At 71.1% G+C, this 57185-nt stretch carries 46 protein-coding genes, 5 pseudogenes and 1 riboswitch (1 of these 52 cut by a window edge); of the genes and pseudogenes, 16 read left to right on the top strand and 35 right to left on the bottom strand.

Translation table 11 applies throughout. From position 1 onward, the window contains the following. Positions 1-1135, top strand: partial view of an amidase gene (locus ACIQHQ_RS24280; protein ID WP_402615339.1) — the 3' portion only. Its footprint begins 5 nt before the window's first position; the window shows 1135 of its 1140 coding nt (coding positions 6-1140); its start codon lies beyond the left edge, outside the window; it ends in the stop codon at positions 1133-1135. A gap of 109 nt (positions 1136-1244) precedes the next feature. Further along, entirely contained in the window at positions 1245-1826 is a 582-nt protein-coding gene (locus ACIQHQ_RS24275) for a flavodoxin family protein (protein ID WP_402614941.1), read from the top strand. 12 nt (positions 1827-1838) lie between these two features. Here ACIQHQ_RS24275 and ACIQHQ_RS24270 read toward each other — a convergent pair whose 3' ends face one another. The 4 genes and pseudogenes from ACIQHQ_RS24270 to ACIQHQ_RS24255 form a co-directional block, all read right to left on the bottom strand. Further along, a complete protein-coding gene (locus tag ACIQHQ_RS24270; protein WP_402615336.1) occupies positions 1839-2648 on the bottom strand; it encodes an ABC transporter permease in 810 nt (269 codons plus the stop codon). A 3-nt stretch (positions 2649-2651) separates the two neighbouring features. Next, positions 2652-3521, bottom strand: a pseudogene (locus tag ACIQHQ_RS24265) (ABC transporter ATP-binding protein); the annotation flags it as partial. A 40-nt stretch (positions 3522-3561) separates the two neighbouring features. Continuing rightward, the gene (locus tag ACIQHQ_RS24260) at positions 3562-4812 is read right to left on the bottom strand and encodes an outer membrane lipoprotein carrier protein LolA (protein ID WP_402614938.1); all 1251 of its coding nucleotides are present in this window, start codon (positions 4810-4812) and stop codon (positions 3562-3564) included. A gap of 232 nt (positions 4813-5044) precedes the next feature. After that, positions 5045-6055, bottom strand: coding sequence for a polyprenyl synthetase family protein (locus ACIQHQ_RS24255; protein WP_402614935.1), 1011 nt, complete (start codon positions 6053-6055; stop codon positions 5045-5047). A 502-nt stretch (positions 6056-6557) separates the two neighbouring features. Continuing rightward, positions 6558-6733: riboswitch (cyclic di-AMP (ydaO/yuaA leader) on the top strand. A gap of 5 nt (positions 6734-6738) precedes the next feature. Between ACIQHQ_RS24255 and ACIQHQ_RS24250 the strand changes: the two genes are divergently transcribed. Continuing rightward, a complete protein-coding gene (locus ACIQHQ_RS24250) occupies positions 6739-7518 on the top strand; it encodes a transglycosylase SLT domain-containing protein (protein WP_402614933.1) in 780 nt (259 codons plus the stop codon). Here ACIQHQ_RS24250 and ACIQHQ_RS24245 read toward each other — a convergent pair. After that, positions 7482-8330 (bottom strand): HAD family hydrolase, encoded by an 849-nt coding sequence (locus ACIQHQ_RS24245; RefSeq protein WP_402614930.1) that lies wholly within the window; start codon positions 8328-8330, stop codon positions 7482-7484. The two genes, ACIQHQ_RS24250 and ACIQHQ_RS24245, sit on opposite strands and share 37 nt — an antisense overlap. Before the next feature lie 186 nt (positions 8331-8516). On the opposite strand from ACIQHQ_RS24245, the gene ACIQHQ_RS24240 reads away from it, so the two are divergent. The 4 genes from ACIQHQ_RS24240 to ACIQHQ_RS24225 all read left to right on the top strand — a co-directional run bounded on the left by ACIQHQ_RS24240 (position 8517) and on the right by ACIQHQ_RS24225 (position 12256). Further along, positions 8517-9587, top strand: coding sequence for a GNAT family N-acetyltransferase (locus tag ACIQHQ_RS24240; RefSeq protein ID WP_402615333.1), 1071 nt, complete (start codon positions 8517-8519; stop codon positions 9585-9587). Positions 9588-9623: 36 nt separating this feature from the next. Beyond that, complete coding sequence (locus tag ACIQHQ_RS24235; protein ID WP_402614927.1) at positions 9624-10925, top strand: glycosyltransferase; 1302 nt, start codon at positions 9624-9626, stop codon at positions 10923-10925. Between the two features lie 129 nt (positions 10926-11054). Continuing rightward, a complete protein-coding gene (locus tag ACIQHQ_RS24230) occupies positions 11055-11444 on the top strand; it encodes a hypothetical protein (protein WP_402614924.1) in 390 nt (129 codons plus the stop codon). Between the two features lie 56 nt (positions 11445-11500). Then, positions 11501-12256 carry a polysaccharide deacetylase family protein gene (locus tag ACIQHQ_RS24225; protein ID WP_402614921.1) on the top strand — a complete coding sequence of 252 codons (756 nt, stop codon included), beginning with the start codon at positions 11501-11503 and terminating at the stop codon, positions 12254-12256. Between the two features lie 7 nt (positions 12257-12263). Here the strand turns inward: ACIQHQ_RS24225 and ACIQHQ_RS24220 are convergent, their stop codons facing one another. The 5 genes from ACIQHQ_RS24220 to ACIQHQ_RS24200 all read right to left on the bottom strand — a co-directional run bounded on the left by ACIQHQ_RS24220 (position 12264) and on the right by ACIQHQ_RS24200 (position 19415). Next, complete coding sequence (locus ACIQHQ_RS24220) at positions 12264-13442, bottom strand: glycoside hydrolase family 26 protein (RefSeq protein ID WP_402614918.1); 1179 nt, start codon at positions 13440-13442, stop codon at positions 12264-12266. Further along, on the bottom strand, positions 13439-13879 hold the full coding sequence (locus ACIQHQ_RS24215; RefSeq protein WP_402614916.1) for a hypothetical protein: 441 nt from the start codon (positions 13877-13879) through the stop codon (positions 13439-13441). Before ACIQHQ_RS24215 ends, ACIQHQ_RS24220 begins: the two co-directional genes overlap by 4 nt. Continuing rightward, positions 13876-15837 carry a glycosyltransferase gene (locus ACIQHQ_RS24210; protein WP_402614914.1) on the bottom strand — a complete coding sequence of 654 codons (1962 nt, stop codon included), beginning with the start codon at positions 15835-15837 and terminating at the stop codon, positions 13876-13878. The genes ACIQHQ_RS24215 and ACIQHQ_RS24210 overlap by 4 nt, the downstream gene beginning before the upstream one ends. Before the next feature lie 64 nt (positions 15838-15901). Beyond that, on the bottom strand, positions 15902-18163 hold the full coding sequence (locus tag ACIQHQ_RS24205) for a lipopolysaccharide biosynthesis protein (protein ID WP_402614911.1): 2262 nt from the start codon (positions 18161-18163) through the stop codon (positions 15902-15904). Further along, entirely contained in the window at positions 18156-19415 is a 1260-nt protein-coding gene (locus tag ACIQHQ_RS24200; RefSeq protein ID WP_402614908.1) for a DegT/DnrJ/EryC1/StrS family aminotransferase, read from the bottom strand. The genes ACIQHQ_RS24205 and ACIQHQ_RS24200 overlap by 8 nt, the downstream gene beginning before the upstream one ends. 295 nt (positions 19416-19710) lie before the next feature. On the opposite strand from ACIQHQ_RS24200, the gene fahA reads away from it, so the two are divergent. The 3 genes and pseudogenes from fahA to ACIQHQ_RS24185 all read left to right on the top strand — a co-directional run. Continuing rightward, positions 19711-20922 (top strand): fumarylacetoacetase, encoded by a 1212-nt coding sequence (fahA, locus tag ACIQHQ_RS24195; protein ID WP_402614905.1) that lies wholly within the window; start codon positions 19711-19713, stop codon positions 20920-20922. A gap of 212 nt (positions 20923-21134) precedes the next feature. Next, positions 21135-22073, top strand: coding sequence for a M56 family metallopeptidase (locus ACIQHQ_RS24190; RefSeq protein ID WP_402615330.1), 939 nt, complete (start codon positions 21135-21137; stop codon positions 22071-22073). A 187-nt stretch (positions 22074-22260) separates the two neighbouring features. Next, positions 22261-22662: pseudogene (locus ACIQHQ_RS24185) on the top strand (GntR family transcriptional regulator); the annotation flags it as partial. 102 nt (positions 22663-22764) lie between these two features. On the opposite strand, the gene recQ reads toward ACIQHQ_RS24185, so the two are convergent. The 15 genes from recQ to ACIQHQ_RS24110 form a co-directional block, all read right to left on the bottom strand. Then, entirely contained in the window at positions 22765-24801 is a 2037-nt protein-coding gene (gene recQ / locus ACIQHQ_RS24180; protein ID WP_402614902.1) for a DNA helicase RecQ, read from the bottom strand. 232 nt (positions 24802-25033) lie between these two features. Then, complete coding sequence (gene nuoN / locus ACIQHQ_RS24175; protein ID WP_402614900.1) at positions 25034-26683, bottom strand: NADH-quinone oxidoreductase subunit NuoN; 1650 nt, start codon at positions 26681-26683, stop codon at positions 25034-25036. Then, positions 26680-28251 (bottom strand): NADH-quinone oxidoreductase subunit M, encoded by a 1572-nt coding sequence (locus tag ACIQHQ_RS24170; RefSeq protein ID WP_402614897.1) that lies wholly within the window; start codon positions 28249-28251, stop codon positions 26680-26682. Before ACIQHQ_RS24170 ends, nuoN begins: the two co-directional genes overlap by 4 nt. A gap of 5 nt (positions 28252-28256) precedes the next feature. Next, a complete protein-coding gene (gene nuoL / locus ACIQHQ_RS24165; RefSeq protein ID WP_402614894.1) occupies positions 28257-30221 on the bottom strand; it encodes an NADH-quinone oxidoreductase subunit L in 1965 nt (654 codons plus the stop codon). Positions 30222-30236: 15 nt separating this feature from the next. Then, positions 30237-30536 carry an NADH-quinone oxidoreductase subunit NuoK gene (gene nuoK, locus ACIQHQ_RS24160; protein ID WP_003992252.1) on the bottom strand — a complete coding sequence of 100 codons (300 nt, stop codon included), beginning with the start codon at positions 30534-30536 and terminating at the stop codon, positions 30237-30239. Then, entirely contained in the window at positions 30533-31375 is an 843-nt protein-coding gene (locus ACIQHQ_RS24155; RefSeq protein WP_402614890.1) for an NADH-quinone oxidoreductase subunit J, read from the bottom strand. Before ACIQHQ_RS24155 ends, nuoK begins: the two co-directional genes overlap by 4 nt. Beyond that, positions 31372-32013 (bottom strand): NADH-quinone oxidoreductase subunit NuoI, encoded by a 642-nt coding sequence (gene nuoI, locus ACIQHQ_RS24150; protein ID WP_402614887.1) that lies wholly within the window; start codon positions 32011-32013, stop codon positions 31372-31374. Before nuoI ends, ACIQHQ_RS24155 begins: the two co-directional genes overlap by 4 nt. Beyond that, the gene (nuoH, locus tag ACIQHQ_RS24145; protein WP_402614884.1) at positions 32006-33382 is read right to left on the bottom strand and encodes an NADH-quinone oxidoreductase subunit NuoH; all 1377 of its coding nucleotides are present in this window, start codon (positions 33380-33382) and stop codon (positions 32006-32008) included. The genes nuoI and nuoH overlap by 8 nt, the downstream gene beginning before the upstream one ends. Continuing rightward, positions 33379-35883, bottom strand: coding sequence for an NADH-quinone oxidoreductase subunit G (locus tag ACIQHQ_RS24140; protein WP_402614881.1), 2505 nt, complete (start codon positions 35881-35883; stop codon positions 33379-33381). Before ACIQHQ_RS24140 ends, nuoH begins: the two co-directional genes overlap by 4 nt. Then, positions 35880-37226 (bottom strand): NADH-quinone oxidoreductase subunit NuoF, encoded by a 1347-nt coding sequence (nuoF, locus tag ACIQHQ_RS24135; protein WP_402614878.1) that lies wholly within the window; start codon positions 37224-37226, stop codon positions 35880-35882. The genes ACIQHQ_RS24140 and nuoF overlap by 4 nt, the downstream gene beginning before the upstream one ends. Beyond that, positions 37226-38086: an NADH-quinone oxidoreductase subunit NuoE gene (gene nuoE / locus ACIQHQ_RS24130; protein WP_402614875.1), complete on the bottom strand. Its 861-nt coding sequence runs from the start codon at positions 38084-38086 to the stop codon at positions 37226-37228. Before nuoE ends, nuoF begins: the two co-directional genes overlap by 1 nt. Next, positions 38083-39405: an NADH-quinone oxidoreductase subunit D gene (locus ACIQHQ_RS24125; protein ID WP_402614872.1), complete on the bottom strand. Its 1323-nt coding sequence runs from the start codon at positions 39403-39405 to the stop codon at positions 38083-38085. The genes nuoE and ACIQHQ_RS24125 overlap by 4 nt, the downstream gene beginning before the upstream one ends. Beyond that, positions 39402-40142, bottom strand: a complete 741-nt coding sequence (locus tag ACIQHQ_RS24120; protein ID WP_402614869.1) for an NADH-quinone oxidoreductase subunit C — start codon at positions 40140-40142, stop codon at positions 39402-39404. Before ACIQHQ_RS24120 ends, ACIQHQ_RS24125 begins: the two co-directional genes overlap by 4 nt. Then, positions 40139-40693 (bottom strand): NADH-quinone oxidoreductase subunit B family protein, encoded by a 555-nt coding sequence (locus ACIQHQ_RS24115; RefSeq protein WP_007383964.1) that lies wholly within the window; start codon positions 40691-40693, stop codon positions 40139-40141. Before ACIQHQ_RS24115 ends, ACIQHQ_RS24120 begins: the two co-directional genes overlap by 4 nt. A 13-nt stretch (positions 40694-40706) precedes the next feature. Further along, complete coding sequence (locus tag ACIQHQ_RS24110) at positions 40707-41066, bottom strand: NADH-quinone oxidoreductase subunit A (RefSeq protein WP_003974383.1); 360 nt, start codon at positions 41064-41066, stop codon at positions 40707-40709. 724 nt (positions 41067-41790) lie between these two features. On the opposite strand from ACIQHQ_RS24110, the gene ACIQHQ_RS24105 reads away from it, so the two are divergent. Beyond that, entirely contained in the window at positions 41791-42630 is an 840-nt protein-coding gene (locus ACIQHQ_RS24105) for a C40 family peptidase (protein WP_402614866.1), read from the top strand. Between the two features lie 762 nt (positions 42631-43392). Here the strand turns inward: ACIQHQ_RS24105 and ACIQHQ_RS24100 are convergent. Further along, the gene (locus ACIQHQ_RS24100) at positions 43393-44685 is read right to left on the bottom strand and encodes a geranylgeranyl reductase family protein (RefSeq protein WP_402614863.1); all 1293 of its coding nucleotides are present in this window, start codon (positions 44683-44685) and stop codon (positions 43393-43395) included. 100 nt (positions 44686-44785) lie between these two features. Here ACIQHQ_RS24100 and ACIQHQ_RS24095 point away from each other — a divergent pair, with 100 nt between their 5' ends. Next, complete coding sequence (locus ACIQHQ_RS24095) at positions 44786-45310, top strand: GNAT family N-acetyltransferase (protein ID WP_402614860.1); 525 nt, start codon at positions 44786-44788, stop codon at positions 45308-45310. Between the two features lie 88 nt (positions 45311-45398). After that, complete coding sequence (locus tag ACIQHQ_RS24090; RefSeq protein ID WP_402614857.1) at positions 45399-45734, top strand: PASTA domain-containing protein; 336 nt, start codon at positions 45399-45401, stop codon at positions 45732-45734. Positions 45735-45739: 5 nt separating this feature from the next. Here ACIQHQ_RS24090 and ACIQHQ_RS24085 read toward each other — a convergent pair whose 3' ends face one another. The 5 genes and pseudogenes from ACIQHQ_RS24085 to ACIQHQ_RS24065 all read right to left on the bottom strand — a co-directional run bounded on the left by ACIQHQ_RS24085 (position 45740) and on the right by ACIQHQ_RS24065 (position 50126). Further along, positions 45740-46435: a demethylmenaquinone methyltransferase gene (locus tag ACIQHQ_RS24085; protein ID WP_402614854.1), complete on the bottom strand. Its 696-nt coding sequence runs from the start codon at positions 46433-46435 to the stop codon at positions 45740-45742. Beyond that, positions 46432-47017 (bottom strand): annotated as a pseudogene (locus ACIQHQ_RS24080) (acyltransferase); the annotation flags it as partial. The pseudogene ACIQHQ_RS24080 and the gene ACIQHQ_RS24085, both read right to left, overlap by 4 nt. 140 nt (positions 47018-47157) lie before the next feature. After that, positions 47158-47835, bottom strand: a complete 678-nt coding sequence (locus tag ACIQHQ_RS24075) for a hypothetical protein (protein WP_402614851.1) — start codon at positions 47833-47835, stop codon at positions 47158-47160. A gap of 7 nt (positions 47836-47842) precedes the next feature. Beyond that, a complete protein-coding gene (mqnC, locus tag ACIQHQ_RS24070) occupies positions 47843-49042 on the bottom strand; it encodes a cyclic dehypoxanthinyl futalosine synthase (RefSeq protein WP_402614849.1) in 1200 nt (399 codons plus the stop codon). 70 nt (positions 49043-49112) lie between these two features. After that, entirely contained in the window at positions 49113-50126 is a 1014-nt protein-coding gene (locus tag ACIQHQ_RS24065) for a lysostaphin resistance A-like protein (RefSeq protein ID WP_402614846.1), read from the bottom strand. On the opposite strand from ACIQHQ_RS24065, the gene ACIQHQ_RS24060 reads away from it, so the two are divergent. Continuing rightward, positions 50125-50334, top strand: a complete 210-nt coding sequence (locus ACIQHQ_RS24060) for a hypothetical protein (RefSeq protein WP_402614843.1) — start codon at positions 50125-50127, stop codon at positions 50332-50334. The two genes, ACIQHQ_RS24065 and ACIQHQ_RS24060, sit on opposite strands and share 2 nt — an antisense overlap. Positions 50335-50415: 81 nt before the next feature. On the opposite strand, the gene ACIQHQ_RS24055 is transcribed toward ACIQHQ_RS24060, so the two are convergent. Both ACIQHQ_RS24055 and ACIQHQ_RS24050 read right to left on the bottom strand, forming a co-directional pair. Beyond that, positions 50416-51144, bottom strand: coding sequence for a prepilin peptidase (locus tag ACIQHQ_RS24055; RefSeq protein ID WP_402614840.1), 729 nt, complete (start codon positions 51142-51144; stop codon positions 50416-50418). Continuing rightward, on the bottom strand, positions 51141-54116 hold the full coding sequence (locus tag ACIQHQ_RS24050; protein WP_402614837.1) for a BTAD domain-containing putative transcriptional regulator: 2976 nt from the start codon (positions 54114-54116) through the stop codon (positions 51141-51143). The genes ACIQHQ_RS24055 and ACIQHQ_RS24050 overlap by 4 nt, the downstream gene beginning before the upstream one ends. 240 nt (positions 54117-54356) lie before the next feature. Between ACIQHQ_RS24050 and ACIQHQ_RS24045 the strand changes: the two are divergent. Next, positions 54357-54731, top strand: a pseudogene (locus ACIQHQ_RS24045) (hypothetical protein); the annotation flags it as partial. Positions 54732-54751: 20 nt separating this feature from the next. Here ACIQHQ_RS24045 and ACIQHQ_RS24040 read toward each other — a convergent pair. Together ACIQHQ_RS24040 and ACIQHQ_RS24035 are read right to left on the bottom strand one after the other, a co-directional pair. After that, a pseudogene (locus tag ACIQHQ_RS24040) lies at positions 54752-55523 on the bottom strand (integrase core domain-containing protein); the annotation flags it as partial. 183 nt (positions 55524-55706) lie between these two features. Next, positions 55707-56072 (bottom strand): VOC family protein, encoded by a 366-nt coding sequence (locus ACIQHQ_RS24035; RefSeq protein ID WP_402614834.1) that lies wholly within the window; start codon positions 56070-56072, stop codon positions 55707-55709. Between the two features lie 92 nt (positions 56073-56164). Between ACIQHQ_RS24035 and ACIQHQ_RS24030 the strand changes: the two genes are divergently transcribed. After that, entirely contained in the window at positions 56165-57130 is a 966-nt protein-coding gene (locus ACIQHQ_RS24030; RefSeq protein WP_402614832.1) for a helix-turn-helix transcriptional regulator, read from the top strand. The last annotated feature ends 55 nt before the right edge of the window (positions 57131-57185 follow it).

Genomic DNA, 57185 nt, shown 5'->3' with positions numbered 1-57185 from the left:
CCTGTCGGCCGGGGAGATCGCGGCGGGCGTACGCGCCCGGGCGCTGCGTGCGACGGACGTCGTCGCGGCGGCGCTGGAGCGGGTCGAGCGGGCCGATCCCGACCTGTGCGCGTTCGTCGAGGTGTGGGGCGAGGAGGCGTTGCGGCGGGCGGGTGAGGTGGACACCCGACTCGACCGGCGGGGTGCTCACCCGTTGCTGCCGCTCGCCGGTGTACCGATCGCCGTCAAGGGGCGGCACGGGCTGCGCGCGGCGGACGCGCTGCTCGCCGCCGGGTGTGTGGCGGTGGGGGCGACGTCCGTGCCCGGGCCGGGCACGCCCTGGCAGACCTGGGGGCTCGGAGCCGGGGGCCGGACCCTCAACCCGTGGCGGGCCGACCGTACACCGGGCGGTTCGTCGGCCGGGGCCGCGGCGGCCGTGGCGGCCGGGCTGGTGCCGTTGGCGACGGGCGGCGACGGGGCCGGGTCGGTGCGCATCCCGGCGGCATGGTGCGGGGTCGTCGGGCTGAAGACGACGCGGGGACGGCTGCCGTCGGGCGATCGTACGGGGCTCAGGGTGCGCGGGGTGCTCGCCCGCTCGGCACGGGACGCGGAGCTGTGGTGGCGCGTTGAGGCCCAGGAGCCGGCGCCGGCCCCGGCGGCTCTTCCCGTCACCGCCGTCTGGTCCCCGGACCTCGGTTTCGCCGGGCCCGACCCGGAGCCCGTCACGCTCGCCCGGGCTGCGGTGGAACGGCTCGTGGCGGCAGGGGTGCTACGGCTGGTCCGGCCGCGCACGCCGGTGCGGCTCGCGGACCCCGGGCCGGCCTGGCTCGCCCTGCGCACACCCGGTGCCGACCCGGCCCGGGCCCACCGTGTCCGGGCGGCGAACGACCGGCGGCTCGCGGAATTGTTCGCCGGTGCCGATCTGCTGCTGACCCCGACGGCACCCACCGCCCCGCACGGCCACGAGGGCCCCGGGGACCGCTACTCAACTGCTTTGACCTGGGCGTTCAATCTCAGTGGGCACCCGGCGCTGAGCCTGCCCGCGGGGATCGGTGACGACGGCTGCCCGGCCGGGCTTCAGCTGGTGGCACCGCACGGGCGGGAGGCGCTTCTGCTGGCGGTGGCGCGGGAGGCGGAGACGCGGGAGGCGGGCTGACCAGGCCCCGGCGGGCGCCCGCAGCGGGCACCCCTGGCGCATTTACTTGCGTACGCATATGATGCACACGCGTGTAGTTGACGTACGCCGAATTTCCAGAGGGGGACCCATGACCCGCCGTTTCCTTTTCGTCCTGGGCAGCGCTCGCGCCGAGGGCAACTCCGAGCTGCTGGCACGCCGGGCCGCCGAGCAACTGCCCCCGGACGTCGAGCAGGAGTGGATCGACCTCACCGAATTCCCCCTGCCGGACTTCGAGGACCTGCGCCACGACAGCGACCACGTCCGGCCGACCGAGGGCAACGTGGCCCGGCTGCTCGACGCCACGCTCGCGGCGACGGACATCGTGATCGTCTCGCCGCTGTACTGGTACTCGGTCTCCGCGCAGACCAAGCGCTACCTGGACCACTGGTCGGGCTGGCTGCGCACGCCGGGCCTCGACTTCAAGGCGACCCTGGCCGGGCGCACCCTGTGGGGCGTCACCGCCCTCGCGCACACGCAGGAGGTGGTCGCCGACCCGCTCGTCGGGACGCTCCACAACTCGGCCGCGTACATGGGGATGCGCTTCGGCGGGGTGCTGCTCGGCAACGGCAGCAAGCCCGGTGACGTGCTGACCGACACCGCGGCGCTGACCCGGGCGAAGACCTTCTTCGCGCAGGAGGCACCGCTCGCCCGGTTCCTGTACGAGCGGTGACTCCGGGCGGCCCTACGCCGTGATGTCCTTCGCCGTGAAGCGTGCCCACGCCGCCGACCCGAACACCGCCGCGTACAGGGCCTGGAGGCCGAGGTTCTTCGCCAGGTCGTCCCAGTAGACCGGCTCGCGCATGAGGTCGGCGAAGGAGAGCCAGTAGTGGGAGAAGAAGTACGGCTGAAGGGCGTGCAGTTGGGGGATCTGGTCGAGGATCTGGACCGTGATCAGCAGGCCGACCGTCGTCGCCATCGCCGCGATGCCGCTGTCCGTCAGGGTCGACACGAAGAGGCCGAGCGCGGCGACGCCGATCAGTGACGCGGCGACGGCCAGGGAGATCAGCAGCGCTCTGCCCAGGCCTTCGGCGAAGCCGATGCGCGTACCGGAGATGGTCGTCAGGTCCCCGAGCGGGAAGAGCAACGCGCCGACCGTCAGGGCCGATACGACGACCACCAGCGTGGCGGCCAGGCAGAAGAGGACGACCGTCGCGTACTTGGTGAGCAGCAGACGGCTGCGGCCGGCCGGGGCGACCAGCAGATAGCGGAGCGTGCCGGAGTTGGCCTCGCCGGCGATCGCGTCGCCCGCCACCACCCCGACCGCCATGGGCAGGAAGAACGGGAGCGTGGCGGCCAAGGCGGTGAAGACCAGGAACAGGCCGTTGTTGGTGATCTGCGCGATGAAGGCCGGACCTCCGCCGCCGGGCGACGAACCGTCCCCTGTCTCGATCTTGACGGCGATGCCGACGAGGATCGGCACACCCGCCAGCACGGTCAGCAGCGCGAGCGTACGCCAGCGCCGGAAGGTGGTGACGAGCTCGTTGCGCAGCAGCCCGACCTCGGCGAGATCGCGCTCCGGTGGTTCGCCGGTCACCCTCTCGCCGGTGACGACGATGTCTCCGACGCCCTGTTCCTTCAGCACCCGGGCCGCCTCCGCCGGGTCCGGCGTGGTCACCACCAGCCGGCCGCGCGCCCCGGCGGACAGCTCGGCGACCGGTCCCTGTGTGATCAGCCGGCCCTGCGCCATCACGGCCGCGTGCGTGCAGACCTGCTCGATCTCGTCGAGGAGGTGGGAGGAGAGGAAGACGGTCGTGCCGTCCGAGGCCAGCTCCCGGATCAGGGTGCGTATCTCCCGCATGCCCTGCGGATCCAGGCCGTTGGTCGGCTCGTCGAGGACGAGCAGCCGGCGCGGCCGGAGCAGCGCGGCGGCAAGGCCCAGGCGCTGTTTCATGCCCAGGGAGTACGCCTTGGCCTTCTTGGACCCGGCGGCCGTCAAACCCACCCGGTCCAGGGCCGAGGCGACCCGGGCCGAGCGGGTGCGTGGGCTGGCGGCCGGGTCGGCGCTGTCGTAGCGGATCAGGTTGTCGCGGCCGGAGAGGAAGCCGTAGAGGGCCGGTCCCTCGATGAGGGCGCCGACGTGCGGCAGCACGGCGCGGGTGGCCCGGGGCATGGGCTGCCCCAGGACCCGGGCCGTGCCGGAGGTGGGCTCGACGAGGCCCATCAGCATGCGGATGGTGGTGGTCTTGCCGGAGCCGTTGGGGCCGAGGAAGCCGAAGACGCTGCCCGCCGGGACGGTCAGGTCGAGACCGTCGACGGCGAGCTGTCCGCCGCGGTAGCGCTTGGTGAGCGCGTGGGTGGCGATGACCGGTTCGCCGGTCTCGGCCCGCGCCTCTTCCTCCGGTTCCGTGGCGGACGGTTCGCCCATCGGCTTCCTCGTTCTCTCGACGTCCCGTACGCCTACGGGCCTACTTCCCGGCGTCGGCCGCCTTCACGAGCGCGTCCTTGGTGACCAGGCCCGCGTAGACCTTGCCGTCGTCGGTGATGAGGGCGTTGACCAGGCGGGTCGAGAAGACCGTGCCCGAGCCGAACTTCCCGTGGACCTTGTCGCCGAGCGAGTCCATGAAGCCGCCGAGGTCGCCGCCGGCCTTGCCCGAGGGCACGCCCTCGCCGCCGGTGTCGAAGGTGGCTATGGCGGTCCAGCCCTCGCCGATGGTCTTCATGCCGTCGTGGCCGCCGAGGACCTTGCCGGCCCCGGGGGCGTGCCCCGGTGCCTCACCCAGGTCGAAGGGCTTGCCCGGCGCCTCGCGCGGCGTCCGACCCGAGGCCTTGCCGGAGTCCTTCTCCTCGGTGACCTTCGCGCCCTTGGGAGGGGTGAAGTCGAAGGTCGAGGCGGCCGGCTTGGCGAAGCTGACCTTCGTGAAACCCGCGTCGACGACGGCGGCGCCGCCGCTCGCCGGGGTGAGCGTGAACTTCAGCGGCATGCCGGTCCGCGCGTCCACCGCCACGGTGATCGCGCCGACCGTCGAGCCGGACTGCTTCGGCTCGACGACCAGCTTGTAAGCGTCGCGGCCGGCGACCTGGGCGGTGCCGTCCACGGTGACGGACGTCGTGTCGTCGACCGCCTTCAGGGCCTCCTCGGCGAAGTCCTTCGGCAGGGCCGGCGGCCGCTGGTCCTTCCCGCGCTCCGGGCTCTCGGAGGCGGTGCCGTGGTAGACCTCGTTGGACTTGCTGTCGTAGCCCCAGACGTCCTTGCCGTTGTGGATGACGCTGTACTCGGCGGCGTTCTCCAGCAGCGACAGCTTCTGCCGGTCCGGGCCGTCGGCCGCCACGCGCAGGGTGTGCGTGCCGGAGGCCAGTTCGGTGAGCTTGGCGGTCGGGTCGGCGGAGGAGCCGCCCTCGCCCTGGCCCGCGGCACCGGACAGCAGGCCGGACTCCAGGCCGCCGAGGTTCGGCAGGCCGAGGTCGGTGCTGATCTTCACCGTGCCGGACAGCTGCTCGACGTCGGACTTGGCGATTTTCTCGATGAGTTGCCGAGCGGTGATCTTCGGGAGGTCGGGGTCGCCGGAGTCGGCGAGTGCGGGGACCAGGCCGATCGTCGCGGCCGCCACCCCGATCACCGTGACCGGGACGATGTACCGCGCGGCTGTGCGCCGCCCGGAGCGCTGCTCGTCGGCCTGCCCGGCGGTCGTGCTGTCGTCGGATGCGTACGGTGCCATGTGTGCCCTACCTCCGTGATCGGCGGCGGCTGTCCGTGTCGTGCACGCACTCGTCCCTGAGCCGCCATTCTCACCCGAACAGGTGAGGAGTGGTGTTTTCCGTGGTGTCCATCTGACCAAATCGGCCAGGGAGATACGTCAGACCCCGGACTCAACTCCGTGTACTGCTCGGGTATGACACGGGCGGGTGTCTTCTCCCCCGACCCGTAGGGGTCGGGGAGAAGAGGAGGCCCTAGCCGGCCCGGTGCACCACCGCGTCGCACAGCTCCAGGAGCGCCGTCTTCGCTGCGCACTCCTTCAGGGGCGCCAGCGCCGAACGGGCGTCCTGGGCGTAGCGCACGGTGTCCCGCCGGGCCTGCTCCAGCGCCGGGTGGGCCCGCAGCAGGCGCAGGGCCTCGGCGTGCCGTTCGTCGTCGGTGAGGTCGGAGTCCAGCAGCTCACACAGGGCGATGTCCTCGGCGAGTCCGAGGCGGGCCGCCCGCTCGCGCAGCCGCAGCACCGGCAGGGTGGGGATGCCCTCGCGCAGGTCGGTGCCGGGGGTCTTGCCGGACTCGTGGGAGTCGGAGGCGATGTCCAGGACGTCGTCCGCGAGCTGGAAGGCGACGCCGAGCCGCTCGCCGTACTGGGTCAGCACGTGCACGACCGTCTCGTCGGCGCCGGACATCATCGCGCCGAAGCGGCACGAGACGGCGACCAGCGAGCCGGTCTTGCCGCCCAGGACGTCCAGGTAGTGCTCGATGGGGTCGCGGCCGTCCTGCGGTCCGGCCGTCTCCAGGATCTGGCCGGTCACCAGGCGCTCGAACGCCTCGGCCTGCACCCGCACGGCCTCCGGGCCGAGGTCGGCCAGGATGTGCGAGGCGCGGGCGAAGAGGAAGTCGCCGGTGAGGACCGCGACGGAGTTGCCCCAGCGGGTGTTGGCGCTCGCGACGCCCCGGCGCACGGCGGCCTCGTCCATGACGTCGTCGTGGTACAGCGTGGCCAGGTGGGTCAGCTCCACGACGACGGCCGACGGCACGATCCCGGGTGCGTGCCGGTCACCGAACTGGGCGGAGAGCATCACGAGCAGCGGACGGAACCGCTTGCCGCCGGCCCGCACCAGGTGCTGGGCGGCCTCCGTGATGAAGGGCACCTCACTCTTGGTGGCCTCGAGCAAGCCTTCCTCGACAGCCGTCAGTCCGGCCTGGACATCGGCTTCCAGAGCCTGGTCCCGCACGCTCAGCCCGAACGGCCCGACGTCGGTCACGAGGGGTCTCCTGTCTGCTGTGTCTGCCGGTGATTACGCGGTTTGTCGATAGGTCGCTGTCCTCACTCGAGTCAGCGTATCCGGTCACGTTTCGATCACCGCCAGCGCCCATGGTTACAGGCCGGGTGGTATCCGATCACGCCCGCTATGTTTTCGATCAACCCATAAGAACAGATATTTATCGACTTACCCAGGGGTACCGAAGTATGCACGATTTGCCGCTTTAGGTAAGTGAATTCCCCTTGGTGGAAATCGCCCCGCCGACTTGTGATCAGTGAGTTGAATCACTTCTTCCGCTTTTCTCTCCCGCCCTCGCACCGACCCGTACCCCCTTCCCCCGAAAGCCAGTTGACCCTTGGCTCCCGCAAAGGATCAAGCGGCCCAAACACCCCCGACCAAGGTCATCCGCGTGATATGTGACCAAGGCGCTTGTTCCCGACATGTGCTCTCGCATACGTTCCCGGCCTGTCCGGCGGACGCCTAATCCTGCCGCCGCCCGGACTCCCCACAGGAACCGACTCACTCACGCAGGGCAGGAGCGGGGGACCCAGGTAAGTCGCCGGTCCGCACAGCGGCACGGCTCGGGGTGAAGCCGCGCACGGCACACAGCGCCGTACGCGGCCGGGCACCTCCCGGCCCGAACCCGACAGCTCACCTCGCAGGCGCCGGAGAGGAATATCGCCATGCCCGGACGAGGCAAGCACCGTCGCCCCAGAATCAACCCGCTGACCCGAGGCTTCATCGCCGCCGGCACCGGCGGAGCCGCACTCACCCTCCCGCTCCTCGGCGCCACACACGCGAGCGCCGCCGAGCCCCAGAGCACACCCGCCGCCGTACAGTCCGTGCCGCGGGCGGTCCAGCCCGCCAAGTCCCTCACGTACACCGTGACCAAGGGCGACTCGCTCGCCCGCATCGCGGACACGTACGACGTCTCGGGCGGCTGGAAACAGCTCTACAAGGACAACCGCGCCGCCGTCGGCGACAACCCGAAGCTGATCCACCCGGGTCTGAAGCTGAAGGTGAAGACCACCAAGGCGCACGCCGCGAAGAAGACCGCGACCCCGTCGTCCGCCCCGGCCAAGCCGGCCGCGAAGCCCGCCACGGGCGTCGCCCAGGCCACCCAGGCGTCCGCGAAGACCTACGCGAACAACCTCGACGGCTGGATCCGCGAAGCGCTGGACATCATGGCGCAGAAGGGGATCCCCGGGTCCTACGACGGCATCCACCGCAACATCATGCGCGAGTCGTCGGGCAACCCGCTGGCGATCAACAACTGGGACTCGAACGCCGCCGCGGGCACCCCGTCCAAGGGTCTGCTCCAGGTCATCGACCCGACCTTCGCCGCGTACCACGTCCCCGGCACCCCCTTCGACCCGTTCGACCCGGTCGCCAACATCACCGCGGCCTGCAACTACGCGGCCGACCGCTACGGCTCGATCGACAACGTCAACGGCCCGTACTGAGCGGTCCCGCCCAGCAGTCGCTCGAGGACGACGGCGACGCCGTCGTCCTCGTTCGACAGGGTGACCTCGTCGGCCACGGCCTTGAGTTCGGGATGGGCGTTGGCCATCGCGACACCGTGGCCGGCCCAGTCGAACATCGGGATGTCGTTGGGCATGTCGCCGAAGGCGATGGTGTCCGCCGGCCGCAGCCCCAGATGCTCGGCGGCCAGCGCCAGGCCCGTCGCCTTGGTGATCCCGCACGGCTGGAGTTCCACCGTGCCGGGCCCCGACATCGTCACCGTCGCCAGTGAGCCGATCACCGAGCGGGCCGTCGCCGCCAGTTCGTCGTCCGACAGGTGCGGATGGCGCAGCAACACCTTGCTGATGGGCTCACCCCACAGGTCGTCGCGCCGGTCGACCCGTACCGCGGGCAGGGTCGGGTGCGGCATGAGATAACCCGGCTCGATCAGCGTGAGCCCGTCGACCCCGTCCTGGTCGACCGCCGCGTACACCTGCCCCACCTCCGCCTCGATCTTGCCGAGGGCGGTCTCGGCCAGTTCCCGGTCCAGGGTGATGGACCACAGCAGCCGGTCCGCGCCGGCGTCGTACACCTGCGCGCCCTGCCCGCACACCGCGAGTCCCCTGCATCCGAGGTCGTCCAGGAGCGGCCGCACTCTCGGCGCCGGCCGGCCCGTCACCACGAGGTGCTGGGCACCGGCGTCCGCCACCCGCGCGAGCACGGCGAGGGACCGGTCGGAGAGGGTGTCGTCGCCGCGCAGCAGCGTCCCGTCCAGATCGGTGGCGATGAGTGAATGTGCGAGGGGTGCGGCCATGATCAGAGAATACGGACAACGCGCCCCCTCGTTTCATCGCCCGACGGACGCCGATTGCCCGGTTGAAGGCCTCTGCACCGGTTGGCAACAACATGCTCCGCTACCTACCGGAGAGGCCGCATCGAGCGGTACCTTCCATGTGTCCAGGGGGGACTTGATCGGGGGGTCAGGTTGAGCAGTGGGCGCATTCGCGTGGCTGGGCCCGGGGAGCTCGATGAAGGGGAGAGGGAGCGCTGGCGTGCGCTGCGCGCGGTCTCCGAGGCACCGCGCAACCCCTTCATGGAACCGGAGTTCACCGAAGCCGTCGGCCGGGTCAGGCCGCGGGCCCGGGTCGCCGTGGTGTACGAGGGGCCGGAGCCGGCCGGCTTCCTGCCCTATGAGCGGGGCCCGTTGGGGCAGGGCCGGGCGATCGGTCTCGGCGTCTCGGACGCGCAGGGCGCGATTCTGCGGCCGGGGCTGAACCTGGAGACGGGCGAACTGCTGAGGGCCTGTTCGGTGTCGAGCTTCGCCTTCGACAATCTGGAGGCCGAACAGCGGCTGTTCGTCCGGTACGCGGCCGCGGAGCACGCCACCTACGTCATCGACGTGGAGAAGGGCTACGAGACGTACGAGTCGGTGCTGCGCGCGCAGTCGCCGAAGTTCCTGAAGACCACGCTGGCCAAGGAGCGCAAGCTGGGCCGACAGGCCGGTGAGCTGCGGTTCGTGTTCGACGAACGCGACCCTGCCGCGCTGCGCACCCTCATGGGGTGGAAGTCGGCGCAGTACCGCAGGACCGGGCGCCGGGACCGGTTCGCCCAGGAGTGGATCATCCGGCTCGTCGGGCAGCTGGCCCGGACCCGGGCGCCGGAGTGCAGCGGCACCCTGTCCGTGCTGTACGCCGGTGAGCGGCCCGTCGCCGCGCACTTCGGGCTGCGCTCGGCCTCGGTACTGGCCTGCTGGTTCCCGGCCTACGACCCGGAGTTCGCGAAGTTCTCACCGGGTCTGGTGCTGCACCTGCGCATGGCGGAGGCGGCGGCCGCCGGTGGCGTCGGCATGCTCGACCTGGGCCGGGGCGCTGCCGAGTACAAGGACGCGCTGAAGACGGGCGAACTGCCCGTGTACGAGGGGGCGGTGACGCGGCCGGGGGCCGGCGCGGCACTGCACTGGCTGAGCCGCGAGCCGGCGCGCCGCGCGCACAGCTTCGTCCGCAGCCGGCCGCGGCTTGCCTCGTTGGCGGCGCGGACGCTGAAGGGCGCGGCCCGGCTGCGCCACACCTGAACGCAAGGCGTACCTGACACAAGGGGGGTGGGGCGCATGGCCCGTTCGGCGCGTGCGCAGGAGGAGATACGGCGGTTCCTGGACATCGGGGCGGTGCAGGTCGCCGAGCTGGACCTCGACGGGGACGAGGCGGTGCTCAGACCGGGCCCAGGGAGTCCGCCGGTGACGCACGGAGAGGTGTTCGTGCTGGTCAGAAGGAGCGGCCGACCCGTGGGCACGCTGCTCGGGCGGGTGCCGGAGGGGGCGGATCCGAAGGCCGTGCTGGCGGGGCGGGCACGGGCGGAGTGCGGGCCGGCCGTCTTCGGCGAGCCCGCGGAGCCCCCGTACACGAGTGTCGTCGTCGCGACGCGGGAGCGTGCCGGGCAGCTGGCGCGGGCGCTGGACTCGCTGCTGGCGCAGGACCATCCGCGGTTCGAGATCGTCGTCGTCGACAACGCGCCCGTCACGAACGAGACGCGGGAGCTGATCGAGCGGAAGTACGCCGAGCGCGTGCGGTACGTCCGTGAGCCTGTTCCGGGGCTCGCGGGCGCGCACAACACGGGGCTGGACGCCGTGCGCGGCGAGGTGGTCGCCTTCACCGACGACGACGTGGTCGCCGACCCGCGCTGGCTGACCGAACTGACCGCGCCCTTCGCCGCCGACGCCCGGCTCGGGTGCAGCACCGGGCTGATCCTGCCCGCGCGGCTCACCACCCCGGCCCAGGTACTGCTGGAGAGCCATGGCGGCTTCGCGAAAGGCTTCACTCCAAGGACGTACGACCCGGCGAGCCCGCCGGGCGACGAGCCGCTGTTCCCGTTCACGGCGGGGCGGTTCGGATCGGGCGCGAACATGGCGTTCCGCACGGCGGTACTGCGTTCCGTCGGCGGTTTCGATCCGGCCACCGGCGCCGGGACGGCCGCCCGGGGCGGAGACGACCTCTACGGTTTCGTGCGCGTCCTGGCCGAGGGCCACCGGCTGCGCTACACGCCGTACGCCCTGGTGTGGCACCACCACCGGGAGACCTGGCGGGACCTGGAGACGCAGGCGTACGGCTACGGCGCCGGGCTCACGGCGTATCTCACCGCGGTGCTCGTGAACCGGCCCGCGCTGCTGCCGGCGTTCCTCGCGCGGCTGCCCCGCGGCCTCGCCCACGCCCGCGCGCTGACGGCCGTGCGGGAGACGGAGGCAGCGCACGGCGCGGGGATGCCGGGCGATCACGACGGGCGGACCCATCCCTGGCCGCGGCGGCTGTCGCGGTTGCAGCGCCGCGGGATGGTGTACGGGCCGGTCGGCTATCTGAAGGCGCGGCGGGCACTGCGCTCGTCCGCTCGGGAGAAGACAGCTCGGGGGGCAGAATGAAGACGGACGGCAGAAGCCGGGCGGAGCGGGGTGCGCAGGACAGCAGAAGCCGGGCGGAGCGGGGTGCGCAGGACAGCAGAAGCCGGGCGGAGCGGGGTGCGCAGGACAGCAGAAGCCGGCCCGAGCGGCGTGCGCAAGACGGCAAAAGCCAGCCCGAGCGGCGTGCGCAAGACGGCAAAAGCCAGCCCGAGCGGCGTGCCCAGGACGGCAAAAGCCAGCCCGAGCGGCGTGCGCAAGACGGCAAAAGCCAGCGCGAGCGGCGTGCCCAGGACGGCAAAAGCCAGCCCGAGCGGCGTGCGCAAGACGGCAGTAGCCAGCCCGAGCGGCGTGCGCAAGACGGGAGAAGCCAGCCCGAGCGGCGTGCGCAAGACGGCAGAAACCGGGCCGAGCGGGGTGCCCAGGACGGCAAAAGCCAACCCGAGCGGCGTGCGCAAGACGGCAAAAGCCAACCCGAGCGGCGTGCCCAGGACGGCAAAAGCCAACCCGAGCGGCGTGCCCAGGACGGTGAGGGGCCGATAGCCTCGGCGGGCGGCGTCGGCACCCCCGCGATCCCCGTCTTCCTGTACCACTCCGTGATGGACGATCCGCCGGACTGGATAGCGGAGTTCACGGTCACGCCGAAGCAGTTCGCCGCGCACCTCGACGCCGTGGTCCGCAGCGGCCGTACGCCCGTCACGATCAGCACGATCGCCGATCATCTGGCCGGGCGGGCGCCGCTGCCGCCCCGGCCCGTGCTGCTCACCTTCGACGACGGGTTCGCCGATCTGCCCGGCGCCACCGCCGAGGCCCTGGCCGAACGCGCGCTGCCGGCCACCGCCTACCTCACCACCGGCGCCATCGCCCCGGGCGGCCGCAGCCTGCTGCCGCCCGCCCCGATGATGACCCTGTCCCGGGCGGTGGAGCTGGAACGTTCCGGCATGGAGATCGGCAGCCACACCGTCACACACGCGCAGCTCGACACCCTGTCCGCCAAGGCCCTGGCGTACGAACTGCGCACCTCCAAGGCCGTGTTGGAGGACGTCCTCGGGCACGAGATACGGCACCTCGCCTACCCGCACGGCTACAACAGCCCGCGCGTACGGGCCATGTCGGCCCGGACCGGCTACGAGACGGCGACCGCCGTACGGCATGCGCTCAGCTCCGACCGCGACGAGCGGTACCGCATCGCCCGGCTCATCGTCCGGCGCACCCACACCCTCGCCGACGTCGAGAGCTGGCTGGCGGGGGCGGGCGCTCGGGTGGCGCCGTACCGCGACGGGCCGAAGACGATCGCCTGGCGCTGGTACCGGCGGGCCCGTGCGGTGCTGCACGGGCCCGAGTTCGCCGGCTGATCCCGGCTCACTTCAGCGGCTGGTTGAGGTACGGGTCGGAGACCGCCTCGCGCAGACTGTCCCAGGCCGCGTCGTTCGCCAGCGCCAGGTTGCAGTGCGGTCCCGGGTCGCGGTAGTTCCACTGGAGGGCCGCCTTGACGCCGTCCAGATCCTTCAGCACCCCGGGCACCTGCGCGTACCACTCGGCCTGCCGCTGCGGGCGGGCCGTGTCCTCGGCGGTACCGAACTCGGAGAGCATCAACGGCTTGTCGTCGGAGATGTGGGTGCGGATCCAGTCGTGCGTGGCGTTCTGGGTCTGCGCGAAGGTCAGCCAGCCGGCGTCGTGACACCGGAAGTAGTTGTACTGGTTGTAGCCGATCCAGTCGACGTAGTCGTCGCCCGGGTACATCTTCTCGATCTCGTCGGCGTGGTCGAGGTATCCGGTGGTGATCCACGTCCACACCACGTTGTCGACGCCCAGGTCGCGGAACCGGTCGTGGATGTGCCGGTACGCCTTCACAAAGTCGGCGGGCGTGCCGCTGGCCGGGATGCGGGTGTCCATCTCCAGGTCGAAGGAGAGGAACACCTTCTTGCCGTAGTCCTTGACGCGCCGGGCCTGGACGTCGATGACCTCGTCGTCCAGCTCGCCGGCCGCGATCTGCTTCCAGGTGGGCTGCTGCCGCTTCGTGCCGCCCCACCACTTGCTCTCCCAGGACAGGAGCAGCAGATGGTCCTCGCCGACGCGCCGCTCCTCCGGGGTGAGCAACTGGCCCTCGCGCCGGGTGCCCGAGGCCAGGGACATGTCGTGGTACGTGTACACGATGTCGAGTGCGCGGCCCACCCGCTTCTCGTAGGCGCGCACCTTCTCGGGCAGGTCGGCGCGCTCGTGCGGCACGAACGCGCCGAACCAGGCGCCGCAGGGCGGTTCCAGGAGTTCCGTGGGACGGCAGTCCGCCCCGGAACCGGCCGCTCCCCGCTCCTGCGGTCCGGAGGCGTCCCGCAGGGCGAGTACGGCGACCAGGACCGCGCTGACGACCGTGGCGGACGTGATCAGCAGGCGGCGCCGGCTGGACGCCAAGGGGCCGGCGGCCCGCTCCTCATGCGGTGTCCGCGTGGGCTGTTGCTCCGGGTGCGGCGTCCTGCGGTGCTGTCCTGCGGCCGTGCTCGGCTCGCGGCGAAAGGGACGGTGGGGGCGGTTGAACCTCACGGAGCGGAACCCTTCGGTGTCCTCGGCGTCGTGCTCGGCGGCGGGGAGGCGCGCAGCGGCGGACAGAACGCGGCGAATGTGGTCAGCAGCGCCAGCGTCAGCAGCACTCGCTGCGCGCTGAAGGTGTGGGTGGCGATCAGCACGGTCGCGACGAGCATCACGGCGCCGATGCTCAGGAACAGCACCAGCATCAGCCGCTCCAGCAGGTCGGAGTGGCGGGCGAAGTCCGCGTCCCGGCGCTCCACGGGCCCTTCGGCGGGCCGGTCCCCGAGGGCGGGCGCGCAGACCCTGACCGCGGCGGCGCCCGGACCGGCCGCCAGGAAGAGCACGACCGCGGCGCCCCGCAGCGGCGAGCCGCCGGGCAGGGCGAGCGCGGCCAGCGCCAGCCAGCCGCCGAACGGGGGCAGCATCCGGACCACGAGATCCTGCGGTGTCATCGCTCCGCTCCCCCTGACTGCCTCAGCACGTAGAGCCATCCGGCGCTGTTCTCCGCCACCAGCCGGAACCGCGGCGAGGCGGCGACGGACTTCTGGATGCGGTTCAACTGCGCCTCGTCGAGCTGCCCGTTCATCTCGGAGTTGGCCATCTGGCCCTGTGTGAGCAGGAAGTAGGCCCGGGCGGGCTGCTCCACTCCGGCCATGTCACGCGCGAGCGTGGCGGCGGGGCTCCTGACGATCTCGTCGACGTGACTGCGGCCGTCGTCGAGGAACCAGTAGTGGTCGACGCTCCAGTAGGAGGCGTACGCGTCCGGGTAGTTGCGGTTGGCGGCCACGACCAGCGAGCCGCCGGGCGCCTGGTCGAAGAGCTGCCGGACGAGGGCCACTTCCTGAGGCGGGAAGTAGTTGATCCGGTCCTTGCCGGAATATGCCGGGACGAACGCCAGCGTGCCGCCGAGCAGCGCGACCGGCGGCACCCAGACGCCGAGACCCCAACGGCCTCCGGCAGAGGTGGTCCGCCGGCCGCCGGCCTCTGGCGCGGCGGCCTCTGCGGCCAGTGTGCGGACCGTGGGCAGCAACGCGGCTGCCGCGAAGAAGGCGGCGCCGGGCAGCATGAACAGCAGCACCCGGAAGATCATCTCACTGCCGTAACTGCTCGCCGCGAACATCGGCAACGGGGCCGCCGCGACCAGCAGCAGGGGCCGGGCGCGGTGGCGCAGCACCCGCTGGCGCAGCACGCCGACGGCCGCGAGCAGCAGGACGGAGCCGGACAGCAGCCGGGCCGCCCAGGAGGTGGCGATCGCTCCGGTGCCGGTCGGCGTGGCGCCGTAGCCCGTCTCGACGTTGGCGCCGACGTCGCCGATGGAGCGGATCATGTCCGGCATCGCCGCGGACAGGAAGGGCAGCGCGGCCGTGAGACACCAGGCCAGGAAGATCATCACGGTCGTGACGACCGGGATCCGGTCGCGGTGACGGCGGCTCAGGCACAGGCCGAGCAGGCAGACGACCAGCATGCCCGGGGTGAGCTGGTGGGAGATGACGATCGCCACGATCATGACGGTGATCACCACCGTCCACACGGCCTGCCGCGGCCGGCCCCCGCGCACCGCGGACCGGCCGAAGCGGCGCAGGACGACGGCGAGGACACCCACGTGCAGCGCGTACGCCACGGACTGGGGGGAGAAGTAGTCCTGCCCGACCCAGTTGGCGACGTAGAAGAGCCAGACCGCGGTCCAGATCAGCCGCCGGTCCTCGGTGAAGGTGCGGTAGATCAGCAGCAGCGGGAGCAGCAGCATCAGGCTGGAGGCCAGGGGCCACCAGGCCATGAACATCACCGCCGAGTCCACGCCCAGCAGCCGCTGCAAGGCGGCCTGGGCGGCGAAGAAGCCCGGCCACTGGTCGTACACCGCCATGTCACCGACCTGATCGGCCGTCTGCAGACCGCCGGCCGTCAGCAGATGGTCGATGACCGCCTCGTGCTTCCACGCCCAGGCGTACAGCGGGGTCGGATAGAGCACGGCCTGCGTGGCCCGCTCCATCACCAGCAGACCGAGCACGTACGCCGCCGACCAGGCGCCCGGCCGGCGCGCGTCGCGGACCGTGAACCAGAAGCCGGTGGTGAGCACCGCGAGCCCGGCCCAGAAGGCCGGGTGCAGCGCGCTGACCAGCCCGTAGTCGTCGAGGCGCGAGACGTCGGTGTGCCGCACGGCGTACGCCCAGAGTGCGAGCGCGACGGACAGCGGGACGGCGGGCCAGGCGAGTGCGCGGCGTCCGGACCAGGCGGGGGGGAGGTCGGACAGGTCCGTCACCGGCGCGGGGGCGGGGCTCGACGACTCCGAGGAGGAGGGGCTGGAGGACTGGCTTGCCGTCTCCGGGACGCTGCCGGGGGCGTTCGCGCCGCCCCGCGCGGGTGTGGGCTCCGGCGTGGATCTCTCCCTCGGTGTGACTGGCGGACGCACGGTGGTTCCCCCCTGGCGGTTCGGCTCTCTCGGCTCTGTTCGGTCTGTTCGGCTCTGTGCATGATCAGTGGTGGGACCCGCCGCTCGGTGGTCCTTCGGCCGTTCGGTCGGCTGTGGAGGCAGTGGTGCGGGAACGTGACCGGGTCGAGACGGCGCGCTGGAGCAGCAGGAGCAGCACGAGGACGGCGAGCAGGGGCGGCGCGAGGGGTGCGAGCGCCTCACGCCACACCCAGCCGCCGACCGCGACGAGATACAGGACCCCCCAGCGCCCCGGCCACGGCAGCCGGCCGCCCGCGCTCGCCAGCAGCAGCCCCAGCGGCAGGAGACACATCACCTGGCAGGCCGGCGGCGCCCAGCGCAGCAGCGGCTCGGGCCCGTCGAGCCCCACCGCCTGTGCCAGGAAGCCGGCCGTCTTCTCGTACAACGCCCCGTCCACCGGCCGCGGTTCCCGTCCGAGGGCGGCCGGTGCGGCGTGGAGGGCGAGCAGGGCGGCGCCCAGCGCCGTGCCCGGCAGCCACGGATCGTGCCGGGTGCTCAACGTGACGGCGGCGACGAACACCACGAGCAGCAGGCCGCCCGCGGTGAGCGACGGCAGGGGCATGCCCTCCAGCAACTGATGTCCGGTCAGAGCCGCTTCGGAGGCGCCGTCCAGCCACGGCAGGTCCCGCAGCGGTGCCCAGAAGAACACGGTGGCGACGGCGAGCAGGCTCCACAGAGCGCCTCTCAGCCGCCGCTCCCGCGGCTCCTCGTCCGTGAACGGCTCTCCGGACGGGGCCGGTGGTTCCCGGGTCGGTCCCTCCGGCCGCACGATCAGCGCCAGTGTGTCCGCCTGCAGCGCCTCCCGCTCGTATCCGGGACGCCCTATGAACAGCGTGACCGTGTCCTGGTCGCCGTCCCTGGGCTGGTAGGCGGCCCTGCGGGCCCAGGTGGTGCCGTACCCGGCGGTGGCGTTGAGTTTCGCCCAGTGGGTGCCGTAGGAAGGGTCGGCGGGCGGGCGGACGGCGGGTGCGCTGTCGTGGGGGCGCAGGGCCCTGCGCAGCCCGGCCGTGGCGACGACCGCGATCAGTGTCATGCTCAGCAGCACCGCCCACCCGGCGCCGGCGATCCCCGACGGGGTGAACAGCACGGCCGCGCTGCCCAGCACCAGGACGCACATGGCCCCTTGGAGCGCGGCCAGCACTCCTGTGCGCCCCTGGACGCGCAGTACGCCGATGTACAGCTCCACCACGACCCGGGGCAGTGCGCCGAGGGCCAGCAGCCGCAGCACGGTCGAGCCGTGCTCGGCGTAGTACGGGCTGAAGGGGGTGAGGATCTGCGGGGCGAAGACGACGAGCACCAGCACCACCGGGACGAGCAGCAGCGTCATGCGCCGCAGAGCACCCCGCACACCGTCGGCGAGCTGACGCGGGTCGTGCGAGGCGTGCGCGGTGAGGGACGAGGCCATGTTGATGGCCATGAACTCCATCGTGCCGCCGACGGTGTAGGCCACGTAGAAGTAGCCGTTCTCGGCGGCGCTGAAGCGGACCGCGACCATCACCGGCAGCAGGTTGATCATCGCCAGGCTGAACAGCGCGCCCAGCGAGTCCCCGGCCAGGAACCGGCCCATGTCCTTGATTCTCGGGGGCTCTTTGTCCCGGTCGGCCTCCGCCTGGCGCGGGATGAGCCGACGGAAGATCAGCCAGCCCAGCGGCAGGGTGGAGAAGGCGATCGCGACCGCCCAGGAGACGAAGATCCCGAGGACGGGCAGCATGCCGGCGAACACGCCCAGGAGGGCGAGCTTCCCGACCGAGAACACCGCGTTCCCGGCGGGCACCCACTCCGCCTTGCGCAACCCGGTGAGCACCCCGTCCTGGAGGGTGAGCAGCGCCCAGGCCACGCATGCCGCGACGAACACCGCCCCGGCCATGGGTGTGCCCAAAGGCGCGTAGGACGCCCCCCACGCGTCGAGCGTGAGCAGGAAGACGGCGGCCGCCAGCGCCACGATCAGCGAACTGGCCACGTACGTGCCCCACACCAGACGCCCGGTCTCCCGGCCCGCGCGCGGGACGAAGCGGACGACGGCGCCGATCATCGTCGTGGCGGTGATGCTGGCGAGCAGTCGCATCGCGGCGATCGCGGCCGAGCCCTGGCCGACGGCCTCCTCCGAGTAGTAGCGGGCGGCCACCAGCCAGAATCCCAGGCCCAGTACGGCGGAGACGCCGGTGCTGAGCATGAGGAAGTAGGCGTTCTTGAACAGCGAGTCGTGGGTGTGGTCGGTGCCGGCAGGCTGCGGTCCGCCGCCGTCGGTGCGCGCGGCGGCGGGCTCGTGCACCTGGATCTCAGCCACGGGACTGTCCCAGCCCTCCCGGTGTCGGCTCGTTCCCCGGCAGCTCTCCCGGCGCCCGGACGGGTCGCGCACCGGACCGCTCCAGCACCTCGAGGACCGTCCGCGCCCGCAGCGGGTCCACGGGCAGCGCGTGCCGCGCGAACCAGCGGGCCGCCTCGGGCACCGGTGAGGGGTCGGTGAACTCCGCACCGGCGTAGTCGTCCAGAGGCGGGTCGTAGAGGTAACCGACGACGATGCCCTGCCGCGCCAGCGCCGCGATCGCCGCGTCCCGGTCCGCCACGAACAGCGGGACGCGGAACAACGGCTGGGTCGCCGAGCCGTCACGCGGCTTGGCCCAGGGCGTGGACAGCAGCAGTTCGGTGCCCGCCCGGCAGGCGTCCAGCACGTCGTCCAGCCGGTCGAGCCCTCGCCCGATGCGCCGCAGCCTCAGCCGGCCGGATGCCAGGCGGTAGTCGTGCATGTCGACCCGCACCCACGGGTGGTGGGCGTCGAGCCCCGGCGCCTCACGGACGGCGAGGGCGAGTTCGTCCGGACGCAACGGCATCCGGATCTCCTCACGGTCGGCCAGCCCCAGCAGCCGCATCGCGGCCCAGGCGGCGCGCCGCAGCCGCAGCCCGCGCACCGCCGCCTCCGCGTACGGCCGGAGCAGGTAGGCGAGTTCGGCGCTCGCCCGGCGCGGCGCGAGCAGTCCGGCGCAGGTCTTCTCCAACGCCTCCCGCGACCCCGGATCGGCGAGCGAGAGCACGCCTCCGGCCTTGGCACCGACATGCTTGGACAGGCTGAACACGGAGGCCTCGCCCCACGCCCCGACCGGCCGGTCCCCCACCCGGCTGCCGATCGCGTGGGCCACGTCCTCGAACAGCGGGATTCCCAGCGCGTCGCACTTCTGTCTGAGGCGCGGCGCCGGGTCCGGGTTGCCGTACAGGTTCGTCGTGAGCACGGCCGACACCGAGCCCCACACCCCGTCCGGCACGGCATCGATGTCGATGGACGCGTCGAGCGGGTTCAACGGCGCCTGCACCGGGCGCAGTCCGGCCGCGAGCACGACGAAGAAGATCACGTCGTCGTTGACCGGCGACATCAGCACCCGCCCGCCGGGCGGGCACCAGTGGCGCAGCGCCACGTACAGCCCGAAACGGCACGACGGTACGTACACACATTCCCGGCCGAGCCGGACGCGCATGGTCTCTTCCAGCCGCTTCGGCTGTGCACCATGCCGCACCGAACCCGGACCGGCCTCCCCTATGGCCATCCGCCCCCCAGATGTGCCGTGGGAAAGCCCCCTCCCCGAGGCCTTCCGGCACCTGCCCAGAGTCGCCCCGTTCGCACCGCTCCGTCAAGATTGCGTCGCGTCCTGTGGATAACTTCCGGCTCGTACGAATGTGCCGTCCCGCCCGCCCGTCCGGTCCCACCCGGGTCCACCTGCCCCGTTCGCCTCTTCGCGCCTCCTCGGCCTCTGCCCAGGACCGGCATGTCACCCGTAACGTGTGGCACGACCACGAACACGTGGCGACGACATGGCACACCCGAAAGCGAGGCAGCACCCGATGCCCCCCTTCGATGTCCCCGAGGGCGACCCCTTCGGCCCGCACAACCTGCCGTACGGCGTGTTCTCCCTCCCCGGCTCGTCCCACCGGACGGTGGGCGTCCGGCTGGGCGACCATGTGCTGGACGCGGGCGCGGCGGCCCACACGCTCGGCTCGCCGTACGCCTCCCTGCTCGCGCAGCCGACCCTGAATCCGCTGCTGGCCGCGGGGCGCACGGCCTGGTCCGACGTGCGCCGGGCACTGACCGCCTGGGTGACCGTGCCGTCCCACCGCGAGACCCTCGCACCCCTGTTCCACCCCCTGTCGTCGGTGACCCTGCACCTGCCCTTCGAAGTGGCGGACTACGTCGACTTCTACGCCTCCGAGAACCACGCCCGGAACGTCGGGCAGATCTTCCGCCCCGACGCCGAGGACTCCCTCACCCCCAACTGGAAGCACCTTCCGATCGGATATCACGGCCGCTCCGGCACGGTCGTCGTCTCCGGCACGGAGGTCGTACGCCCCTCCGGCCAGCGCAAGACACCCACGGGCGCCACTCCCGTCTTCGGCCCGTCCGTCCGCCTGGACATCGAGGCCGAGGTCGGTTTCGTCGTCGGCGTGCCCTCCCGGATGGGCGCGCCGGTGGCCCTCGGGGACTTCCGCGAGCACGTGTTCGGGCTGTGTCTCCTCAACGACTGGTCGGCCCGCGACATCCAGGCCTGGGAGTACGTGCCCCTCGGCCCATTCCTCGGCAAGTCCTTCGCCACCTCGGTGTCGGCGTGGATCACCCCGCTGGACGCCCTGGAGGAGGCGCTCGTGGCGCCTCCCGCCCGGACGCACGAGCTGCTGCCCTACCTGGACGACCGCGACGAGGAACCCGGCGGCTACGACCTGCGGATCAGCGTCGCGGTCAACGGCCACGTCGTCTCCGAGCCGCCCTTCTCCACCATGTACTGGACGGCCGCCCAGCAACTGGCCCACATGACCGTCAACGGCGCCTCCCTGCGCACCGGCGACCTGTACGGCTCCGGCACGGTCAGCGGCCCCACGGAACGGGAGCGCGGCTCCCTGCTGGAGCTGACCTGGAACGGCCGCGAGCCGCTCGAACTCCCCGACGGCAAGCGGACGTTCCTGGAGGACGGCGACGAGGTGACCCTCTCGGCCTGGGCGCCCGGGCCGAACGGTGTGCGGGTGGGGCTGGGCGAGGTGACGGGGCGGGTGGTCCAGGGCTGACGCCCTGCGGCCGACAACTGCCGCTGCGGTCACTGCCGTTGCCGCTCGGCCCCTGACGCACACCGCCCGGCCCGTCATACTGGGCACAGGGCGGTGTGCCCGGCCTGCACTGGGCGCCACGCTCGTCGTGGTCACCGGCGCGCCCGGGGACCGCCCTGCTCCGCACGACCCGTAGCCGCCCCTCTTCCGACGAGGAACCGGAGCCCGTGGCCATGACCGTCTGCCTGCTCCTGCTGGGCGTCGTCGCAGTGACGGCCGCCGTCCCCGTCCCCCGTGCGCTGACCCGGGCCGCGTGGCCCGAACGGGAACCGGTGGTGGCGCTGTGGGTGTGGCAGTGCCTGGTCGCCACCGTCCTGCTGGCCTGCGTGACCGCACTCTCCCTGGGCGCCGCCGCCGTCTTCGGCACGGTGCGCGCCCAGCTCTTCGCCCCGGCACCACCGGCGGTCACCGCCGCGTACGACCTGTCCACCGCCCCGCCGTGGGCCGCCGCCCTCACCCTGCTGCTGGCCTGCGGTGCCGCCTGGACGACCGCGATGCTCGCCCGGGAGCTCGTCGAGGCCCGCCGGCGCCGCGCCCGGGCACGCGCCCACCTGCGCGAGCGCGCCCCCGACCTGCCGGCCGGCCTGCCCGCGGCGCGCGGTCCGCTGCTGGTCCTGGAGGACGAGTACCCGGACGCCTGGTGGATGCCCGGAAGCCCGCCCCAGCTGATCGTCACCACCGGCGCCCTGCACCGCCTCACCCGCCACCAGCTCGACGCCGTCCTCACCCACGAGCGGGGCCACGCCCGGGCCCGCCACGACTGGCTGCTGCACCTGTCCACCGCCCTGGCCACCGGCTTCCCCCGCATCCCGCTGTTCGCCCACTTCTGCGACCAGACCCACCGCCTGGTCGAACTGGCCGCCGACGACACGGCGTCCCGCCGCTGCGGCCACCTGACCACGGCCCTGGCCCTGATCGAGCTCAACCAGCACCGCGGCGTCCTGTCCTGCGCCTCCAGCCACCGTCTGCTGGGGGAACGGGTCGACCGGCTCCTGGAACCGCCGCCCCGGCTGGGCCTGCGGCACCGGGCCCTGACCACCACGACCGCCGCGCTCGTGCCGCTGCTGCCCCTGCTGATCGTGTTCGCCCCGGGACTGACGGCGTTGTCGTAGCCGAGTCGCCCCGACGGTGGACGGCTCGCGCCGTGACGGCCGACGCAGCCGCACCGGCCGGACGGTCGGTGGCGGATCCGGCCGAGGGCCGGCCAAAAGGCCGGCTCACTCGTCGAACAGGTCACCTTCGGGGTGGCGCAGCATTCCCGCGACACCGCTTTTCCTATCGGATGGGCAGGTCCGAGCCATGCCCAGTGATCGCATCCGAGACCACGCCGGACAAGGAGCCGTGACCACCGTCGCCGCCCACCGCGGGCGGCGACGGCTGCGCGCCGACCGGGCCGGAAGCTGACCGACCCGCTCCGCCGGCTGCTGCTCACCGGCGCCTTTCCCGACGGCGTCCTCCCCCGCGAGTCGACCCTCACCACCGAGTACGGCACCAGCCACAACACGGTCCGCGAGTGCTCGGCCTGCTGCGGGCCGAGGGCTCGTGGAGCACCGGCCCGGCGTCGGCACCGTGGTCGTGGCCCACGAGTACCCCCACGGTCTCGACCGCCTGAGGGGCCTCGCGGAAACCCTTCGCGCACACGGACAGGTCACCGACGAGGTCCGCACCATGGGCCCGCCCCGGCACCCGGGGGCCCCCGCCACGGCGACGACGGACTCCGACGCGGACGTCAGGGCGTACGCGGGGCGGGCGCTGTGACCGGCCCGGCCCTCCACCCCCGGTGACCTCGGCCGGAGCCCGACCCTATATCCAGTCGTCGGGCTCCGGCTCCTCGTCCGTCTCCGGCCAGTGGTCCGGCTCACCCGCGTACTGACGAGGGGTGTGAGCAGGGTCCTGGGCCGGAGCCGCGTGCGCCGGTCCGCCCAGCGACGCGAGCACCTCCAGCACGCCCTCCCCGTACGTCATCAGCTTCTTCTCGCCGACCCCGCTGATCCCGCCGAGCTCCCCCACCGACGTCGGCCATGCCACGGCGATCTCCCGCAGCGTGGCGTCGTGGAAGATCACGTACGCCGGGACGCCCTGCTCACGGGCCTGCTCGGCGCGCCAGGCGCGCAGCGCCTCGAAGGCCGGCAGCAGTTCCTCGGGCAGCTCGGCGGCGACCGCCTTGCCCTTGCGCTCGCCCCGCCCGGAGCCCGAGGACGACGCCCCCGATCGGGAGGTCACCGGCTTCTTCGGCTCCTTGCGCAGCGGCACGTCCCGCTCCCGCCGCAGCACCGCCCCGCTGGCCTCGGTCAGGACCAGCGTGCCGTACTCGCCCTCCACCGCGAGCAGCCCCTGGGCGAGCAACTGCCGGATGACACCCCGCCATTCACCTTCGGTGAGCTCCTCGCCGATGCCGAACACGGACAGCTGGTCGTGGTCGAACTGGATGACCTTGGCCGTCCGCTTCCCCAGCAGGATGTCGACGATCTGCACCGCGCCGAACTTCTGCCCCCGCTCGCGCTGCAGCCTCACCACCGTCGACAGTGCCTTCTGCGCGGCGACGGTGCCGTCCCAGGTCTCCGGCGGGGTCAGGCACGTGTCGCAGTTGCCGCAGCCGGACGGGTCCGGGTCCTGACCGAAGTAGGCGAGGAGCTGGCCACGGCGGCACCGGGCCGTCTCGCACAGCGCCAGCATCGAGTCCAGGTGGGCCTGGGCCCGGCGCCGGAAGGCCTCGTCGCCCTCACCGGACTGGATCAGCTTGCGCTGCTGGATGACGTCGTTCAGCCCGTAGGCCATCCAGGCCGTCGACGGCAGCCCGTCGCGGCCGGCCCGGCCCGTCTCCTGGTAGTAGCCCTCGACCGACTTGGGCAGGTCGAGGTGGGCGACGAAGCGGACGTCCGGCTTGTCGATGCCCATGCCGAAGGCGATGGTCGCCACCACGACCAGGCCGTCCTCCCGCAGGAAGCGGGACTGGTGGGCGGCACGCGTCCCCGAGTCCAGGCCCGCGTGGTACGGCACCGCCTCGACGCCGTTGCGGCTGAGGAACTCGGCGGTCTTCTCCACCGAATTGCGCGACAGGCAGTAGACGATGCCCGCGTCGCCCGCGTGCTCCTCGCGCAGGAAGCTCAGCAGCTGCTTCTTCGGGTCGGCCTTGGGCACGATCCGGTACTGGATGTTGGGCCGGTCGAAGCTCGCCACGAAGTGGCGGGCCGTCGGCATGTTCAGCCGCTCGGTGATCTCCTGGTGCGTCGCGTGGGTGGCCGTCGCCGTCAGCGCGATCCGCGGCACGTCCGGCCAGCGCTCGCCGAGCAGGGACAGCGCCAGGTAGTCGGGCCGGAAGTCGTGGCCCCACTGGGAGACGCAGTGCGCCTCGTCGATCGCGAAGACGGCGATCTTGCCGCGGGAGAGCAGATCGAGCGTGCTCTCCAGCCGCAGCCGCTCCGGCGCCAGGTACAGCAGGTCGAGCTCGCCGGAGAGGAACTCGGCCTCGACCATCCGCCGCTCGTCGAAGTCCTGCGTGGAGTTCATGAAACCGGCCCGCACGCCCAGCGCCCGCAGCGCGTCCACCTGGTCCTGCATCAGGGCGATGAGCGGCGAGACGACCACACCCGTACCGGGCCTGACCAGGGACGGGATCTGGTAGCACAGCGACTTGCCGCCGCCGGTCGGCATGAGCACGACGGCGTCGCCGCCGGCCACGACATGGTCGATGACGGCTTCCTGCTCACCGCGGAAGGCCTCGTAGCCGAAGACCCGGTGCAGCGCGAGAAGCGCCTCGCTCGCGTCGGCACCGAGGAGCCCGGCGGGACCGCTGCCCGCGCCGATCCCGGTCCCGGTCACCGCGTCCAGTTCCGTCATCACACCTGTCCCGCCCGTAGCGCCCGTCATTGCGTCCCCCGTGCGTCGCCCTCGACCACTGCGTCCACCATAGGCGCCCACACCGACAGCCCCGGAGTTGTCCACAGGTCCCGCTCGTGGAGCGGTGCCCGTATATGTGTTCGACATGGCCCGACGGGCAACCCGTCGCCCCGGAAAACGCCGCGGGACCCGGCTCCCGAAGGAGACCGGGTCCCGCGCAGACGCAGCGGGGTCAGCGGACGAACACGCCCGCCTGCCCCGCCAGGTCCAGGAAGTACTGCGGCGCCACACCGAGCACCACCGTGACCGCCACGCCCACACCGATCGCCGTCATCGTCAAGGGCGACGGCACGGCCACCGTCGGGCCCTCCGGCCGCGGCTCGCTGAAGAACATCAGCACGATGACGCGGATGTAGAAGAACGCCGCGATCGCCGACGAGATCACACCGATGACGACGAGCGGGGCGGCCCCGCCCTCCGCCGCCGCCTTGAACACGGCGAACTTCCCGGCGAACCCGGACGTCAGCGGAATGCCCGCGAAGGCCAGCAGGAACACCGCGAACACGCCCGCCACCAGCGGGGACCTGCGACCGAGGCCCGCCCACTTGGACAGGTGCGTCGCCTCACCGCCCGCGTCGCGGACGAGGGTGACCACCGCGAAGGCGCCGATCGTCACGAACGAGTACGCCGCCAGGTAGAACAGCACCGACGAGACACCGTCGGGCGTCGTCGCGATGACGCCCGCGAGGATGAACCCGGCGTGCGCGATCGACGAGTACGCCAGCAGCCGCTTGATGTCGGTCTGGGTGATCGCGACGATCGCACCGCCCAGCATGGTGACGATGGCGACGGCCCACATGACCGGCCGCCAGTCCCAGCGCAGGCCCGGCAGGACGACGTACAGCAGCCGCAGCAGCGCGCCGAACGCCGCCACCTTCGTCGCCGCCGCCATGAAGCCGGTCACCGGTGTCGGAGCGCCCTGGTACACGTCCGGCGTCCACATGTGGAACGGCACCGCGCCCACCTTGAAGAGCAGACCCATCACCAGCAGCGCGGCGCCGATCAGCAGCAGCGCGTCGTTGCCCATGGTGCCGGCGAGCGCCGGGTTGACGTCCTGCACGGTGCCGTCGACGACCTGCGCGATCGTCGCGTACGACATCGAGCCCGCGTAGCCGTAGAGCAGGGCGATGCCGAACAGGGTGAACGCCGAGGCGAACGCGCCGAGCAGGAAGTACTTGACCGCCGCCTCCTGCGACATGAGCCGCTTGCGGCGGGCCAGGGCGCACAGGAGGTACAGCGGCAGGGAGAGGACCTCCAGCGCCACGAACAGCGTCAGCAGATCGTTGGCCGCCGGGAAGATCAGCATGCCCGCGACGGCGAACAGCAGCAGCGGGAACACCTCGGTGGTGGTGAACCCGGCCTTGACCGCGGCCTTCTCGCTCTCGCTGCCCGGCACGGAGGCGGCCTGCGCGGCGAAGGAGTCGACGCGGTTGCCGTGCACCACCGGGTCCAGGCGCCGCTCGGCGAAGGTGAACAGGCCCACCAGGGCCGCCAGCAGGATCGTGCCCTGCAGGAACAGGGCGGGCCCGTCGACGGCGATGGCACCCATCGCCGCGATGCGCGCCTTGGTCGTGCCGTACCCGTCGGCCGCGAGCGCCACGACCGCGGCGAAGGCGGCGGCGAGGGCGACGACGGACACGAACATCTGGGCGTAGTAACGCGACTTCCGCGGTACGAACGCCTCGATCAGGATCCCGATGATCGCCGCGCCGACGATGATCAGAGTGGGGGCGAGCTGCCCGTATTCGATCTTCGGCGCGTCGATCTTGGTGATCGGGTCGGCCGCGGTTGTCCACAGGCTGTGGACGGCTGTTGCGCTCACTTGGCCGCCTCCACCTCGGGCTGGGGGTCCTTCTTCTGGACGTCGGACATGGTCTGCTTGACCGCCGGATCGATGATCTGCGTGAGGGGCTTCGGGTAGACGCCCAGGAAGATCAGCAGGACGACCAGCGGGGCGACGACCACCAGCTCACGGATCCTGAGGTCCGGCATAGCGGAGACCTCCGGTTTCACCGGGCCCGTCATCGTCCGCTGGTAGAGGACGAGGGTGTAGAGCGCGGCGAGGACGATGCCGAACGTGGCGATGATGCCGATCACCGGGTAGCGCGTGAAGGTGCCGACCAGGACCAGGAACTCACTGACGAACGGGGCCAGCCCCGGCAGCGACAGTGTGGCGAGGCTGCCGATCAGGAAGGTGCCCGCGAGCACCGGGGCGACCTTCTGCACTCCGCCGTAGTCGGCGATGAGCCGCGAGCCGCGCCGCGAGATCAGGAAGCCCGCGACCAGCATCAGCGCGGCCGTCGAGATGCCGTGGTTGATCATGTAGAGCGTCGCCCCGGACTGGCCCTGGCTGGTCATCGCGAAGATGCCCATGATGATGAAGCCGAAGTGGGAGATCGACGCGTACGCCACCAGCCGCTTGATGTCCCGCTGGCCGACCGCCAGCAGCGCCCCGTAGATGATGCTGATCAGGGCGAGGACGAGGATGGCGGGCGTGGCCCACTTGCTGGCCTCCGGGAAGAGCTGGAGGCAGAAGCGGAGCATCGCGAAGGTGCCGACCTTGTCGACGACCGCCGTGATGAGCACGGCCACCGGGGCGGTGGACTCCTGCATGGCGTTGGGCAGCCAGGTGTGCAGCGGCCACAGCGGCGCCTTCACCGCGAAGGCGAAGAAGAAGCCGAGAAACAGCCAGCGTTCGGTGCCGGTGGCCATGTCGAGCGTGCCGTTGGCGCGGGCCTCGGCGATCTCCTGGAGCGAGAAGTTCCCGGCGACCACGTACAGCCCGATCACCGCGGCCAGCATGATCAGACCGCCGACCAGGTTGTAGAGGAGGAACTTCACCGCCGCGTACGACCGTTGGGTCGCCGCCGCCTTCTCGCCGTGCTCGTGCGCACGGTCACCGAAGCCGCCGATGAGGAAGTACATCGGGATCAGCATGGCTTCGAAGAAGATGTAGAAGAGGAAGACGTCGGTGGCCTCGAAGGAGAGGATCACCATCGCCTCGACGGCGAGGATCAGGGCGAAGAAGCCCTGCGTCGGCCGCCAGCGGCTGCTGCCGGTCTCCAGAGGATCGGCGTCGTGCCAGCCCGCGAGCATGATGAACGGGATCAGCAGGGCCGTGAGCGCGACCAGCGCCACCCCGATGCCGTCCACACCCAGTTCGTAGCGGACGCCGAAGTCGGCGATCCAGGCGTGGGACTCGGTGAGCTGGTAGCGATCGCCCTCCGGGTCGAAGCGGACCAGGACGGTGATCGCCAGGACGAGCGTGGCGAGCGAGAAGAGCAGCGCCAGCCACTTGGCGGCGGTGCGCCGCGCGGCCGGTACGGCGGCCGTGGCGATCGCCCCGACGGCCGGGAGCGCCGCTGTCGCTGTCAGCAGAGGAAAGGACATCGGTATCAGACCGCCCTCATCAGCAGGGTCGCGGCGACGATGACCGCCGCACCCCCGAACATCGAGACCGCGTAGGAGCGGGCGAAGCCGTTCTGCAGCCTGCGCATCCGCCCGGAGAGGCCGCCGACCGAGGCCGCCGTGCCGTTGACGACGCCGTCGACCAGCGTGTGGTCGACGTAGACCAGGGACCGCGTGAGGTGCTCGCCGCCGCGGACCAGGACGACGTGGTTGAAGTCGTCCTGCAGCAGGTCGCGCCGGGCGGCCCGGGTGAGCAGGGAGCCGCGCGGGGCGACGGCCGGGACCGGGCGACGGCCGTACTGGGCCCAGGCGAGGGCGACGCCGACGACCATGCACGCGACGGTCGCGCCGGTGACGACGCCCGCGCTGATCGGCGGGTTGCCGTGACTGTGCCCGGTGATCGGCTCCAGCCAGTGCAGGAACCGGTCGCCGATGCTGAAGAACGCGCCGCCGGCCACCGACCCGACGGCCAGCACGATCATCGGGATCGTCATGATCTTGGGCGACTCGTGCGGGTGCGGCGGGGTGTACTCGCCGCGCGTCTCGGCGGCGGGCTCCACGTCCGGCCGGTCGGGCGACGGCGTCGGGGCGTTGCGCCAGCGCTCCTCGCCGAAGAAGGTCATCAGCATCACGCGCGTCATGTAGAACGCGGTGATGGCCGCGCCGAGCAGGGCGCAGGCGCCGAGGATCCAGCCCTCGGTGCCGCCCTTGGCGAACGCCGCCTCGATGATCTTGTCCTTGGAGAAGAACCCGGACAGGCCCGGGAAGCCGATGATCGCCAGGTAGCCGAGGCCGAAGGTGACGAAGGTGACGGGCATGTACTTGCGCAGTCCGCCGTAGCGGCGCATGTCGACCTCGTCGTTCATGCCGTGCATGACGGAACCGGCGCCGAGGAACAGACCGGCCTTGAAGAAGCCGTGCGTCACCAGGTGCATGATCGCGAAGACGTAGCCGATGGGGCCGAGGCCCGCGGCGAGGATCATGTAGCCGATCTGCGACATGGTCGAGCCGGCCAGGGCCTTCTTGATGTCGTCCTTCGCGCAACCGACGATCGCACCGAACAGGAGCGTGACCGCGCCGACGATGGTGACGACCAGTTGCGCGTCCGGGGCGCCGTTGAAGACGGCCGCGGAGCGGACGATCAGGTAGACGCCCGCGGTCACCATGGTCGCGGCGTGGATGAGGGCCGAGACCGGGGTCGGGCCCTCCATGGCGTCCCCGAGCCAGGACTGCAGCGGCACCTGGGCGGACTTGCCGCACGCGGCGAGGAGCAGCATCAGCGCGATCGCGGTCAGCTTGTCCTCACCGGCGGCGCCGGTCAGCCCGGCCTCCCCGTGACCGCCGAGCACCGGCCCGAAGGCGAAGGTGCCGAACCACAGGAACATGAGCATGATCGCGATGGACAGGCCCATGTCACCGACACGGTTGACCAGGAAGGCCTTCTTGGCGGCCGTGGCGGCGCTGGGCTTGTGCTGCCAGAAGCCGATCAGCAGGTAGGAGGCGAGACCGACGCCCTCCCAGCCGACGTACAGCAGCAGGTAGTTGTCGGCGAGGACGAGGATCAGCATCGCCGCGAGGAACAGGTTCAGATAGCCGAAGAAGCGGCGGCGCCGCTCGTCGTGCTCCATGTACCCGACGGAGTACAGGTGGATCAGGGATCCGACGCCCGTGATCAGCAGCACGAACGTCATGGACAACTGGTCGAGCTGGAAGGCGACGTCCGCCTGAAAGCCCTCCACCGGGATCCAGCTGAACAGATGCTGGGTCATGACGCGGCTTTCGGCGTCCCGGCCCAGCATGTCGGTGAACAGCGCCAGGCCGAGCACGAAGGAGACGGCCGCGAGCAGGGTGCCGATCCAGTGGCCGACGGCGTCCAGCCGCCGTCCGCCGCACAGCAGGACCGCCGCTCCGAGCAGAGGCGCCGCCACCAGCAGCGCAATGAGGTTCTCCACGATTCTTCCGACCCCTTACAGCTTCATCAGGCTGGCGTCGTCGACCGAGGCCGAGTGGCGGGCACGGAACAGGGACACGATGATCGCCAGCCCGACCACGACCTCGGCGGCGGCGACGACCATCGTGAAGAAGGCGATGATCTGGCCGTCGAGGTTCCCGTGCATCCGGGAGAAGGCGACGAACGCGAGGTTGCAGGCGTTGAGCATCAACTCGATGCACATGAACACGACGATCGCGTTGCGCCTGATCAGCACGCCGGTGGCGCCGATCGTGAACAACAGGGCCGCGAGATAGAGGTAGTTGACCGGGTTCACTTCGACGCCTCCTCGGACCGCTGGAACTTCGCCGGCCCGACCACTCTGCGCTCCAGACGCTCCTCGGACCGCTGCTCCAGGGCCTTGAGGTCGTTGAGCGCCTCCCGCGACACGTCGCGGATCTGACCGCGCTCGCGCAGCGTCTTGCTGACGGTGAGGTCGGACGGTGTGCCGTCGGGCAGCAGGCCCGCGATGTCGACCGCGTTGTGCCGGGCGTACACGCCGGGCGCCGGCAGCGGCGGCAGTTGCCTGCCGTCGCGGACCCGCTCCTCGGAGAGTTCGCGCTGGGTCTTGGCCCGCTCGGTGCGCTCGCGGTGGGTGAGCACCATGGCGCCGACGGCGGCCGTGATGAGCAGGGCGCCGGTGATCTCGAAGGCGAAGACGTACTTGGTGAAGAGGAGGGCGGCCAGGCCCTCCACGTTGCCCCCGGCGTTCGCCTGGCCGATGCCGTTGAACTCGGTCAGGGACGCGTTGCCGATCCCGGCGACCAGCAGGACGCCGAAGCCGAGCCCGCACAGCGCGGCCAGCCAGCGCTGGCCCTTGATGGTCTCCTTCAGGGAGTCCGCCGCGGTGACGCCGACGAGCATCACCACGAACAGGAACAGCATCATGATCGCGCCGGTGTAGACGACGATCTGTACGACGCCCAGGAAGTAGGCGCCGTTGGCGAGGTAGAACACCGCCAGGATGATCATGGTCCCGGCGAGGCAGAGCGCGCTGTGCACGGCCCTCTTCATGAGGATGGTGCACAGGGCGCCGATCACCGCGACGGTGCCGAGGACCCAGAACTGGACGGCCTCGCCGGTGGAGGTGGAGTAGGCGGCGAGCTGGGCGGTCATCGGCCGATCACCCCCTCCGACGCGGGTTCCGTCCCGCCGAAGGTCGAGTCGGCCTCCTGCACGACCTCCCCCTTGGAGTGGGCGACCTGGCGCTCGGTGCCTGGCGCGGCCTCCGTCACCAGGCCCCGGTAGTAGTCCTGTTCGTCCATCCCCGGGTAGATGGCGTGGGGCGAGTCGACCATGCCCTCCTCGAGACCGGCGAGCAGCTGCTCCTTGGTGTAGATGAGGTTGGCGCGGCTGGAGTCGGCCAGCTCGAACTCGTTGGTCATCGTGAGCGCGCGGGTGGGGCAGGCCTCGATGCACAGACCGCACAGGATGCAGCGGGCGTAGTTGATCTGGTACACCCTGCCGTACCGCTCGCCCGGCGAGTAGCGCTCCTCTTCGGTGTTGTCCGCGCCCTCCACGTAGATCGCGTCGGCGGGGCAGGCCCAGGCGCACAGCTCACAGCCGACGCACTTCTCCAGGCCGTCCGGATGGCGGTTGAGCTGGTGCCGTCCGTGGAAGCGCGGAGCCGTGGTCTTCTGCTGCTCCGGGTACTGCTCGGTGAGCCGCTTCTTGAACATGGCCTTGAAGGTCACGCCGAAGCCGGCCACGGGGTTCTGGAGACCGGGCTTGGTGTCCTTGGCTTCCTCAGTCATCGGACGCCTCCTTTCCATCCGTAGTTCCGCCCAGAGATCCGTCACTCTGAGTATCGGGCCCGCCACTGACAATCAGCTCCCGCTCACGGCGCGAGCGACGGCGCGGGACCGGCGGGAGTTCCTGTCCGGGCAGGGGCGGTACGGGGAATCCGCCCGCCATCGGGTCGAAGGCGGCCGGGGTCTCGGCCGGCTGTTCGGCCTTCTTGGCCTTCTCGCGGAACAGGTCGGCGACGAAGGAGAGCAGCAGCAGGGCGAGGACGCCGCCGCCCACGTAGAGGGCGATGTCGGCGAAGTCGTAGCCCTCGTTCCTGAAGGCCCTCACGCTCGCGACGAGCATCAGCCACACCAGCGAGACCGGGATGAGGACCTTCCAGCCGAGCTTCATCAGCTGGTCGTAGCGGACGCGCGGGAGGGTGCCGCGGATCCAGATGAACATGAACAGCAGCAGCTGGACCTTGACCGTGAACCACAGCAGCGGCCACCAGCCGTGGTTGGCGCCCTCCCAGAAGGTGCTGATGGGCCAGGGGGCGCGCCAGCCGCCGAGGAACAGCGTGGTGGCGACGGCCGAGACGGTCACCATGTTGACGTACTCGGCGAGCATGAACATCGCGAACTTGATCGACGAGTACTCGGTGTTGAAGCCGCCGACGAGGTCGCCCTCGGACTCGGGCATGTCGAAGGGGGCCCGGTTGGTCTCGCCGACCATGGTCACGATGTAGATGATGAAGGAGACCGGCAGCAGCACGATGTACCAGCGGTCGGCCTGCTGCTCGACGATCGTCGAGGTCGACATCGACCCCGAGTAGAGGAAGACGGAGGCGAAGGCGGCGCCCATCGCGATCTCGTAGGAGATCATCTGCGCGCAGGAGCGCAAGCCCCCCAGCAGCGGGTACGTCGAGCCGGAGCTCCAGCCCGCGAGCACGATGCCGTAGATGCCGACCGAGGCGACCGCGAGGATGTAGAGCATCGCGATCGGCAGGTCGGTGAGCTGCATCGTGGTGCGCTGGCCGAAGATCGAGATCTCGTTGCCGGCCGGACCGAAGGGGATCACCGCGATCGCCATGAAGGCCGGGATGGCCGCGATGACCGGCGCGAGGACGTACACCACCTTGTCCGCGCGCTTGACGATCACGTCCTCCTTCAGCATCAGCTTGATGCCGTCGGCGAGCGACTGGAGCATGCCCCAGGGGCCGTGCCGGTTCGGGCCGATGCGCAGCTGCATCCAGGCGACGACCTTGCGCTCCATGACGATGGAGACCAGCACGGTCATCATCAGGAAGGCGAAGCAGAACACCGCCTTGATGACGACCAGCCACCAGGGGTCGGTGCCGAACATCGAGAGGTCTTCAGCGGCGAGGTACGGGCTCATGCCTCCACCTCCTTGGGGGCCTCGCCGGCGAGCGTCGCCGGACCGATGCGGACGAGGGAGCCGGGCCGCGCCCCGGTGTCGGAGGCGACGCCGCCACCGGTGGAGTTCAACGGCAGCCACACCACCCGGTCGGGCATGTCACTGATCTGGAGCGGCAGTTCCACCACTCCCCGGGGACCGGTCACCGCGAGCAGGTCGCCGTTCTTGACGCCCGCCTCGGCGGCCGTCGCGGACGACACCCGCGCACGAGCGGCGTGCCGGGTTCCGGCGAGTGCCTCGTCGCCCTGCTGGAGGACGCCCTGGTCGAGCAGCAGCCGGTGCCCCGCGAGTACGGCTTCACCGGCGGCCGGCCTCGGCAGCACGGCCGCGGTCTCCAGGGGCTCACCGGCCCGCGGGCCGTCCCAGGCGCCGAGCCGGTCGATCTCGCCGCGCACGGTGCGCAGGTCCGGCAGTCCGAGGTGGACGTCCATGGCGTCGGCCAGCATCTGCAGCACGCGCGCGTCGGTGGGTGCCGAGCTGCGGGTCATCTGGTCGGGCTTGAGCGCCGCCTCGAAGAAGCGGATCCGGCCTTCCCAGTTGAGGAAGGTGCCGGCCTTCTCGGCGACCGCGGCGACAGGCAGGACGACATCGGCCTTGCGGGTGATCTCGCTGGGCCGCAGTTCGAGGGAGACCAGGAAGCCCACCTCGTCCAGGGCGGCACGCGCGCGTGCCGGGTCGGGAAGGTCGGCGATCTCCACGCCCGCCACCAGCAGCGCCTGGAGCTCTCCGGTCGCGGCGGCCTCCACGATCTGGCCGGTGTCACGGCCGTAGCGGTGCGGGAGACCGGCGACGCCCCAGACCGCGGCGACCTCGTCCCGCGCGCGCGGGTCGGTGGCCGGGCGTCCGCCCGGCAGCAGCGACGGCAGCGCTCCCGCCTCGATCGCGCCGCGCTCCCCGGCCCGGCGCGGGATCCACACCAGCCGGGCGCCGGTCGAGGAGGCCGTGCGGGCGGCGGCCGTGAGCCCGCCGGCCACGGCGGCCAGCCGCTCGCCGACGACGATGACCGCGCCCTCGGTGCGCAGCGCCTCGGCGGCGAGCGCACCGTCGTCCTTCAGGCCGGCGCCGCTCGCGAGCGCGTCCAGCCACTCGGTCTCGGTGCCGGGCGCGGCCGGCAGCAGCGTGCCGCCGGCCTTCTCCAGACCGCGCGTGGCGTACGTGGCCAGGGAGTAGACCTTCTGCCCGTGTCCCCGCCAGGCCTTGCGCAGCCGCAGGAAGACGCCGGGCGCCTCCTCCTCCGCCTCGAACCCGACCAGCAGGACGGCCGGTGCCTTCTCCAGCGCGGTGTAGGTGACACCCGTGCCGTCGAGGTCCCGGCCGCGCCCGGCGATCTCGGCCGCGAGGAAGTCGGCCTCCTCGCTGCTGTGCACGCGTGCGCGGAAGTCGATGTCGTTGGTGTCGAGCGCCACGCGCGCGAACTTGCTGTACGCGTAGGCGTCCTCGACGGTGAGGCGCCCGCCGGTCAGGACTCCGGTGCGGCCCCGGGAGGCCAGCAGCCCCTGCGCCGCGATCTGCAGCGCCTCCGGCCAGGAGGCCGGTTCCAGCTCACCCTCGGCGTTGCGCACCAGCGGCGTCTCGAGCCGGTCGCGCTGCTGCGCGTACCGGAACCCGAACCGCCCCTTGTCGCAGATCCACTCCTCGTTGACCTCCGGGTCGTCGGCCGCGAGCCGCCGCATGACCTTGCCGCGCCGGTGATCGGTGCGCGTGGCGCAGCCGCCGGAGCAGTGCTCGCACACCGACGGGGAGGAGACCAGGTCGAAGGGGCGGGAGCGGAATCGGTACGCCGCCGAGGTCAGAGCGCCGACCGGGCAGATCTGAATGGTGTTGCCGGAGAAGTACGACTCGAACGGGTCGCCCTCGCCGGTGCCGACCTGCTGGAGCGCGCCCCGCTCGATCAGCTCGATCATCGGGTCGCCCGCGACCTGGTTGGAGAACCGGGTGCAGCGTGCGCACAGCACGCACCGCTCACGGTCGAGCAGCACCTGCGTGGAGATCGGCACGGGCTTCTCGTAGGTCCGCTTGCGGCCCTCGAAGCGGGACTCGGCGTCGCCGTGCGACATGGCCTGGTTCTGCAGCGGGCACTCGCCGCCCTTGTCGCAGACCGGGCAGTCCAGGGGGTGGTTGATGAGCAGGAGCTCCATCACACCCTTCTGGGCCTTCTCCGCGACCGGGGAGGTGAGGTGGGTCTTGACCACCATCCCGTCGGTGCAGGTGATGGTGCAGGACGCCATGGGCTTGCGCTGGCCCTCGACCTCGACGATGCACTGGCGGCAGGCACCGGCCGGGTCGAGCAGGGGGTGGTCGCAGAACCGGGGGATCTCGATGCCGAGCTGCTCGGCGGCCCGGATGACCAGGGTGCCCTTGGGCACGCTGATCTCCACGCCGTCGATCGTCAGCGACACGAGGTCCTCCGGCGGGACCGCCGCTTCTCCCCCGCCGGAGGGAGAGCTGGTGGTCACGGTCATGCGTTCACCTCCGTGCGGTCGGCCCAGGCCGTCGACTTGGCCGGGTCGAAGGGGCATCCCCGGCCCGTGATGTGCTGCTCGTACTCCTCGCGGAAGTACTTGAGCGAGGAGAAGATCGGCGAGGCGGCGCCGTCGCCGAGGGCGCAGAAGGACTTGCCGTTGATGTTGTCGGCGATGTCGTTCAGCTTGTCGAGGTCGGACATCTGTCCCTTGCCGGCCTCGATGTCGCGCAGCAGCTGCACGAGCCAGTAGGTCCCTTCGCGGCAGGGCGTGCACTTGCCGCAGGACTCGTGGGCGTAGAACTCGGTCCAGCGGGTGACGGCACGGACCACGCAGGTCGTCTCGTCGAAGCACTGGAGGGCTTTGGTGCCGAGCATGGAGCCCGCGGCACCCACTCCCTCGTAGTCGAGGGGCACGTCGAGGTGCTCGTCGGTGAACATCGGGGTCGAGGAGCCGCCCGGCGTCCAGAACTTGAGGCGGTGCCCGGGGCGCATCCCGCCGCTCATGTCGAGGAGCTGGCGGAGCGTGATCCCGAGCGGCGCCTCGTACTGGCCGGGGCTGGCGACATGGCCGCTGAGGGAGTAGAGCGTGAAGCCGGGCGACTTCTCACTCCCCATCGACCGGAACCATTCCTTGCCCCGGTGCAGGATCGCGGGAACCGACGCGATCGATTCGACGTTGTTCACCACAGTCGGGCACGCGTACAGGCCCGCGACGGCGGGGAAGGGGGGACGCAGCCGCGGTTGGCCCCGGCGGCCTTCGAGCGAGTCCAGCAGTGCGGTCTCCTCACCGCAGATGTACGCGCCCGCGCCCGCGTGCACGGTGATGTCGAGGTCGAGTCCGCTGTCGAGGATGTTCTCGCCGAGGAAGCCCGCCTCGTAGGCCTCGCGCACGGCGGAGTGCAACCGCCGCAGCACGGGGACGACTTCACCACGCAGATAGATGAAGGCGTGCGACGACCTGATGGCGTAACACGCGATGATCATGCCCTCGATGAGGCTGTGCGGATTCGCGAAGAGGAGCGGGATGTCCTTGCACGTCCCGGGCTCCGACTCGTCGGCGTTGACAACGAGATAGTGCGGCTTGCCGTCCCCCTGGGGAATGAACTGCCACTTCATGCCCGTGGGGAATCCCGCGCCGCCGCGTCCGCGCAGACCGGAGTCTTTGACGTACGCGATCAGGTCGTCCGGCGACATGGCGAGCGCCTTGCGCAGCCCTTCGTACCCGTCGTGCCGGCGGTAGACGTCCAGCGTCCAGGACCTGTCCTCGTCCCAGAAGGCCGACAGCACCGGTGCGAGCAGCTTTTCGGGGCTGGTGTCTTTCAGCTCGGGTGCCAAGGTCATCACTCCCCCTCCTCGGCGGTGGGCCCGGCCGGGTGGGCAGGGTCGGAGGCCGATGTGTCCTGCGGCGCGTCGTGCGAGCTCAAGTGCTCCGTCGGTGACGGCTCGTGCGGTGCCCCGGTGCGGGCCGCCTCACCGCGCGGGTGCACCACGCGCGCGGGAGAGGCCTCGCCCTTGGCGAGCTTGAGACCGACCAGGGAGGCGGGTCCCGCGCTTCCCCCGGACTCGACGGCCCCGTCCCGCTCGTCGGGGAAGCCGGCCAGGACCCGGGCGGTCTCCTTGAAGGTGCACATGCGCGCCCCGCGGGTGGGCGTGACCGGCCGACCCGCGCGCAGGTCGTCGACGAGGCTCTTGGCGCTGGCGGGGGTCTGGTTGTCGAAGAACTCCCAGTTGACCATCACGACCGGCGCGAAGTCACAGGCCGCGTTGCACTCGATGTGCTCCAGGGTGACCTTGCCGTCGCCGGTGGTCTCGCCGTTGCCGACGCCGAGGTGCTCCTGGAGCTCCTCGAAGATCGCGTCCCCGCCCATCACGGCGCACAGGGTGTTGGTGCACACCCCCACCTGGTAGTCACCGCTCGGCTTGCGCCGGTACATGGTGTAGAAGGTGGCGACCGCGGTGACCTCGGCCGTGGTCAGGCCGAGTACGTCCGCGCAGAATCGCATCCCGGTGCGCGTGACGTGCCCCTCCTCGGACTGCACGAGGTGCAGCAGCGGCAGGAGGGCGGACCGGGAGTCGGGGTAGCGGGCGATGATCTCGCGCGCGTCCGTTTCCAGGCGCGCCCGGACGTCGTCCGGGTAGGCGGGTGCGGGCAGTTCGGGCATGCCCAGGCTGACGCCCCGCTCGGAAGATGAGGTGGTCACCGGTCGACGCCTCCCATCACGGGGTCGATGGACGCGACGGCGACGATGACGTCGGCGACCTGGCCGCCCTCGCACATCGCCGCCATGGCCTGAAGGTTGGTGAAGGACGGGTCGCGGAAGTGGACCCGGTAGGGGCGGGTGCCGCCGTCGGAGACGACATGCGCCCCGAGTTCGCCCTTGGGCGACTCGACCGCCACGTAGGCCTGGCCCGGCGGGACCCGGAAGCCCTCGGTGACCAGCTTGAAGTGGTGGATCAGGGCCTCCATGGACGTGCCCATGATCTTCTTGATGTGGTCGAGGGAGTTGCCGAGCCCGTCCGGCCCCAGGGCGAGCTGGGCGGGCCAGGCGATCTTCTTGTCGGCGACCATGACCGGGCCGGGCTGGAGCCGGTCCAGGCACTGCTCGACGATCCTGAGCGACTGGCGCATCTCCTCCAGGCGGATGAGGAAGCGGCCGTAGGAGTCGCAGGTGTCGGCGGTCGGGACGTCGAAGTCGTACGTCTCGTAACCGCAGTACGGCTGTGCCTTGCGCAGGTCGTGGGGCAGGCCGGTGGAGCGCAGGATCGGGCCCGTGGCGCCGAGGGCCATGCAGCCGGCCAGGTCGAGGTAGCCCACGTCCTGCATACGGGCCTTGAAGATGGGGTTCCCGGTGGCGAGCTTGTCGTACTCCGGGAGGTTCTTCTTCATCTTCTTCACGAACTCGCGGATCTGGTCCACCGCGCCGGGCGGAAGGTCCTGGGCGAGTCCGCCGGGGCGGATGTACGCGTGGTTCATCCGCAGGCCGGTGATCAGCTCGTAGATGTCGAGAATGAGTTCACGATCACGGAATCCGTAGATCATGATCGTGGTCGCGCCGAGCTCCATGCCGCCGGTGGCGATGCACACCAGGTGCGAGGAGAGCCGGTTCAGCTCCATCAGCAGCACGCGGATGATCGAGGCCCGGTCCGGGATCTGGTCCTCGATGCCGAGGAGCTTCTCGACGCCGAGGCAGTACGCCGTCTCGTTGAAGAACGGCGTCAGGTAGTCCATGCGCGTCACGAACGTGGTGCCCTGCGTCCACGTCCGGTACTCGAGGTTCTTCTCGATGCCGGTGTGGAGGTAGCCGATTCCGCAGCGGGCCTCGGTGACGGTCTCGCCCTCGATCTCCAGGATCAGGCGGAGCACGCCGTGCGTGGACGGGTGCTGCGGTCCCATGTTGACGACGATGCGCTCGTCGTCGGCGCGGGCAGCGGACTGGACGACGTCGTCCCAGTCACCGCCGGTGACCGTGTACACGGTGCCCTCGGTGGTCTCGCGAGGGGAGGCGTGCGAAGTGCTCATGAGTACGACCTCCGCTGGTCCGGAGCCGGGATCTGGGCGCCCTTGTACTCGACGGGGATGCCGCCGAGGGGATAGTCCTTGCGCTGCGGAAAGCCCTGCCAGTCGTCCGGCATCATGATCCGCGTCAGGGCCGGGTGGCCGTCGAAGACGATTCCGAAGAAGTCGTACGTCTCGCGCTCGTGCCAGTCGTTCGTCGGATAGACCGAGAACAGCGACGGGATGTGCGGGTCGCTGTCGGGGGCGCTGACCTCCAGGCGGATCACCCGGTTGTGGGTGATCGAGCGCAGGTGGTAGACGGCGTGCAGCTCGCGCCCCTTGTCGTTCGGGTAGTGCACGCCGCTGACGCCGGTGCACAGCTCGAAGCGCAGGGCCGGGTCGTCGCGCAGGGTGCGGGCGACGCGGACGAGGTGCTCGCGCTCGATGTGGAAGGTCAGCTCGTCCCGGTCGACGACCGTCCTCTCGATGGCGTTGCCGGGGACCAGGCCCTGTTCCTCCAGCGCGCCCTCCAACTCGTCGGCGACCTCGTCGAACCAGCCGCCGTAGGGGCGGGCCGCCGGTCCCGGGAGCCGGACCGAGCGGACCAGGCCGCCGTAGCCGGAGGTGTCACCGCCGCTGCTGGCGCCGAACATGCCGCGCTGGACGCGGATCTCCTCGCCGCCCTGGCCGCGCTGGCCCGGGAGGTTCTCCGCGGAGAGGTCCTTATCCGGGTTGACCCCGTTGCCGTTCGCTTCGCTCACCGCAGCAGCCCCTTCATCTCGATGGTGGGCAGCGCCTTGAGCGCCGCTTCCTCCGCCTCGCGGGCCGCTTCCTCGGCGTTCACGCCGAGCTTGGAGCTCTGGATCTTCTGGTGGAGCTTGAGGATCGCGTCCATCAGCATCTCCGGCCGTGGCGGGCAGCCGGGAAGGTAGATGTCGACCGGCACGATGTGGTCGACGCCCTGGACGATCGCGTAGTTGTTGAACATGCCGCCGGACGAGGCGCAGACCCCCATGGAGATCACCCACTTGGGGTTCGGCATCTGGTCGTAGACCTGCCGCAGCACCGGCGCCATCTTCTGGCTCACCCGGCCGGCGACGATCATCAGGTCCGCCTGGCGCGGCGAGCCCCGGAAGACCTCCATGCCGAAGCGCGCCAGGTCGTAGCGGCCCGCGCCGGTGGTCATCATCTCGATGGCACAGCAGGCGAGGCCGAACGTGGCGGGGAAGACCGAGGCCTTGCGCACCCAGCCCGCGGCCTGCTCGACGGTGGTCAGCAGGAAGCCGCTCGGCAGCTTTTCTTCGAGTCCCATGACGTGTGGCTCCTCAGTCCCATTCCAGGCCGCCGCGCCGCCACACGTACGCGTACGCGACGAAGACGGTGAGCACGAAGAGCAGCATCTCCACGAGCCCGAAGATCCCCAGGGCGTCGAAGGTGACGGCCCAGGGGTAGAGGAAGACGATCTCGATATCGAAAATGATGAAGAGCATCGCCGTCAGGTAGTACTTGATGGGGAAGCGCCCGCCGCCGGCCGGCGTGGGGGTCGGTTCGATACCGCACTCGTAGGCCTCGAGCTTGGCGCGGTTGTACCGCTTGGGCCCGATCAACGTGGCCATCACCACGGAGAAGATCGCAAAGCCTGCCCCGAGGGCTCCCAGTACGAGGATGGGCGCATAAGCGTTCACCGCTCCTCGCTCCTCTCAGTCGGCACTGACTGCTGGCGGATTGCATCGGGCTCACATCCGCCCCACCCGTCCCTCGAACCCCGCCCGCCCCGGCGAAGATCGGGAACATGTGAAGCAGGTCACAAGCCCAACCGCGTGCATCTTATGCCCGGCGCTCTGTGATCTGCGACACGGGGTATTCCACAAGCTTTGTGATCTCCACCACCTGACGATCGATCATGAAGTCGGATGAGCGGTGATCTTCACACGCGAAGCGTCCGAGTGATCACGAGAGGTGACATTTTGGCTCGTCATCGCAGGCCGGAGGGGTCGTCTCAATATCAAGAGGGTTCTCTTGCATGCAAATTGGCGATGGAGTTGATCTCTTGATAGAGGCGCGTTCACACGTCAGGGGGTGCGCGGGGCGGGGTGTGGACGCGTGCACGCGTTCACGATCTCCGCGAGCCCGTGACCCGGCCGTGACCTACGCGCCGGGACGCGGTCGTCGGGGCAACCGTTCCGTGACCTCCGTCACATCGATGAGAGGTCCGTGAGAACAGGGCTTGGCCAATCGACCCAACCGATGGTAGGTGCGGGGCAATTCGGGCGTATTGATCAAACGCCGTGATCACAGGCTGGTCACGATGCGCCCGCAATGTCCGTTAGGGCGTCAATAAAGAGGCTCGTCGGGGGTTTTTGAGGGCCTGGCTGAACAACTGTGGCGCAGCACACGTTTCTTGAAGATATGAAGGAGCCCCTGGTACCGGTTATTCCCATGTCCCACACCGCTCACATACGCAGCCACCGGAAACCCCGCCGCAGCGCGACCTCTTCGATCGCCATGCGTGCCGGAGTTGCCGGTGGCGTCCTCAGCATGGCGGCGGCAGGTGCGTCGGCTTCGGCGAGCGCCGCCGAGCCGGTGACGCAGACCATCGAACTGCCCACCCTGACGGCCGACCTGTCCGCCCAGGTGGCCCAGTCCGCGGCCGCCACCCAGCAGACCGCCGCGAACTACGAGCTGCGCGCCGAGCGCGACGCGGCGGCCGCCAAGGCCGCCGCGGAGGCCAAGAAGGACCTCGCCGAGGCGAAGAAGAAGGCGGAGGCCAAGAAGAAGGCCGCCGAGGCCGCCCGCAAGGCAGCCGCCGAGCGCGCCACGCGCAGCGCCGAGCGCGCCACGCTCTCCGTCTCCGCCTCCGCGTCCACCTCCACGTCCGTGTCGGCGCCCGCCAGCGGCAGCGTCGCGACGGTCATCTCGTTCCTCAAGGCCCAGCTGGGCGACGCCTACGTCATGGGCGCCACCGGTCCCAACGCCTGGGACTGCTCCTCCCTCGTGCAGGCCGCGTACAAGCAGGTGGGTGTGGACCTGCCGCGCGTCTCGCAGGACCAGTCGATGGCCGGCACGGACGTCCCGCTGTCCAGCGTCCAGGTCGGCGACATCCTGTACTGGGGCGGCAAGGGCTCCGCGTACCACGTGGGCGTCTACATCGGAAACGGTCAGTACCTGGACGCGGCCAACCCCTCCAAGGGCGTCGTCATCCAGGACCTGTCGGGCTACCCGGCGTCGGGCGCGGTGCGCGTCCTCTGACGTCCCCGGCCGTCTGACACCTCCGCGCAAACGGGCTTGAGGGCCGCTGCCACTTCGAGGCAACGGCCCTCCCGGCCTGTCCGGGGCCATCAGGCCCCGCGACCCCCGGCCCGCCTCCGACAGCGCTGCAGGCACCCTCAGGGCCCTTCTCGGGGGCACCTGGCGCCGCCGTCCGCCCCATACGGCTCATGAATGCGCGCCACATGCCCGAATTGCCCCGACTTGCCGGAGCGTTGACGGGTCGCAGGCCGAACACCGCGCCGGGCGGCCCGCATCTGGAACGGACCGCCGGCATCACGGACCGGCTCCCCCGCCCGGGCGGTCGGCCGCGGGCCGACACCCCGCCAGGCTGCCGGCATCGCAGGCGGGCCACCGCCAGCGCGGGCCGACCGACACCGGCGCAGGCCGACAAGCCGCCCAGACCAGCGGCACAGCCAGCAGACATCCGGCTCAAGCCGTCCGGCACCGCAGGACGGCCACCCGCCCCAAGCCACCGGCGCAGGCCGACAAGCCGCCCAGACCAGCGGCACAGCCAGCCGGCATCCGGCTCAAGCCGTCCGGCACCGCAGGACGGCCACCCGCCCCAAGCCACCGGCAGCCGGGAGGCCGACGCCCTGTCAGCCCCAAGCCGCCGCAGCGGGTGCCGACGCCCCGTAGCCCCAAGCCACGGCAGCCGGGCACGGGCGATCCGTCAGCCCCGAGCCACCGGCAGCCGGGAGGCCGACGCCCCTTCAAGCCGCCCGCGCCGCCGGCCGGCCCCGCTCAGGCCTTCGGTGCCACCCTGCTCAGGCCGTTGATGATGCGGTCCATCGCGTCGCCGCCCGTCGGGTCGGTGAGGTTGGCGAGGAGCTTCAGGGTGAACTTCATCAGCAGGGGGTGCGTGAGGCCGCGCTGGGCCGCGATCTGCATGACCTTCGGGTTGCCGATGAGCTTCACGAAGGCGCGGCCGAGCGTGTAGTAGCCGCCGTAGGTGTCCTTCAGGACGCGCGGGTAGCGCTGGAGGGCCAGTTCACGGCTCGCGGGGGTCGGCCGGGCGTGGGCCTGGACGATGACGTCGGCGGCGATCTGGCCGGATTCCATGGCGTAGGCGATGCCCTCGCCGTTGAAGGGGTTCACGAGGCCACCGGCGTCTCCGACGAGCAGCAGGCCCTTGGTGTAGTGCGGCTGGCGGTTGAAGGCCATCGGGAGCGCGGCGCCGCGGATCGGACCCGTCATGTTGTCGGGGGTGTAGCCCCAGTCCTCCGGCATGGACGCGCACCAGGCCTTCAGGACCTCGCGCCAGTCCAGCTCCTTGAAGGAGTCGGAGGTGTTGAGGACGCCCAGGCCGACGTTCGAAGTGCCGTCGCCCATGCCGAAGATCCAGCCGTAGCCGGGCAGGAGCCGGTCCTCGGCGCCGCGGCGGTCCCACAGCTCCAGCCAGGACTCCAGGTAGTCGTCCTCGTGGCGCGGGCTGGTGAAGTACGTGCGCACCGCCACCCCCATCGGGCGGTCCTCGCGGCGGTGCAGGCCCATCGCCAGGGAGAGCCGGGTGGAGTTGCCGTCGGCGGCCACGACGAGCGGCGCGCGGAAGGTGACCTCCCGCTTCTCCTCACCGAGCTTGGCGTGCACACCGGTGATGCGGCCGGTGCGGTCGTCGATGATCGGCGCGCCCACGTTGCAGCGCTCGAAGAGCCGGGCGCCGGCCTTCTGGGCCTGCCGGGCGAGCTGCTCGTCGAAGTCGTCGCGCTTGCGGACGAGGCCGTAGTCGGGGAAGGAGGCGAGATCGGGCCAGTCGAGCTGGAGTCGCACCCCGCCGCCGATGATGCGCAGGCCCTTGTTGCGCAGCCAGCCGGCCTCCTCCGAGATGTCGATGCCCATCGCCACGAGCTGCTTGACGGCACGCGGGGTGAGGCCGTCGCCGCAGACCTTCTCGCGTGGGAACTCGGTCTTCTCCAGCAGGAGGACGTCGAGTCCCGCCTTGGCGAGGTGGTAGGCGGTGGTGGAGCCGGCCGGCCCCGCGCCCACGACGATCACATCGGCGGTGTTCTCGGAGAGGGGCTCGGTCACGACGGTCACGGCGGGATCTCCCCAAGTTCGTCAATCTTGCGTGCCGACCGGCACTGGACATGGGCAGTCTATGCAGCAGCATTCATCACCCGGCTGAAGGGCTGCCTCCGTGAACCGAGCTCTCCCCGCTGTGCGGCTTCGCGTCCCCACGCACGAGGACGCGTTCGTCTGGCACCGGATCTTCGACGACCCGGACGTCATGGAGTTCCAGGGGGGCAGGGCCGCGGAACTCTCGGTCTACGAGGAGCTCACCGCCCGCCAGCGCCGGCACGACGCCGAACTCGGCTTCTGCCTGTGGACCGTGCTCGACGAGTCGGGCCAGGTCATCGGGTTCACGGGCGCCCAGCCGTGGGAGCGGGCCTGGGGCCCGGCGGGCGAGATCGAGATCGGGTGGCGGCTTGCCCGGGAGCACTGGGGCAAGGGTTACGTCACCGCGGCCGCCCGGCAGACGCTGGAGCGGATGCGGGCGACCGGCGTACCGGGCGTCGTGGCGATGGTCGACGCCCGCAACAGCCGCTCCATCGCGGTGACCCGGCGCCTGGGGATGCGTCTCGCCGAGACGTTCACGACACCGGCGCCACAGCGGACGGGGCACTGCTACCGGCTCGACCTCCAGGCCGCTGACTGGCAGTAGTCGACTGTCACAGAAAGACACCTGTCGCTTTCGGCCGGTGCGGGAGGGAGTTACCCTTCCGGTACCGCTGGGGGTGACATCTGTGCACATGTCCCGCAAGACACCCGACGTGCGCGTCCCGCGCCTGGTCGGTCTGATGGCCGTGGACGCGCGGGAGACGGCCCGGGCCCAGGGTCTGTTCCTCAGCGCGCCGGACCGGCCCGAGTTCCACCTCGCCGTCGTCGACTACGTCGTACGCCAGTATCCGCAGGCCGGAGTCGAGGTGCCGCGGGACTCGATGGTCTACGTGTGGTTCGACTTCGGCCCGGGCGAGGGCGGCGGGGGCGTGCACGAACCGCGACTGCCGCGTCCGCCCCGGGGCGGACTCCAGCGGGAGCTGGACGAGCCGGGCGACGACCCGTACCGGGTGCTCAGCCCCCGCTAGAGCGATCAGTCCTGCTTGAAGCCCCGGTGCAGGGCGACGATTCCGCCGCTCAGGTTGCGCCAGGCCACCCGGGACCAGCCCGCCTTGCCCAGCCGCTCGGCCAGGGCGGGCTGGTCGGGCCAGGCGCGGATGGACTCGGCGAGGTAGACGTAGGCGTCGGGGTTGGACGACACGGCCCGGGCGACCGGCGGCAGGGCCCGCATCAGGTACTCGGTGTAGACCGTGCGGAACGGCGCCCACGTCGGGTGTGAGAACTCGCAGATCACGATGCGCCCGCCGGGCCGGGTCACCCGGTGCATCTCGCGCAGCGCGGCGTCCGTGTCCTGCACGTTGCGCAGCCCGAAGGAGATGGTGACGGCGTCGAAGGTGTCGTCCTTGAAGGGCAACCGGGTGGCATCGCCTGCGGTGTAGGGCAGCCAGGGCTGCCGCTGCTTGCCCACTCGGAGCATGCCCTGCGAGAAGTCGCAGGGGACGACGTAGGCGCCGGTGCGGGCGAAGGGCAGCGAGGAGGTCCCCGTGCCGGCCGCCAGGTCGAGGATCTTCTGCGCCGGGCGCGCGTCGACCGCCTTGGCGACCTCCTTGCGCCATCGCCGGTCCTGGCCGAGGGACAGCACGTCGTTGGTCAGGTCGTACCGTTCCGCCACGTCGTCGAACATCGAGGCGACTTCGTGCGGCTGCTTGTCCAGGGATGCGCGGGTCACGGGCCCATTCTTGCAGCACGCCCGCCGGGCAGGAGCCGCGGCTGCTTCCGTGCCGCCACGTTCTCGACCGAGCCGCGCAGCAGCACGAACACCGCGATCGGCACCCGGCCCACGCCGGACTTGGACCACAGGCGGTCCAGCGGTCAGGTACGCCTCGAAGGCGGGCACGTCCCAGAACCGGTCGATCAGCGGTACGGCGGGGATCAGCGCGATCTCGTGCCAGAGGTGGATCGTCACGGCCCGCGCGTTGAACACGGTCACGAGCCGGTCCAGCCGCCGGAAGCGGGCCGTCCCGGCGAAGTCGGTCCCGAAGCAGCTTGGCGTACATCAACAGCGTCACGAACCCCCGCCCAGAAGGTCGGGGCGAGCGGGTTCTCGTCGAGGTCGTACGTGCCGTACTCCGCCTGGTGCGCGAAGGCGTACCAGCCGCCGGACGCGAGGGCGGCCGGCGCGGGCGGGACCACCGCGGCAGGCCGCAGCCGCGCCAGGACACCCTCCTGGTGGGCGAAGCCGAGGGAGCCGGCCCTCCGGCGGCTGCCACACGAACTGCGGGACCAGGACCGGCACGGGGGACGCGAGCAGGGCTGCCGATGTGGTCGACGGTCCGGGACAGGCAGTGCGCGGACGGCTCCGACTCGGCCGGGGCGCCGACCGGTTGAAGCGGGATGACGCAGGAGCCGGGGGCGTCCGGCAAGGCGCTCGCGGGCTGATCCGTCCCGGGGTCAGCGGGACCGGTACACCAGCCGGCCGGCCAGCACGGTCGCCACACAGGTGGCCGCGCCGCGCTCCCGCAGGGCCGTCTCGTCGGGTACGTCGAACACGGCCAGGTCGGCCCGGCCGCCGACGGCCATCGGGCCGTGGACGGTACCCGCGAGGTCGTACCCCTCGGCGAACGGGTCGAGGTCGGGCCGCTCCCCGAGCAGCGTGCCGGGCGCCCTCGTGGTCCCCACGACGGTCAGTCCGGACCGGGCGACGGCCGTGGCCACCAGCGGATCGCGGAAGCGTGCGCCGGGCGAGGCGACCGCCGTCGTGCCGTAGCGCAGCATCCGCTGCACACCGCGCCGCACACTGCCCGACCAGCGGGTCTCGGTGAGCTCGCCCAGGGCCGCCAACCGCTCGCCCCACAGGGGCTGTTCGCCCAGCTCGTCGGCTTCGCGCGGGTCGGGGTGGTAGCAGTGGCGCAGCAGCCACAGCGGGTGCCACTGCCGCAGACCCGGGGTGAGCACGCCCGGCCAGTGCCGTACCCGCGCGCCCGGCGCACTGTCGACGGCGTCCTCGTACGGCTCGACGGCGATGATCCGGTCGCCGTCCACCACGACGGCTCCGTCCACGACGGCTCCGTCCACGCCCGGTGCGCCGCCCGCCGGCAGGACCAGCGGGGCGGTGTGGATCGTCAGCACGGCCAGGTCAGTTGGGGGCCAGCAGCTTCAGCTCGGGGTGAGCCGTGCCGCCTTTGATGGCCGTGGAGGAGATGTGCGAGACCACCCGGTCGTCGACCGGGTCGTTCGCCGGGTCGTCGTGGACGACGAGGTGCTCGTACGTGGTCGCGCGCTGGGCGGGCACGCGGCCCGCCTTCCGGATCAGATCGATGATCTCCATCCGGTTGGACCGGTGCTTGGCACCGGCCGACGACACCACGTTCTCCTCCAGCATGATCGAGCCGAGGTCGTCGGCGCCGTAGTGCAGGGAGAGCTGCCCGACCTCCTTGCCCGTGGTCAGCCACGAGCCCTGGATGTGGGCGATGTTGTCCATGAACAGCCGCGCGATGGCGATCATCCGCAGGTACTCGAAGAGCGTCGCCTGCGTGCGGCCCTTCAGGTGGTTGTTCTCGGGCTGGTAGGTGTACGGGATGAAGGCGCGGAAGCCGCCCGTGCGGTCCTGGACGTCCCGGATCATCCGCAGGTGCTCGATGCGCTCGGCGTTGGTCTCGCCGGTGCCCATGAGCATGGTGGAGGTGGATTCCACGCCCAGGTTGTGCGCGATCTCCATGATCTCCAGCCAGCGCTCGCCGGACTCCTTCAGCGGGGCGATGGCCTTGCGGGGCCGCTCGGGCAGCAGCTCGGCACCGGCACCGGCGAAGGAGTCGAGGCCGGCGGCGTGAATGCGGCGGATCGCCTCCTCGACGGACACCTTCGAGATCCGGGCCATGTGCTCGACCTCGGACGCCCCCAGGCTGTGGATGACCAGCTGCGGGAATTCCTTCTTGATCGCCGCGAAGTGCTGCTCGTAGTACTCGACGCCGTAGTCCGGGTGGTGCCCGCCCTGGAACATGATCTGGGTGCCGCCGAGCTCGACGGTCTCCGCGCACCGGCGCAGGATGTCGTCCAGGTCACGCGTCCAGCCCTTGGCGGTGTCCTTGGGAGCGGCGTAGAACGCGCAGAACCGGCACGCCGTGACGCAGACGTTCGTGTAGTTGATGTTGCGCTCGATGATGTACGTCGCGATGTGCTCGGTCCCGGCGTACCGGCGGCGGCGTACGGCGTCGGCGGCGGCGCCCAGCGCGTGCAGCGGGGCGTCCCGGTACAGCACGAGTGCTTCGTCCGGGGTGATCCGTCCACCGGCGGCTGCACGGTCGAGGATGGGCTGAAGGTCGGCCTTCTCGGTCACCGGGCGTCCCTTTCGTAAGGGTTGTGGACGGACCAGCCCAGCGTACGCCAGGGGTTGGAGGGGCTGGACGTCAGGCCGTGCGGGCCGGGCCGGGGTACTCCGGGTACGGGGTGGGCGCCTGCGCCGGAGGCGTCAGGCGCCGCGGCCCGCGACGCCGGGCGAGCCACAGCACGATCGCGGCGTAGAGCAGGTCGGTGGCCACGGCGGCGAGGGCCAGCGACCAGGGCGCGTCGGCCGCGGTCTCGTCCGAGGACAGCCCGCCGACGACCGCGGCGGAGGCGCCGAAGGCCAGCAGGTTGTTCAGGACGTGCAGGGCGATGGCCGCTTCCAGTCCGCCGGTGCGGATCGTGAGCAGTCCCGCCACCAGGCCGTTCACCAGCAGACCGAGGAACCCCCATCGGGTGCCCCAGCCGTGCGCCGCGGCGAACAGCACGGCCTGCGGAAGCACCGCGAGCCACGGCGAGCGCACGAAGGCGCCGACCGCCTGGGTCAGCCAGCCGCGGAAGACGTACTCCTCGGCCGCGGCCTGCAACGGGACGAGAGCGGCCAGCACGGCCAGGGCCACGAGGAAGGACCTCCAGCCCACCCATGTGTCGGACTCGCCGGACTCGCCGGAGTCGCCCGGCAGGAGGAAGGCCGTCACCATGAGCAGCAGGATGGGCGGCAGCGCGGCCAGCAGACACCACCCGAGCCAGCCGGTCCGCAGCCGCCCGGTCACCGACGAGACGGTTCCGACCGGCCGTCTCGCCGGCCACAGCGTGGCCAACAGCACCAGGGGCAGGGCTATCGCGATGGCCACCAGGTCCATCGCGGTGTTCCCCAGTGGCCCTAAATCGGCGCCGCCGTCCGGCAGTTCCGGCAGCCCGGCCATCGTTGCGAGCACGTAGGAGGCGACGGCCAGCGCGATGACCAGCACGGCGTAGCCGCAGACCACCATCAGGGTGCCGACCAACGGCCGCCACCAGCGGTGACGGCCTGTGGTGCGGTCCATGCGGTGGTAGGGGTGGCCGGCGGGGTCGGGGGCAGGGGCCGGGGCCGGGGTGTACGGGATCGGGCCGGTGGGGTACGGGGATGCGTTTGTCATGATCAGCATCATTACAGTGCCGGTTGCGCTTGGGGGGCTGTCCACGGCCGTCGCCCTGTTCGGCACGGTGAGCGCCGTCGTACGGCCGCGGCGGATGTGGGCCGCATCAGCGGCGCGCCCTGCCCGGGGGGCGCGGTTACTCGGCGTTCTTCTCCCCGCGTACGGGCTGTACGTCGCCTACCCCGTCCTCGGCGGCATCGCCGGCTGATCGCCGGTTGATCCCCACGAGCGCCGGGCGGCGCCGTCAGGCTGATCGCCGGTTGATCCCCACGAGCGCCGGGCGGCGTCGTCAGGCTGTGTACGCGCCCACGAGCAGACCCAGGAACGCTCCCGTGATCAGGAACGGGCCGAAGGGGATGGCTGTCTTGCGGGTGGCCCGGCGGGTGATCACCAGGGCGGCGCCGTACAGCGCGCCCAGGAGAAAGCCGGCGAACGTGCCCAGCATGACCGTCGGCCAGCCGTACCAGCCGAGGGCGGCGCCCGTGCCGAGGGCGAGCTTGACGTCGCCGAAGCCCATGCCCGCGGGGTTGATGAGGAACAGGACGAAGTAGCCGCCGCCCAGGGCGAGGGAGCCGAGCAGGGCGGTCGTCCAGACGCCCGCGTGTTCGGGGACGAGGGCGGTGAGGCCGAGCAGGGCCAGTGCGGCACCGGCGAAGGGGAGGGTGAGCGGGTCGGGCAGGCGACGTACGCGGAAGTCGACGACCGTGAGCAGCACGCCGACCGGGGCGAGCAGCAGCCAGACCCCGAGTTCGGGGCGAGTGCCGGTCGCGGCGGCAAGGGCGGCGCAGACGAGGGCGGTGGCGATCACCAGGAGGGTCGTAGGGGGACCGTATCCGGTCGCCGCGCACTCCGGGCACGCCGCCCGCCCCACCCAGCCCTTGACGGCGTGCCCGTCGGGGCACTCCTGCCGCCACGCCTCCCCCGAGGGCGCCGAGAACCGGTAGGCCGCGCGCGGCAGCAGCGCCCCCGCCGCCGCGCCCCACAGCACGGCGGCGACGACCAGCAGCCCGGTGCTCATCCCGCCGCGGCGATCGCGTCGCGCCAGGCCGGCAGCAGCTCGTCGAGCAGCGCCTCGGTGCGCGGCGGCAGCCCGCGGGCCCCGCTGCGGCCGATGAGGTCGGTGGCGAGGGCGGTCAGCCGGTCCGTGTCGCCCGTGGCGTGGGTGGCGCGCAGCAGCTCGTGCCACAGGCGCTCGTCGGCCGGGGCGGTGCGCAGGGCCGCACCGAGCGCCTCGATGGCCTTCTCGGCGCGGTTCTTCTCCATGTGGAACTCGCACAGCGCGAGCCCGGTGTCCGCGACGAGCAGCGGCAGTTGGGCATCGACGATCTCGTGGGTGAGCCACCGGTAGCGGCCCTCGGGCCGGTCGGCGAGCAGCGGCCCGCGCACCAGCACCAGCGCGTCCGTGAGCAGCCGCCCGCGCACGGCCCGGCTGCCGACTCCCTTGCCCTGCGTGGCCTCGTGGTAGAGCGACCGCAGCACGTCCAGGTCGGAGACGACCGTCTTGGCGAGCGTGAGCCGGCCGGAACGGTCGGTGGCGAGGCGGGGCGTGCCGTCGGGGTCGGTGCCGAGCCACTCGCGCAGCCGGTCCAGCAGCGCGTTGCGAACGTCGTCGGTGACACCGCGCGGCCACAGCGCGGAGGACAGTACGCGCGGGTGCACGCCCTCGCGGTGCAGGAGCAGCAGGGCGAGCGCCTCGTGCAGCAGGGCGCTGCGCTCCCCGTCGGGGTTGTCCAGGCCGATGATCTCGTACGGCCCGACGAGCCGGGCGTACACGGCCGGCCGGCCCTGCTCGCTGATGTCGACGAGGAACGGCGGGGTGGTCGCCGGCCTGTCGGTGCCGCGCTCCGGGTCGGCCTCGACGAACAGCTCGACCACGGCCCGCTGCTGGGCGGCCGGCAGCATCTGGGCGTCGAGTTCGAGGCCGAGGAGGGGCGCGAGCAGCTTGCCCTGGCCGGTGATCTCCATCTCCCAGGCGGCGCCCGGCAGATCACCGGTCTCGGTGCCGACGAGGTAGCCGATGCCGAGCCGGCTCGCGTCGGCGGCGAGTTCGGCGAGCTTGACGGCGTCCTCCGCGGACGGCTGGGCGGCCAGCAGGACGAGGTGCGGGGCCCAGCGGGTGTGCTGGGCGGGCCCGGTGCGCCCGGTGAGGACGGAGTCGTGACCGGCGGCGCCCAGCGCTCCGCGCCGCTGCCGTGTCTCGGCCTCCATGGTCTCGACGAGCGCCTCGATGTCCTCGAGGTGCCGGATCCGGTTGGGGGCGAGCGGGGTGAGGTCCTCCCCGAAGCCGACCAGCGTGATGGTCATGCGGTCGGACCAGCCGTTGGTGGCCAACTCGGCGGCGACCGACGCGAAGACGGCGGCCCGGTCGGCCTCCCGGCCGCTCAGCGACACGATGCCGGGCACGGCCTCCAGGTTGAGCAGCAGCCGCGAGTCGTCCATGGTGCCGAGGCTGACCAGGCCCGGGTAGGGCGCGGCCGTGTCGACGTCCTGGTAGCGCTCGGCGTCGGTCCGGGAGAGCATCCAGAAGGTCTGGTCCTGCCCCTGCTGCCAGGGGGCGGGAGGCTTCCCGGCGGGCTGGGCGAGCTGGAGGTGCAGGTCGCCGTTGCTGAGCCAGGCCGCGTACACGACCGGCAGCGCCCGCGACTCCTCGGCGAGGGAGGCGGCGAGACCACGCAGGGACCGGTCGAGCAGCCGCACGCCCTCGGGGTCGGCGCCCACGAGCAGCGCGTCCTGCGCGTCCTGCGCGTCCCCGCTCGGCGTGGGCGGCTCCATGCCGCGCCGACCGCCGATGGAGCCGAACGCCGACTGCCACAGCGCCTGCCGGCGCCGCCGGCCCAGGGCGCCGAGGAGACCGGCGGCGAGGAGGGGCGCGGTGAGGAGGGCCTCGGGAAGGCCGAAGGAACTGTCGGACTCGGCGCCGACGGCCGTCGCCTGCTGGTGCCCCGCGTCGTGCGCGGGCCGCTGCTGCCCGGGGAGGGACACCTGGGCGGTGCCGCCTCCTTGCGCCTGGTCGCTTCCGCCCCCGGCACCGCCTCCACCCTGGGCGTGACCGCCGGTCTGCGCGTAGTCGGAGATCTGCTGCTGGAGGTCCGGCGCCACGTTGGGCGCCTCGTCGGGCATCTCGACGAGCTCGCCGCCACGGGCGTCGCCCGGCATCTCCATGATCCAGCCGGGCCGGATGAGACTGGCCTCGGACAGCCTGGACCCGTCCGGCTGCACGCGGTCCTTGTTGAGCTCGAAGATCTCCTTGTAGCGACGCCCGTCACCCAGGTGCCGTTGGGCTATCTCCCAGAGGGAGTCGTGGTGACGCCCCTCGGGCGGCTGGATCCGGTAGTACTTCGTGTCGCCCTGCTGGGCGGTGCTGCCACCGGCGTCGGCGTGCGAGGCCTGCTCGGCGAGGGCGGCGGCGGCTCCGGACGCCTGGACCTGCTGCTGGGCGAAGAGCCCGGGGGTCGCCTGGGCGGCGGCGACGGCCGGCTTCTGACTGGCGTCGTAGCCCTGCCCGAGCTGCGACAGTCCGGGCGTGAAGCTGGCGGCGGTGGCGCCGACCAGCAGCAGCGCGGCGACGAGCTGCCGCGCGAGCAGCTGACTCGGCCCGGCGCCGGGCACCCGTCCCGGCACGCCGACACCCGACAGCGCGGCCTTCATCTCCACGAGCACACACGCCGTGAACTGCGCCCACGCCAGCCACACGATGACGGTGAGAATGTTCAGGAAGGTGTGGACGGTGATCTCTTGCTGGAGCCACTCGAGGCTCGGCACCCCGCTCGGCAGCGGCCACCCGATCTGCGTGGCCAGCGCGCCCGGCACGCCGACGAGCAGCACGGCCAGGGCGACGAAGGCGAAGAACGCCTTGACGAAGTCCCCGAAGGACCTCCGCCGCATCCTCACCGGTTGCGGAGTCCGGTTCCGGGGGGCGGCCGTGGTTCCCGTCGTCCCCGTCGTACTTCCCGTCGAGCTTGACGAGCTTGAGGTGCGGCGTCGCGACATGGCGGGTGTCCTGGGGTCGTGTGCGGAGTAGAGGTGAGGCCGAGCTGTGAGGTGGGGGTGTGCTGAGCCTACAGAGATCTTATGGACTCTTATGGAGGGCGTCGAAGGGCGGACGGAGGAACTTCACCGACGTCCGGTTTGCCCCCGTGGCAGCCTGGCGCCTCCATCCACGGCCACCGGCCAGGACCTCCCCCTTCGCAACTGCCACGCAGCGTTGCCACGTTCTCCACACACCCGGCAAGGGTCAGGGACGTCAAGGTCCGCGCCTCACTGCCGAACACGGGCCTGTGGGCGGAGACCACCGCCAAGCCCGTCGCCCTCCACCTGGACCCGGGCGCCGAGGACGTCGAGGTCTTCCCCGCCTCAGGCGACTGCGAGATAGACGACGACGGCTCCATCGGCACCCCATACAGCAAGGGCAGCGCCGCCAGGACCCCGCCGTGCGGCATCCGCTACGTCCGCGCCACCAGCGGCACCCCGTACCGGCTCTCGGCCGGCGTCACCTGGCAGATCACCTGGGAAGGCTCCGACGGCTCCGACGGCGACCTGCCCGACGGCACCTTCGAGACGACCCAGGACATGAACGTCCAGGAAATCCAGTCGATCAACCACTGACGCGCCACCCGGTCCTGGGTGTATGAGGGCTCGACGTTGGTGACGCTCTCGCGGAGGCGTGCTGCTGGCGGCTTTCCGGCGGCAGCACTATGCGGCCGATGGCAGTTGTGGTGGATGTTCCACACTGCGATCGCGGCTGACCGGGCGTCCTCACTGCTGAACTCGCGGGCGTCGAGGACTTCCTCGCCATGATGCGCTGGTAGCGCTCCACCTTCCCGTTGTGCCGAGGTGTGTATGGCTTGGTTCTCTGATGCCGGGTGCCTTGCCCGACGATGCGGGCGAAGTCGCCGGAGCGGTAGCAAGCGCCATTGTCGGTAACGACCCGGTGGATGTGGCTGATGCCGTGGGCGGCGAACCAGACCTTCGCTCGGGCGAGGAACGCAGCAGCTGTAGCGCCCTTCTCGTCACTCAGCGGTTCTGCGGAGGCGAGCCGTGAGAAACCGTCGACGACGGAGTGCAAGTAGACGTACCCACGCTTCGCCCCGGTCGACTTCGGCCGACCGACGACCTTGGCCTGATGCTGTCCCGGCCGTGGATCCGCCACCCGCCGCCATCAGGGATCCGGCCGACCTTCTTCACATCCAGGTGCACCATGTGTCCGGGCCAGCGGGCGGTGATCTTTCCCGGCTTCCGGTTGTTCTCGCCGCCTGGGTCGATGAAGCGGCGTTTGCCGAGGCCGAGCCGGGTCAGGTGTCGGCTGACGGTTCGCCGGTTGATCACAAACCCGATACTCACAAGTTCGTCGGTGATCCGTTGCGCGGACCACTTGTGCCCGCGGCGCCAGGACTCGACATCTCCCGCGCATGCGCCAGCAAGTGGGTAAATCGCTGGCGGCAACACGGTGATGCGGGGTTGCACGAGCCGCCTACGGCCCACGACGCTCAGGGGCATTCGCGTGGAGCACTCGTCGTCCTCTCGAAGTCAGACAACGGCAGGCGCGCACGACAGGTGTCGCGCCTGCCGCATTGTGGCCTTTCAGCCCCGCGGTGCGACGCGGATACGGTTCCCGTCAGGATCGGCTGCGAGGAAGGTCAGCCCGAACCCCGCATCATGTGGCTCCTGCAGGATCGTGACGCCCATGGACTGCCACTGCTTGAAGATCGCATTGATCTCGGCGGGCCCATCGTTGCTGGCCAGACAAATCTCACTGGTGCGCGGGACGTCCGCTGACAGATCCTCGAACTGGCCAGACCACAGAGCGAGGTCAGCGCCTGGCCCGAGGTCGAAGGTGATGTATCCCGGAGTCTCGAACGAAGGGCTCATGCCGAGGAGGTCGCCGTAGAAGCGCGCTGCGGCGGGAGCGTCGTTCACATAGACGATGGACACGACGGATGTGGTCACGGTTGTTCCTTCTCACAGGTCGTAGGTACGCATCCACCAGCCTCACCGGGATATGCGCCGCTCCCTGTCGCAATTCCTGAAAAAATTGGTGTGTGACCCCAGACCGCTTCTTCTCCCTGATGCTGCTCCTCGCATCGAGGGATGCCGTAACCACACAGGAACTTGCCTCGGCGCTCGGGGTGTCCCTTCGAACCATCACCCGGGACCTGAATTGGCTCCGCGACGCCGGTCTCCCGGTGACCGCGCAACGGGGCCGCCTCGGAGGAGTGACCATGCTGCCCGGGTCCGGGCTCGACCTCACGCGCCTCACACCGGACGAGCGTGATCATCTGTCGCTCACCGGGCTGGATGAGAAGCAACGTGCGGAGCTCAACGCATCCGTCGAAAGCCATCGCGCGCTCTCCAAGATCGGTGCTACACAGCCACGTCGAACTCATGAGCTCCTGCCCCTCACCGACGTAGTGCACGTGGACAGCCGTCCCTGGCTCCAGGCACGAGATTCCGACACGACTCCGGCTTCACTGATCGGCCCAGTGCGGCGCGGTCGTCGGCTACGGATCGAGTACGACAGTCCCCACGAGTCATGCTCACGCATCCTGGTCGTGGACCCCTACGGGCTGCTCGCCAAGGCCGGCACCTGGTACCTCGTCGCCGACTGTGCCCGAGTGCCACGGATGTACCGGCTCGAACGGATCACGGCCTGGACAGCAGTCGACCAGCCACGACGGATCCGCGAGAACCAGACCCTGGCCACCGTCGCTGCAGCGCTCGTTGATCAGTGGGAACACAACCATGCGATAGAGGTCAGCGCCACCATCGACCAGACCCAGATCGAGCGAGCGCAACGGATCTTTGGCCAACGACTCGTCCAAGACGACCATGAAGAATTCGCCACCGGCCACAAGGTAACGATCCGCTTCCTGCGTCTGGAGGACGTGCGAGCGCTACTGCCGTTCGGAAGCGCCATCACTGTGCACGGCCCCACCGAAGCCAGGGCTCACCTCAGCAACCTCGCCATCAACCTTGCCCACCACTATGCGCCGTCACCAACGTCCTGACCCGCAATACCTAGGCCTCACGTGCCCAGCTTCGGCGAGGGTCCCTTCAAGACAC

This window comes from Streptomyces sp. NPDC092370, from assembly GCF_044755265.1.
Lineage (GTDB): Bacteria > Actinomycetota > Actinomycetes > Streptomycetales > Streptomycetaceae > Streptomyces.
This window is presented reverse-complemented; position numbering and strand designations above follow the sequence as displayed.

Excerpts from the sequence above, each read along its gene's own strand:
- ACIQHQ_RS24275 (WP_402614941.1), top strand. The coding sequence starts at position 1,245 with ATGACCCGCCGTTTCCTTTTCGTCCTGGGCAGCGCTCGCGCCGAGGGC.
- ACIQHQ_RS24260 (WP_402614938.1), bottom strand. The coding sequence starts at position 4,812 with ATGGCACCGTACGCATCCGACGACAGCACGACCGCCGGGCAGGCCGAC.
- ACIQHQ_RS24250 (WP_402614933.1), top strand. The coding sequence starts at position 6,739 with ATGCCCGGACGAGGCAAGCACCGTCGCCCCAGAATCAACCCGCTGACC.
- ACIQHQ_RS24245 (WP_402614930.1), bottom strand. The coding sequence starts at position 8,330 with ATGGCCGCACCCCTCGCACATTCACTCATCGCCACCGATCTGGACGGG.
- ACIQHQ_RS24235 (WP_402614927.1), top strand. The coding sequence starts at position 9,624 with ATGGCCCGTTCGGCGCGTGCGCAGGAGGAGATACGGCGGTTCCTGGAC.
- ACIQHQ_RS24225 (WP_402614921.1), top strand. The coding sequence starts at position 11,501 with ATGGACGATCCGCCGGACTGGATAGCGGAGTTCACGGTCACGCCGAAG.
- ACIQHQ_RS24215 (WP_402614916.1), bottom strand. The coding sequence starts at position 13,879 with ATGACACCGCAGGATCTCGTGGTCCGGATGCTGCCCCCGTTCGGCGGC.
- ACIQHQ_RS24200 (WP_402614908.1), bottom strand. The coding sequence starts at position 19,415 with ATGGCCATAGGGGAGGCCGGTCCGGGTTCGGTGCGGCATGGTGCACAG.
- fahA (WP_402614905.1), top strand. The coding sequence starts at position 19,711 with ATGCCCCCCTTCGATGTCCCCGAGGGCGACCCCTTCGGCCCGCACAAC.
- ACIQHQ_RS24190 (WP_402615330.1), top strand. The coding sequence starts at position 21,135 with ATGACCGTCTGCCTGCTCCTGCTGGGCGTCGTCGCAGTGACGGCCGCC.
- recQ (WP_402614902.1), bottom strand. The coding sequence starts at position 24,801 with ATGACGGAACTGGACGCGGTGACCGGGACCGGGATCGGCGCGGGCAGC.
- ACIQHQ_RS24170 (WP_402614897.1), bottom strand. The coding sequence starts at position 28,251 with ATGTCCTTTCCTCTGCTGACAGCGACAGCGGCGCTCCCGGCCGTCGGG.
- ACIQHQ_RS24155 (WP_402614890.1), bottom strand. The coding sequence starts at position 31,375 with ATGACCGCCCAGCTCGCCGCCTACTCCACCTCCACCGGCGAGGCCGTC.
- nuoI (WP_402614887.1), bottom strand. The coding sequence starts at position 32,013 with ATGACTGAGGAAGCCAAGGACACCAAGCCCGGTCTCCAGAACCCCGTG.
- nuoH (WP_402614884.1), bottom strand. The coding sequence starts at position 33,382 with ATGAGCCCGTACCTCGCCGCTGAAGACCTCTCGATGTTCGGCACCGAC.
- ACIQHQ_RS24140 (WP_402614881.1), bottom strand. The coding sequence starts at position 35,883 with ATGACCGTGACCACCAGCTCTCCCTCCGGCGGGGGAGAAGCGGCGGTC.
- nuoF (WP_402614878.1), bottom strand. The coding sequence starts at position 37,226 with ATGACCTTGGCACCCGAGCTGAAAGACACCAGCCCCGAAAAGCTGCTC.
- ACIQHQ_RS24125 (WP_402614872.1), bottom strand. The coding sequence starts at position 39,405 with ATGAGCACTTCGCACGCCTCCCCTCGCGAGACCACCGAGGGCACCGTG.
- ACIQHQ_RS24115 (WP_007383964.1), bottom strand. The coding sequence starts at position 40,693 with ATGGGACTCGAAGAAAAGCTGCCGAGCGGCTTCCTGCTGACCACCGTC.
- ACIQHQ_RS24105 (WP_402614866.1), top strand. The coding sequence starts at position 41,791 with ATGAAGGAGCCCCTGGTACCGGTTATTCCCATGTCCCACACCGCTCAC.
- ACIQHQ_RS24090 (WP_402614857.1), top strand. The coding sequence starts at position 45,399 with ATGTCCCGCAAGACACCCGACGTGCGCGTCCCGCGCCTGGTCGGTCTG.
- ACIQHQ_RS24060 (WP_402614843.1), top strand. The coding sequence starts at position 50,125 with ATGATCAGCATCATTACAGTGCCGGTTGCGCTTGGGGGGCTGTCCACG.
- ACIQHQ_RS24065 (WP_402614846.1), bottom strand. The coding sequence starts at position 50,126 with ATGACAAACGCATCCCCGTACCCCACCGGCCCGATCCCGTACACCCCG.
- ACIQHQ_RS24055 (WP_402614840.1), bottom strand. The coding sequence starts at position 51,144 with ATGAGCACCGGGCTGCTGGTCGTCGCCGCCGTGCTGTGGGGCGCGGCG.
- ACIQHQ_RS24050 (WP_402614837.1), bottom strand. The coding sequence starts at position 54,116 with ATGTCGCGACGCCGCACCTCAAGCTCGTCAAGCTCGACGGGAAGTACG.